Source organism: Rhizobium sp. 268 (assembly GCF_036571585.1).
Taxonomy (GTDB): Bacteria; Pseudomonadota; Alphaproteobacteria; order Rhizobiales; family Rhizobiaceae; genus Rhizobium; species Rhizobium redzepovicii.
On the sequence record NZ_JAPPSO010000001.1, the window covers coordinates 275,713 to 329,716 of the forward strand.

A 54,004-nucleotide genomic window follows, 5' to 3' on the forward strand; every position below is an offset into this window, starting at 1 on the left:
ACCGGAAGAAGGTATTTCGATCCGCCGAAAGTGGTGCTCACTCCACCTTTGCCAGATCACTGCGGATGACGGACCTGAGATCGTCGATCGGGCGCAGGGACTGCCCGTCTTCGAAATGCCAGAAGGTCCATCCGTTGCAAGCATCGAGACCCTGCACCTTGGCGCCGAGACGATGAATGGAGCCGGCCTCGCCGCCTGATGCCACCGTGCCGTCGGCGCGCACGATCGCGCTGTAGCGGCGTTTGGCGTCGGTCAACACCTGGCCGGGCTTGATCAGGCCGCTTTCAACAAGCACGTTGAAGGCGACGCGGACTTCGGCCTTCTTGCCGGTCATGACGGTCAGTTCCGCCTTCCCCAGCGGCTCGACGGCGGCGATGCGGGCCGAGGCCGCATCGATATAATCCTGCTCGCGCTCGATGCCGACGAAGTGGCGGCCGAGGCGCTTGGCCACCGCACCCGTCGTTCCCGAGCCGAAGAAGGGATCGAGCACGATATCACCGGGCTTGGTCGAAGCCATGATGACGCGGGCGAGCAGCGCTTCCGGCTTCTGGGTCGGATGCACCTTCTTGCCGTCCTCGCCCTTCAGCCGCTCGCCGCCATTGCAGATCGGGAACAGCCAGTCCGAGCGCATCTGCACGTCGTCATTGGCGGCCTTCATCGCATCGTAGTTGAAAGTATACCCCTTGGCCTTGGCATTGGGGCTTGCCCAGATCATCGTCTCATGGGCGTTCTGGAAACGTCGGCCCTTGAAATTCGGCATCGGATTGGTCTTGCGCCAGATGATGTCGTTGAGGATCCAGAAGTTCAGATCCTGCAGCGTCGCGCCGACGCGGAAAATATTGTGATAGGAGCCGATCACCCAGATCGAGCCCGTCGGCTTCAAGACACGGCGGCAGGCGAGAAGCCAGGCGCGGGTGAAGGCGTCATAGGCCTCGAACGAAGCGAACTGATCCCATTCGTCATCGACGGCATCGACCAGCGACTGGTCGGGACGGTGCAGCGATCCGCCGAGCTGGAGGTTATACGGCGGATCGGCAAAGATGATATCGACGGAGTGGGTGGGCAAGGCCTCAAGGGCACTGACGCAGTCACCCTTGATAATCGTGTCGACCCAAGACCCCGGCCGGGAACCCGACTTGACGGAAGCCTTGAGGTCGGCAAGCGGAAAAACTGATGCCATTCTGATACTCACTCATACGCTTGACGCTTAACTCTCCGTTATGGTTACCCAACTTAGTTACCAAAGCCTGAAGCGGTGGCCGATTTCAGGAATTTATTGCGGATGTTATCGCCCCTCCTCACGCCGCATCGTGGACGCTGCGGCTGTCGGCCGGCGCCCCGTCGCGTTCGAACATGCCGTAATCGCGCAGCACGCTGGCGATGCGCAGGCGGTAATCGGCGAAGATGCCGCTGCGGCCGGCTTGCTGGGCGGCCCGGTGGGCTTCGAGGTTGCGCCACTGTCTGACGGCCTCCTCGTCGCGGAAGAAGGAGAGCGACAGCAGCTTGCCGCGGTTCGTCAGGCTCTCGAACCGCTCGATCGAGATGAAGCCGTCGATCTTTTCGAGTTCCGTTCGCAACTCGCCGGCGAGGTCGAGATATTTGTGGCGCTCGCCCATATAGGGCACGACTTCGAAGATGACGGCGATCATGGCAGCACCAGCTTGGCGTGAGGGGCGGAGACATTTTTGAGGAAGATGCGGTCCTCCTTGAGGATGAAGCCTTCGCGCCTGGCGAATTCGTAATTGTCGCGGCCGAGCGGGTCGGCGGCCAGCCTGGCGCGATAGGCCTCGTAAGCGGCGAGGCTGTCGATGTTGTAGACGCCGTAGGCCGATGTCGACGAGCCCTCATGCGGGCCGAAATAGCCGATCAGGTCGGCGCCGTTTTTCGGAATGGCCTGGCCCCAGTTGCGGGCATATTCGGCGAAGGCCTCCTTCTTGAAGGGGTCGATCTGATAACGGATGAAGCAGGTGATCATCGGTGTTTCTCCTTTGTGCCTGCTCGTTTTCGCACATTGCCTGACGGCGATGCTTCGGTTACGATCGAAGTATGAAGGAAGGTCCTGACATTGCGCAAATCGGTGCGCTCATCGGCGATCCCGCCCGCGCCAACATGCTGGCGGCGCTCACCGGCGGCCGGGCGCTGACGGCGACCGAGCTTGCCGGCGTCGGTGGCATCACCGTGCAGACGGCGAGTACACATCTTGCCAAGCTTGAAGCCGGCGGCCTGCTTGCCCAGCGCAAGCAGGGACGCCACCGTTATTTCACCTTGGCCGATGAGGCCGTTGCCCGGCTGATCGAAAGCATGATGGGGTTTGCCGCCGGACGCGGGCATCTGCGCCACCAGCCGGGGCCGAAAGAGCCGGCGCTGCGCAAGGCGCGCATCTGTTACGATCATCTCGCCGGCGATTACGGCGTGCGCATGCTCGACAGCCTGATCGCCTCAGGCTCGATCGACGCGGTCGGAGACGGGCTATCGCTGACCGAGAAGGGCGAAAACGATCTCAAATGCATCGGCATCGATGTCGGCGACCTCCGATCGTCGCGCCGCCCGCTCTGCCGCTCCTGCCTCGACTGGAGCGAAAGGCGCGCCCATCTTGCCGGCAGCCTCGGCAAAGCCTTGCTGTCAAGCTTCCTCGACAAGGGCTGGGCGCGGCGCACGCCCGAAAGCCGCTCGGTCCTCTTCACCCCGGAAGGAGACCGGCAGTTTCTGAAGCTCTTTCCGATCGACGCGTAGGTTCGCTGCGGATCTGCACAACCATTCAGCGCCATTCCGGCTGGTGCTGGCTATAGACCACCGGCCTTCCACCCATCCTGCTGCCGCACATGCGCACGCAGCGCCGCGAGTGTGAGCGCCAGTGCGGCGTGATTGCTTTCGGCTTCACCCAGCACGTTTTCGCCTTCCTCGATCTCGCGCAGTTGCGCGCCGTAAAGGCAATCGTCAGACGCCTGGCCGCGGGCAAGATGCCAGACGGCATCCGGCCGGATCTCCCGGCAGAGATCGATGGCGTGATTGACGTCGTGGGTGAACGGCCGCGCCATCAGGAAGCCGTGCTGCGACTTGATGCTGCTCGGCATGTAATCATGGGGACCGTCGAAATCGTTCGGCTCGGCCGGCCGGAGCTGTTTCAGCAAAAAGGCACAGGTGATGAAGGCGTCGATCCGGCCGTCGGGCATATCCGTTTTTTCCAGGGTTTCGATAATGTCCTCGATCGTCATGCAGGCTTCCTCTTGGTCGGTTCTTCGGCGTGCCGCCTCTCCTCTTCCCCATGGCGGCGGTGGCGTCCTCTTCCCCGAGCGCCATCTAGTGCATGAGAATGCCAAAGGTAGTCCCGGGGCTGTAATGGGCCGGTGATCACGCGGATTTCATCGATTTCGCACCCGCCTCGCTTGAGGCAACAGCCTGACGCGCACGTACCGGTCGAGCGGTCTTCGATCTCGGCATAGCGGTCGGCTGCCAGACGGCGTCCGTAGCCGACTTTCAAGGGCTTGCCGCCTCGAACAGAATGATTTTAGGCCCGATCGGCCTAAAATCTGAATCCTGTTCTAAATTAAAGAGTTAGAGCATGATGTCGTCCAAAAACCGCTCACACTTTTCGGCATCATGCGCTAGCAGCCCTTCTTCCTCATTTTCTTTTCGACCTTGGCTCGCCTCTCGGGTCCATCACTGGCATGTTTTCCGCCGGTCAGCCCATTATCCATCATCGCCTGCAGCTGCGCACAGTTTTTGTGGTGCTTGCCGCCCTTGGCGGTGACCTCGGTGGATGTGAAGGCAAAAAGCAGCGCTACGGCTGCCGCCGATCGAACAAGGGCTGAAAGCCTCATGGTCCCTCTCCTCTTGCCCTGCATGGTACGCCCCAGCCCCCGAGCCGGCAATGAGGATGGTGTCGCGCCAGCCCGGGATACTGGTTAAGGGCGAAGCGATCTCATCGGCATCGACGTCGGCGCCCTCCCGCTCGGCGCGCCGCCCGCTCTGCCGTTCCTGCCTCGACTGGAGCGAAAGGCTCGCCCATCTTGCCGGCAGCCTCGGCAAGGCGCTGCTGTCAAGCTTCCTCGACAAGGGCTGGGCGAGGCGCACCGCCGAAAGCCGCTCGATCATCTTCTCGCTCGAAGGCTCCCGGCAGTTCGTGAAACTGTTTCCGTCACAGGCGTAGCTTTCCGTTAGAATCTGACGTCCAATCGAGCGTTGGCGCTATGGCGGTTCTGGCCATCGCCGAATTCTCCCCGGTACGATACGGATGCGGCCGCGGCCGCGGTCAACTGCAATGCCACCGATCCACCGGCAACGACGCTGTTTTCGGCATTGCGCAACCCTTTCACGACGAAACTCCCGCCATTTTCGAATGTCAGCGCGGAGAGCGCCGTGTCCTGATCGGCTATCCGTCTCCAGGCGACATCGAAACCGGTTACGACGTTCTTGCCGGCGACCGAAGCCTGCCGTTCCGCACGCAGTCCGACCGTCGTTGCAAACTGGTCTTCGCGCGCGCTTTCTCCGGAAAGGGAAGAAGCGCCGCCATCTTCGTGGAAGCTGTCGCGCTGAGCGATTGCATAATCCAGTCTGCCGAATGGGGTGATAATAAGGTCACGGGAAAGGCCGAAGTCGAATGAGGCCTCGGAAAAGAATTGGGCGGTGCTGCCGCGATAGCTTGCCGTCTGGCTGTCGGAAAAACCGTCAAAGGCGATGTCTCGGCGCGTTTCGATGTCGTGCCAGCTGTTCGACGCCCCGAATTTGACCTGCAAGCCGCCGAATCTCTGGCCGGCATAGAGGCCCAAATGCACACTGTCGATATTGGCCGTGGAGCCGAGATCGGGGATCTCGAAAGAGGATTGTCCGACGCCTGCGAAAACGCCGGCCGCACGATCGTCGATCAGCCAGTCGACCCCGTAAAGAACGCCGCCGCGCGCAGTCCTGGCGCTGGAGGCGTTTCCGTCACCCTTCAGCCAGGAGATATTGCCATAGGCGCTCGTCCATACCTTGGCGCCAGTCTCGAAAGCCTCGTCCAGCCGGTCGTAAACCACATTGCGCACGTCATCGGCCTCGCTGAAAAGGCCATTTTGCAGCGAGGCGTGGATCTCGCCGGAGAGCTGGTCGAACGCGTCCCTCGCTTCTGCCCTGTCGCTGTAAAGGATCGCGTTATAGAGCGCGAGACTGCTGGAGCCGCTTGTCTGGTCGAGGAAGTCGAGGCCATAAGCCGACTGTTGCTGATTATACGTAAGAGCGGCACTCGGAAACAGAGAGCCGGGGCTGAGCACAGTCCGCAAGGTCAAGGTTACGTCGGTAGCGGAATAGCTGAGGAAAGACTTCAGGAAGGCAGAATCAATCTCCAGATCGCCGAACGTGCCGGAGACGGTCCCGGCCGAGACGATCGTGTAGGACTGGCCGTTGACGTAGCTGACGGCCGGATCCCACAGGATCGTCTGAACCTTGGCGCCGTTCAGGAAGGCGGTGCCGGTGACATCGACCCTGTCGCTGAGCCCGGTGCTGCCGATCTCGACTTCGAACACGCTGCTTGGATCGAAGTTCAGATCTCCGGTGACCGTCAGGGTTCCGATCGAATTTCCGGGAGCAAGGATGCTGCTTGCTGCAAGCGAAGTCATGCCGACGCTGCCGGTTCCCTGAAGTCTTGCGCCTGACCCAATGTTGACGGCGCCAGCCAGGCTGCCGTTGACGGAGAGCGTACCATCCAGCACATCCGTGTCGCCGCTATAGTTGCTATTGCCCGTCAGATGAAACAAGCCGGCGCCGGTCTTGACGAGGCTGCCGCCTCCAGTAATCGACCCGGCGAAAATGGTGGAACTGTCATCGCCGCCGACATTCAGCGTCGCTGCATTGGAAAGCGTGACATCCCCTCCCGACGAGCCGCCGCCGGCGAGCGATCCGATGGTTTCGGAGGTGGCGACGTCGAGCCCGGCGCCGGCGAGATCGGCAATGGTCACGCGGGCGCCGTCAGCCAACGCGTTGCCGTTCTGGAGGGATAGCCGCCCCTGCTCGATGTCCGTATCCCCCGACCGCGTATTGTTGCCCGAAAGGGTCAGCGTGCCCGCGCCGGTCTTTGTCAGCCCTCCAGTGCCTGATACGTTTCCGGCAAAGGTTACCGCATTGCCGCTCGTATTCACGGTGCCGCCGGCGCCGCCGATGACCACAGCCCGGGAGGCCGGAGACGCAACGGTGCCGAATGTCTGCAGCGTCGCGCCATCGAGGGTCAGCGTATTGGTGGCGCTTCCATCGCCGAGAGATGCGGATGAGGACACGAAGAGGGTTCCTCCCAGCACATTCATCGCGCCGGAAAAGCTGTTGGGTCCAAAAAGCCCTAAAGTTCCGGCGCCCGATTTTGTCACGGACCCGCTGCCGGATATGACGCCGCTGAACGATCCGCTCGCATCGGAACCGCCAATCGAAAGGCTGGCGCTGCCGATCAGAACCTCGCCGCCGCCGGAAAGCCTCGCAATAGCCTGGTTGAATCCGCCCATATCCAATTGGGTGCCGTTATCCATGAAAAGGCCGGACGATGCGGAAAGCGCGTTCGCCGACATCAATTGCAATGTGCCTGCCGAGATGGTCGTTGCACCGGTATAGGACTGACGGCTGCTGAGCGTGAAGGTGCCGGTGCCGGCTTTGGTCAGACCGCCAGCGCCCGATATTTCGCCGTCGAAGGTGGTGGAACTGTCGCCGGCCCCGACCGACAGAACGGCGTTGCTGGCGACGTCGATGGTGCCGCTGCCCGTCAACGCGTCCACGGCTTCGCTCGCATTGATTCTTAGCGCCCCATCGAGGCTGATGTCGGCCGAGCCTCCGAAGACTTTGCCGCCATCGGCGGTCAGTGTCGCGCCGGACAGGACGTCGATCGACAGGGCCCCTTGCGAGACGCCCGACCACAGGAAATCCCCGGAAATCGTCAAGCCGCGGGCGGCGATGATGCCGCCGGAATAATTTCCGGATCCGATTGCCAGCGTTTCCGTCGTGCCGATCATGCCCGCGCCGTACAGGTTGTTGAGCGAGGCGTCGTACGTTCTTAAATCCAGGGTCGAGCCTGACGACAATCGAAGCGAATCGAGCGTCGAAAGATTTGCGGCGGTGGCAGCATCCAGAATGCTCATGGACCGATTGGCCGAGAGTGCGACTTCGCCGACACCCACGAACCTGCCTTGCCAGCTTCCGCTCCGACTGAAGGTCACACGGTTTGCGCCGTCGATCGTTCCATCGAAGGAGAAGTCTCGGATCTCGAGATCCGTATCGCTGAGGTGAATCGTGCCGCTGCCGGCAAGGGAGGCTATCCAATCGCTGTGCGCTCCGAAGTCGATGGTGGCACCCGACGCGACGGTTGTTGTGGTGGCGCGGAGCAGTGCCCCTTGACCGTCGCCCGGGACCAGCAGCGTGCCGGAATCGACATAAACGTCCTGGCTTCCGCCCGAGAAGAAGTTATCCGCAAGCGTGACTGTGCCGGTGTCGCCGGCGCCGCCGAAATGAAGTTCCGCGCCCGTGCCGGCCCGATAAAGTCTGAGATTCAGATCGCTGCCGGAGATGGCGGAGAAACGCACAACGGCGCCGTCCATAATATCCATTTCCGGCGCCAGGTTGACGGTTCCGGCCCCCACGGATCTGATCCATCCACCCGTCGACATGTCGACCTGATCGGTTCCCAACTCGCCGCCGTTGCTGATCTCGACATAGGAACTGAGAGAGGAGTCGCCGCGAGCGGTAACGGCCGAGAGAACAAGGGTGATAAAGGCTGAACCGGCAACGGCGAAATGAATGGAAAAACGGCACTGTGCTTTCATCAGAATCAGCTTTACTAAAAAATTGATCGCGGAGGCTGTATAAAATGCTGCCCGCACTCCGGGGAGTCCAAACTTTGCATCGATCATCTGAGCCGGCGGTAGAAAACATGAGCGAAACGCGCCTTTATCCCGGGGTGAAAGATTTCGCTTCGGACAGTCTGTGGGTCGAAGCGGCCGGCTTGATACGGCATCCTTCCTATGGCAGCGCGCTTCTCGCCTATTGCGACGCGATGACTGCGCGCGTGCCAGAACTGCTGCCGGCGAACAAACTCTTTGCCCAGAAGCAGCGCTACCTCGTCTCCTTCATTCTGATCTGCCTTCATGTTCAGTGGCTTCAGTCGCGTGGCCCGGCGCCTTCGCTTGCGCTTCTTCAACGATCGGCACCCGGCAGCCCGCGCCAGATTGCCGCTTTAATCAGCGGGCTGCGCGACCGTGGTCTCGTCACGGCAAAATCGCTCGAGACGGATCGGCGAACACAAGTCCTGAAGCCTAGCCTGGAATTGATGCGGGAGATTGCCCAATCACCGCTCGCCATTCTGAGCTCATCGGAATTATTCGCACCTCTCCTGCCGATCCGGCCGGATGATCTGGCGACGGACGAGACCCTGCTGGCGCATTGGTTGGCGCTTTCGGCGGAGCGCTACGCGGTGAAGGATGACCTGTTCGGCCCATTTCCTCTAATCGTCCGCCACAGCGAAAGAGACGCCGGCCACCTTGTGTTTTGCGCCGTCATGGCCGAAGCCCTGCGCCAGCGTCAAGGCAAGGCAATCGCCGGAAGCCTGACCTATCGGGCTCTTGCCCAGCGCTTCGACGTCTCTCGCCAGCACATCAGCAATATCCTCGACGAGGCGGCCGAGAAAGGCTGGTATTGCATCTCTCCGGGCGGCGAACTGGCGCTGATGCCCGACGATACGCTCCTTCAGGTTGAGACCTGGGTAGCCGGGCAGATGGCGCATTATCGCCGCCTTGTCTTGGCGATCACCGGCAAATCGGCCGGGGTTGCCGCGGACGCCGGCGACATCGACCAAAAGTCCGACGTCTTATCCGACTGAATACCTAGATCCGGAACAGCCGGGCAGAACCTTCGTTTGGAAATCAGCTGCCCGCTGCGGCAGTCAGTCACAAACAAACGGAGGATACATCATGATGAAACTAACACATCTCGCCTTGGCAGCGGCATTTCTGGCCGGCACGGCCGTTTCCGGCTTCGCGCAATCGTCAAGCACGGTCGGCACCGGCGGTTCGTCGGCTGGCGGCGGAACTGCGAGCAGCACCGTCGGTACTGGTGGCAGCTCTGCCGGGGGCACCTGTCCTGCCGGCGCGACCAATTGCAATTCCGGCTCGTCCTCGACGATCGGCACCGGCGGCTCGTCGGCCGGTGGCGGCACCTCGAGCAGCACTGTCGGCACCGGCGGCTCTGCCGCGGGTTCAGGCTCCGGCTCGGGTTCTGCTTCGACGCTCGGCACAGGCGGTTCATCGGCCGGCGGCGGCACCTCGAGCAGCTCAGTCGGCACCGGCGGTTCTGCCGCGGGCTCGGGCGATGCGAACTCGGCCTCGAGTGTCGGAACCGGCGCCTCGTCTGCGGACGGCGACAAGACGGGCAGCACCGTCGGAACCGGCGGCAGTGCGGCTGGAACGTCGCATGACGACAAGGGCAAGAAGGGCTGCGCGCCCGGCCAGGTCAAGAAGGATGCCGCCGGCACCAAGGGCTGCTGACGCTATCGGCCGGCGCCTTTGCGGCGTCGGCCAAACCCTTGGAGATAAGACAATGACCCAGCTTTCCACAATCGCACTCAGCGCTTGCCTGGTCTTCGTCGCCGGGCAGACGATGTCGGAGGAGATCAAGCTCGACGACGGAACGACATGCACAATCGTCCAGTCACAGGCCGGAGATATGTCCACCACCGTGACGGCCGGCAACGGGCACGTGTCTTCGTCGACCACAACAGGCAGCGGTTCGGCCGGCTCCTCCTCTTCGTCGTCCGCCTCCGCCGGCTCGTCGGCGGGATCCGGAAGCGTCGACAGCTTTTCCACGGCAAGCATCACAAGGCCCGACGGCACCGTCATCACCAAACGTTCCGACGGCACCTGCTCAATGACGAAACCGACGAAATAGGAGAGGACAATGAAACATATCAACCTTATCGCAGCCGCCTCGATCGCGCTTCTCGCGTCGAGTTCGGTGGTTCTTGCGGAGGATTGCAATGCGGCCGGAACGGTCGGCACTGGCGGAAGCGCTTCGGCCGGCGGCACCTCGGCGAGCTCTGTGGGAACCGCAGGCACGTGCCGGACCGACGGTGGCACCACTTCCTCGATCGGATCGGGGGGAAGTGCAGCCACCATCGATGGCAAGGCGCAAAGCAAGACCCATGTCAACGATAATGGCGACAAGCTCAAGGCACAAACCAAGGCCCAGGCCGTCGACAAGGGGACGTTCAGCAAGTCCCGCACGAAGACCAGCACCGACGGCAGCTCGCTGGAAAGCACGACCCGCACCATGTCGCATGTTCCCGGCGAGAAGCCAGTCAAGAATACCACCAATCAGAAGATCATCCTGCCGGAACAGTAGGTTAGATGGGCTCGCCTCGCACAAACAAGGGCGAGCCCCTGGCCTTGGCGCAATGGCCTCCGGTGCTTAAGGCTCGGCCTTCTTCGAGCGCATTCAACTGCTCATCGCACGAGACAAACACTACAACCTGTTGTTTTTACGCGGATTCGCGAGGTCTCGCTGAGAAATCATTAAGCATGTTCCGATAATCTCAGGTTCTACATTAACGTGAGAACCCGACATGGCGTCGATCCAGCATAAGATCATCATTGCAAGCATCGCGATTTTCGCCTTGGCGGGCGGCGCCACAGGGGTCGGCATCTGGTCTGCCTCCACCCTTTCGGCCAACAGCGCCGATGTCGCCCAGTCGGCGCAAATTCTGCGCAACCACATGCAGGCCGATATGATGCATGACGCACTGCGCGCCGACGTGCTCGCCTCCCTGCTCGCATCCAACCCGGCAGCCGGCATAGACGCCGCCGCGGTGAAGGCGGATCTGGCGGAGCACGAGACATCGTTCCGCGAGATGATCGACGCCAACAAGGCTCTTGTCTCCGACGCAAAAACGAAAGCGGTCCTTGCCGGCATCGAACGTCCCCTGCTCGTCTATGTGGAAAGCGCCACGAAGATGGTCGATCTTGCGGGCAAGGATCCGGCGGCGGCGTTGAAGGCGCTGCCGGAATTCATGCAGCAGTTCTCGACATTGGAAACGGCCATGGAACAGGCCGGCGATCAGATCACCGCCGTATCGGATGATATTTCCGAGCGTAGCGCCGACATCAAAGCCTCTGTCGATATCACCCTCAAAGCCCTTCTGGCTTCGGCCGCGCTGTTCGCCTTCGGCCTCTATTTCCTGACCCGCAAGACCGTCACCAAGCCGATCCTTTCGCTTTCCAACGATATGCAAAGGCTCGCCGGCGGTGACACGACCATTGCCTGCACCGGGATCGGCCGCACTGACGAAATCGGCACGATGGCATCGGCTGTCGAAATTTTCCGTCAGGCGGCGATCGCCAACAAGCAGCTCGAGCAGGACTCCGAAACCGCCCGCTTGCAGGGCGAAACCGAGCGGGTCACGGCCCGCAAGCAGGCGGACGAGGATGCGGCCGAACGGCTGCGGGCGGCAACATCCGGTCTTGCCGCAGGCCTGAAGCGGCTTGCCTCCGGCGATCTCGCCTTCCAGATCGAAGAGCCCTTTGCCCCCGACTTCGAGAGCCTCCGGCATGATTTCAACATGTCGATCCGCCAGCTCGATCAGACGCTCGGCGCCATCGCAACGGCCATTGCCGCGATCGACGAAGGCACAAGGGAAATTGCATCCGGGGCCGGCGATCTGTCGAAACGCACCGAACAGCAGGCGGCCTCTCTCGAACAAACCGCCGCAGCGCTCGATCAGATCACCGCCAATGTCTCGAACTCCAGCAAGCGCACCGACGAGGCGCGCACCGAAGCGACGGACGCCAATCGCAACGCCGCCAAATCGGCGGAGGTCGTGTCGCATGCCGAAGAGGCCATGCGCCGCATCGAGGCCTCGTCGCAGCAGATCTCCAGCATCATCGGCGTGATCGACGAAATCGCCTTCCAGACCAACCTGCTGGCACTGAACGCCGGCGTCGAAGCGGCGCGCGCGGGAGAGGCCGGCAAGGGCTTTGCGGTGGTGGCCCAGGAAGTCCGCGAACTCGCCCAGCGCTCGGCGCAGGCGGCAAAGGAAATCAAGGGCCACATCCAGAAATCCTCGGTGGAAGTGGAAAGCGGCGTCAAGCTGGTTCTCGACACCAGCCAGGTGCTGAGCGCCATCAGCGAGCAGATCGCCCGCATCAACCAGCACATGGATGCCATTGCCGTATCGGCAAGAGAGCAGTCGACCGGCCTTGCCGAAGTCAATACCGCCGTCAACTCGATGGATCAGGTGACCCAGCAGAATGCGGCCATGGTCGAGCAATCGACCGCCGCATCCGGTCATCTGGCCGAGGAAGCCGCCAAGCTGCGCGAACTCGTTTCCCGCTTCAAGCTGCGCGCGACGGCGCCGGCGCAATTCGCACGACGGGCAGCTTGACGGCTTCACGGAAGCGATCCGGCAGCGACCGCGGAGCCGGTCGCTTGCCGCATCGCAGCCATGCTTGAGATCAGGTTGAGCTTTCGGCGGGCATCGTGTAAAGCCGCTGAATCCCCGGACAAGACCCAGATTTCCAGCAAGGCGTGAACATATGAACGGCTTCGATCTCATTATCTTCGATTGCGACGGTGTGCTCGTCGATTCCGAAATCATCGCCGCGGAAGTCGAATCCGCGCTTCTGACGGAGGCCGGATATCCGATCGGCGTCGAGGAAATGGGCGAACGCTTCGCCGGCATGACATGGCGCAATATCCTGCTGCAGATCGAGCGCGAAGCGAGCATCCCGTTTTCTGCCTCGCTGCTCGAGAAGTCCGAGCAACTGCTCGACGCCAGGCTGGCGAATGACGTCAAGGCCATTCCAGGCGTCGAATTCGCCGTCTCCAGGCTCTCGATGAAGCGCTGCATCTGCTCGAATTCGAGCACGAAGCGGCTCGACATGATGCTCGGCAAGGTGGGGCTGAAGCCGCTGTTTGCCCCCAATATCTTTTCCGCCAAGGATCTCGGGCCCGACCGGGCCAAGCCGAAGCCCGACATCTTCCTGCACGGCGCAAGTCAGATGGGTGTCTCGCCCGACAAGGTGGTCGTCGTCGAGGATTCCGTGCACGGCGTCCATGCGGCGCGCGCCGCCGGCATGCGCGTCATCGGCTTCACCGGCGCCTCGCACAGCTATCCCGCCCATGCCGACAAGCTGACCGATGCCGGCGCCGAAACGGCGATCTCCCGCATGAACGACCTGCCTGGTGTCGTCGCCGCGTTGGCGGCCTGGGAAGGCGTTCTCTGATCTGAGACAAGCAACGGCGCTCCGTCAGAAGCGGGAGCCGGCCGCCTTTTTCCGTCATTTTGGGGAAGGACGACAACGGTGCCTTCTGTCTTTCAAGACGGTCGATAAGATTTCTGGCGGCTGCAGGATTGATTTCTGCCAATTCGGCAATTCTGGTCAGAAGCCAGCGTTCGGCACTTTTGGAGAGACGGGCAGCCGGCATCAGCCAACCCGACGATGTCGAACTTCCGAAGCGTCAACGATCATCCGAGCCTTTTCAAGCACGTCGTCGAGATCGACGCTTTCCCCGCGGTCAAGTTCATCGAAGCCATGGGCATCCTGCAGCATCTCGGCGCCCTCATTCGCCAGATAGTGGTCGAGGGCTTTCAACATCACTCCGGTTCGATCTCGATCGAGAACCTGGGCGATGCGATCGAATGCTTCGACCGTCGACGTTGGCAACCTGAGAGAGATCTGCGATTTTTCCTTGGACAACATGACTTCGGTCCTCGCAGGGGGCGCATCTTCCCGAACGTGCTGCCGCATGCTTTTCCGATGAACCAGGAAGACCGAACTCACCGGGCGGCTTTAGCTGTTCTTCTTGGTCTTTGCCGGCTGGGTATCGAAGCCGATGTTGACGCGCACCAGGGCGCCGGCGCCGACGGGCATTTTGATGCCGTCCTTGCGGAAGATCACCTGGGTGCCCGGCGCGCCCGCCGGGATCTCGGTCGGGAATTTGGTGACTTCGGAATAGAGCACGGTCTCGCCGTCGAGGATGGTGACGCGGATCGGCAGGGTCACCGGGCCGGGAGCGCCGGCCGGGCCGGTGATGAGGCGCAACTGGGCAACGATGGTCATCGTCAGGTTCGCCTCGTTCAGCGTGCACTGGCGGGTGTAATCGCCGAAGGACGCCTGGAAGACGATCTGCTGCGCATCGTCCTTCTTGCCCTTGGCATAGGTGCGGAAGATCGCATCCTGGTCGCGCATGAAGATCTGCGGGCAGGCGCCCTGGACGACGGGGGCGACGGCGCCCTGCGCGGTCTTTGCGGTGCCGATCGAAGGATTGTTCGAGGTCGGATTGGCCGGCGCCAGCGGCATGATCTGGGCGGTGCCGTTCGACTGCGCCGGCGCCGCCGACTTGCTGTCGCCGCCGATGCCCAGCGTATCGCAGCCGGCGAGCAAGGCAAGAATGGAAGCGGAGACGATGAGACGCGAGACCTTGCCGAGCACTATGTTCCACCCTTTGCACAAGCGTTTCTTGGAGGCCCCATGTCTTTTGCGCGAGGCCTTTCATGACGGTTTGCGATGGTCTATATCAGCGGCGCAAACAAAAATCGATTGGGTACGCGCCGTTTTGATGCACTTTTCGCCCCCGGATGCGGGCAACTTCAACAAGATAACGGCGATGGTATGGCCGCAAGCGCAGCGCTGGCCGGTTTCCGGCTGCGCGAGCCACGGCCCGGCCCGGCCGAACTTCCTCCAGCGATAGATCAAGGATGATGAACGTGGACTATATCTCGACCCGCGGCGAGGCCCCTGCCCTCGGCTTTTGCGACGCCCTGCTGACGGGGCTGGCGCGCGACGGCGGGCTCTATGTTCCCCGGGAATGGCCGCAGTTTTCGAAGAAAGAAATCCGGGCGCTGCGCGGCAAGAGCTATCAGGAAATCGCCTTCACCATCCTTTCGCCCTTCACCAATGGCGAGATCCCCGCGGCGACTTTCCGAGCGATGATCGACGAGGCCTACGGCACCTTCCGCCATCCGGCGATCGCGCCGCTCGTGCAGACCGGGCCGAACAGTTTTGTCATGGAGCTGTTCCATGGCACGACGCTCGCCTTCAAGGATGTGGCGATGCAGCTGCTGGCCCGGCTGATGGATTACGCGCTGGAGAAGCGCGGCAAACGGGCGACGATCGTCGGCGCCACTTCGGGCGATACCGGCGGGGCGGCGATCGACGCGTTCGCGGGGCGCGAGCGTACCGACATCTTCATTCTCTTCCCGCATGGCAAGGTCTCGCCGGTGCAGCAGCGGCAGATGACGACATCGACGGCCGCCAATGTGCATGCGCTTGCCGTCGAGGGCAATTTCGACGATTGTCAGAACCTCGTCAAAGCGATGTTCAACGACGCGGCGTTCCGCGACAAGGTCGGCCTCTCCGGCGTCAACTCGATCAACTGGGCGCGCATCATGGCCCAGATCGTCTATTATTTCACGACCGCCGTGGCGCTCGGCGGGCCGGACCGGAAGATCTCGTTCACGGTGCCGACCGGCAATTTCGGCGATATCTTTGCCGGCTACGGCGCCAAGCGCATGGGCCTGCCGATCGACCGGCTGGTGATCGCCACCAATGAGAACGACATCCTGGAGCGGACGCTGAAGACCGGCCGCTACGACATGAAGGCGGTCAAGGCGACAAGCTCGCCTTCGATGGACATCCAGATCTCGTCGAATTTCGAACGGCTGCTGTTCGAAGCCTATGGGCGCGACGCCTCGAAGGTGCGCGCGGCCATGGAAAGCCTCAAACAATCCAATGGCTTCGAGATCGGCGAGCAAGCGCTGAAGGCGATCCGCCGCGACTTCCGGGCCGGTCGCGCCAGCGAAAAACAGGTGGCCGAGACGATCCGCACGACATATGCCGAGACCGGTTATCTGCTCGATCCGCATTCGGCGATCGGCGTCTTCGTCGCCAGGAAGAAGGAAAAGCCGAATACGCCGATGGTGACGCTTTCGACCGCGCATCCGGCGAAATTCCCGGCCGCCGTAAAATCGGCCTGCGGTATTGACCCGGCGCTTCCGACGTGGCTTGCTGATCTGATGCACAGGGAGGAGCGCTTCCAGATCATCGAACCGGAGCTGAAAGCCGTAGAGACCTTTATCGGCAAACACGCCCGCGGCAAGACGACGGCAGGCGCAGAAAGATAGCCAATGACAGTTGAGTGCACCCGGCTGAAATCCGGGCTGACAGTAGTCACAGAAACCATGCCGCACCTTGAAAGCGTTGCGCTCGGAGTCTGGATCAAATCGGGATCGCGTAACGAGACGGCAGACGAGCACGGCATCGCCCATCTGCTAGAACACATGGCCTTCAAGGGAACGGGACGCCGCAGCGCCCGCCAGATCGCCGAGGAAATCGAGGACGTCGGCGGCGAAGTCAACGCCGCCACTTCAACCGAGACCACCTCCTACTACGCCCGCGTGCTGAAAGACCACGTGCCGCTCGCCGTCGATATCCTCGCCGACATCCTGACGGAATCGGCCTTCGAGGAGGAGGAGCTGGAGCGCGAGAAGCAGGTGATCCTGCAGGAGATCAACGCCGCCAACGACACGCCCGACGACGTGGTGTTCGACCGGTTCTCCGAGGTCGCCTATCGCGACCAGACGCTCGGCCGAGCCATCCTCGGCACGCCGGAGACCGTCGTCTCCTTCACGCCGCAGCAGATCCGCGGCTATCTCGGCCGCAACTACACGACCGACCGCATGTTCGTCGTCGCCACCGGCGCCGTCGAGCATGACGAATTCCTGCGCATGGTCGAGGATCGTTTCGCCAGCCTGCCGAGCGAGCCTTCGGCGCCGCCGGTCATGGAAGCGGCGCGCTATATCGGCGGCAGCGTGCGCGAACCGCGCGATCTGATGGACGCGCAGATCCTGCTCGGCTTCGAGGGCAAGCCCTACCATGCCCGCGATTTCTACTGTTCGCAGATTCTCGCCAATATCCTCGGCGGCGGCATGTCCTCCAGGCTGTTCCAGGAAGTGCGCGAATTCCGCGGTCTCTGTTATTCGGTCTATGCCTTCCACTGGGGCTTTTCCGACACCGGCATCTTCGGCATTCATGCTGCGACCGGCGGCGAAAATCTGCCGGAGCTGGTGCCCGTCATCATCGACGAGCTGCACAAATCCGCCGATCAGATCCACCAGAAGGAAATCGAGCGCGCCCGCGCCCAGATCCGCGCCCAGTTGCTGATGGGCCAGGAAAGTCCGGCGTCGCGCGCCGGCCAGATCGCCAGGCAGATGATGCTTTACGGCCGGCCGATCTCCAATATGGAGATGATGGAACGGCTCGAGGGCATCACCATCGAGCGGCTGACCGATCTCGCCGGCCGGCTGTTCTACGACACGGTGCCGACGCTTTCGGCGATCGGTCCGCTGGAACAGCTCGCGCCGATAGAAGACATCACCGCGTCGCTTTCGGTCCCGGCACCGAAAACGATGCAGGCCGGCCGCTGAGCCGGCGTTCGTCCTGCCGGGAGTGATGGATGCCAAAATCGGTGTTTCGGTTTCTGTCGCGGCAGCCGGATGCGGTCGAGCTGGAAAACGACCGATATCTCTTGCGCCTGCCGCGCTACCAGGATTTCAACCAATGGCACCGGCTGCGCGCCGAAAGCCGCAAGTTCCTGGAGCCCTGGGAGCCGACCTGGCGGCGCGACGAGCTGACGGAAGGCGCCTACCGCGCCCGCGTCATCCGCGGCAAGCAGGAATATGCCTCGGGCCAGGCAATCCCGCTGTTCATTTTCCTCAAGGAAAACCACGCCCTCGTCGGCGGCATCACCATCGGTTATATCAGGCGGGGCGCGGCACAAAGCTGCATGATCGGCTACTGGATGGGCGAGCGCCATGCCGGCCAGGGGCATATGTTCGCCGCCCTTCAAATGGTTATTCCTTATATCTTCACCGGGCTTGAGTTGCACCGTATCGAAGCAGCCTGTATTCCAGATAACGCGCGCAGCATCCGCCTGCTTGAAAAGGCCGGGTTTCAGCAGGAAGGTTATCTGCGCGGATACTTGAAGATCAACGGTCAGTGGCATGACCATGTGATGTTTTCACGTCTCGCCACCGATACGGATAAAGGCAGGAAAACCGACAGCCGATGACCAGAGACCGCATGCTGCCCAAGTCACCGTCCGGACGTTTGATCGCGGTGATCGCAGCCTTTTTGCTGGCGGTGTTCGCCCTTTCGGCGGGCGCGGCCCAGGCGGCCGAACCGGTGAAGATTTCCCGTGACGACACCGCGCTCGACCTGACCGCGACGACCGAAATCTACGTCAACCAGGGCGAGGCCTTCCAGGTTTCGACGGCGGCCGGCGCCGACGGTATCCGCCGGCGCATCGAGGTCAGGGCAAGCTCTGAAAATCACCAGGGCGACTGGGCGGTGTTCGCGCTCGCCAACGTCTCGGAGGAACAGCTGGAGCGGGTCATCGTCGCGCCGCATTTCCGGCTGGTCAATTCCAAGCTGTTCTGGCCGGATCTCGGCTCGCAGCGCATCAGCGCGATTACGCCCAGCGAAGGTTTCGCGCTCGACCGGCAGCCGAGCGACGAGGCCGACGTCTTCCGCATCACGCTGAACCCCGGCGCCGTCATCACCTTCGTCGCCGAACTGTCGACGCCGGAGCTGCCGCAGATCTACCTTTGGGAACCGAACGCCTACAAGGACACGATCAACGCCTTCACGCTCTACCGCGGCATTGTGCTCGGCATTGCCGGCCTGCTGGCGGTGTTCCTGACCATCCTCTTCGTCGTCAAGGGCACCTCGATGCTGCCGGCGACCGCAGCCCTTGCCTGGGCGGTGCTCGGCTATATCTGCGTCGACTTCGGCTTTCTCGGCAAGCTGATCAGCGTGGCCTCGGCCGACCAGCGAATATGGCGCGCCTGCGCCGAGGTGGCGCTGGCCTCCAGTTTCGTCATCTTCCTGTTCACCTATTTGAACCTCAACCGCTGGCATGCGCATCTCGGCTACGCGACGCTCGCCTGGGTGCTCGGCCTTGCCCTGCTCTTCGGCGTCGCGATCTACGATCCGTCGATTGCCGCCGGCATCGCCCGGCTTTCCTTCGCCCTGACGGCGGCGACCGGGCTGCTGCTGATCGTCTATCTCGGCTTCAACCGCTACGACCGCGCCATCCTCTTGGTGCCCGCCTGGGCGCTGACGCTCGTCTGGCTGTTCGGCGCATGGCTGACGGTCACCGGACGGCTCGACAACGACATCATCCAGCCGGCCCTCGGCGGCGGCTTGGTGCTCATCGTGCTTCTGATCGGCTTCACCGTCATGCAGCACGCCTTTGCAGGCGGCGCCTTCCAGCAGGGGCTGTTTTCCGATCTCGAGCGGCAATCGCTGGCGCTGACCGGGTCCGGCGACATGGTGTGGGATTGGGACGTGGCGCGCGACCGCGTCGTCACCATTCCCGATGTTTCGACCAAGCTCGGCCTGTCCCCGGGCACCATGCATGGGGCGGCGCGCAACTGGCTGCCGCGGCTGCACCCAGACGATCGCGACCGCTTCCGCGCCACGCTCGACGTGCTGCTCGAACACCGGCGCGGCCGGCTGAACCACGAATTCCGCATCCGCGCCGAGGACGGGCATTTCCACTGGCTGCTGATCCGCGCCCGGCCGGTGCTCGGCTCGAACGGCGAAATCATCCGCTGCGTCGGCACGATCGTCGACGTCACCGAGCAGAAAAATTCCGTCGAGCGGCTGCTGCACGATGCGCTGCATGACAATCTCACCGGCCTGCCGAACCGGCAGGTGTTCCTCGACCGGCTGCAGGCGGTGCTGGCGCTGGCGCCGGGTGGCGATACGCTCAAGCCCACCGTGATGGTGATCGACATCGACCGCTACAAGCTGGTCAATGATGCACTCGGCGTCGCTGCCGGCGACAATATCCTGATTGCGCTGACCCGGCGCCTGCGCCGGCTGTTGAAGCCGCAGGACACGCTGGCGCGGCTCGCCGGCGACCAGTTCGGCCTGATCCTGGTGTCCGAGCACAATCCGGCCAAGGTCGCCGATTTCGCCGATGCGATCAGCAAGGCGATCATGGTGCCGATCAACTTCGCCAACCGCGAGATCATCCTGACGGCGTCGATCGGCCTGACCTCCTGGGTCGACCGGCAGGAGAGCGCCAGCGGCCTGCTCAGCGATGCCGAGCTTGCCATGTACCGGGCAAAACGGGCCGGCGGCAACCGCGTCGAGCCGTTCCAGCCGGCCTTCCGCGACTTCGGCACCGACCGGCTGCAGCTCGAAACGGATCTGCGCCGCGCCATCGAGCGCAAGGAATTGTCGATGGTCTACCAGCCGATCGCCCGGCTTGAAGATGTCGAGGTCGCCGGTTTCGAAGCGCTGATGCGCTGGGAACATCCCAAACGCGGCAATATTCCGCCCTCCGAATTCATCCCGATCGCCGAGGCCTCCGATCTCATCGGCCCGCTCGGCATGTTCGCGCTGGAGCAGGCGACCAACGATCTGATGAGCTGGCAGAACCAGACCGGCGAATTGCCGATCTTCGTGTCGATCAACCTGTCGAGCGTGCAGCTGCTCAACAACGAGCTCTATGACGACGTGCGCTCGGTTCTCGCCAAGACCCATTGCCAGCCCGCCCGCCTCAAGCTCGAACTGACCGAGTCCATGGTGATGGAAAATCCGGAACAGGCCCGCCTCGTGCTGCAGAAGCTGAAGGAAGCCGGCATAGGCCTGGCGCTCGACGATTTCGGCACCGGCTATTCCTCGCTCGCCTATCTGACCCGCTTCCCCTTCGACATGATCAAGCTCGACAAGGCCCTGGTGCGCGACGGCAGCGACAAGAAGGCGACCGTGCTCCGCTCGGTCATCGCAATGGCGCGCGAACTTGAAATGAAGGTGGTGGCCGAAGGGATCGAATCCAACGAGGATGCGATCGAGCTCGCCAAGATGGGCTGCAACTACGGGCAAAGCTATCTGTTCGGCCCGCCGATCGCCTCGGAATCCGTGCTGCGACTGCTGCGGGAACGGTTTCCGCTAACCAAGCGGGCGTGAGATGGCCTGCCGGTTTCAGCGGTTGCCGGCCTCGGCGGCAAAGGTCACCTTTGGCCACTATACCAACCACATGGTCGTCTTGCTTTCTCACATTTGAGGGGCCACGCATGAATGTGCAAGCCGAAGTCGACCTTCCAACTCAGAAACAAAAGTGGGCTTGGGCATCGGCGGCGTTGCTTTGTGTTCTGACATCGCCAGTTTTCCTCGTTCTGAAAACACTCGCTTTTATGATGGGCCTGAATTCGTTCCTGTTTTTTTTCGGGGCATTCCTCGTCATCTCTGTCGTGGGGTTTTCTTCTTGCTCCGGTGTCGGTGGTTTGGAGTGGGTATATAGCGGTGACCGAGGTCATTCTTGGGCTTTCGGAAGACCACAAATACTTCTTGTGCTGTTCGTCGAAAAACCGATTTGAAGCAGAATTTGGTTCATTCGTGCCAGTTTTGATGTTTCCGGCAGGAATGACGAGCTGCCTACTTCTAGCTCGGTTTTTGTTTTGGAAATCCCTCACGCTCCAACAAATGATATTGGTTGTCGCGGTCTCGACCGTGATCGCGCAAGGTCTGTTGTGGTACTACGAATGGCAAGAGGTGATTGTGAAATGTTCGGCCGTTCAGTGTAATTTCTGAAATGATTTGCGCTTACCAAGCGGCCTGAGCGGCCAGTCTCAGCGCTCGACGGGAACGCCGAGACCGACCTTCACCCGATCCATCGCGACGAAGGTCCGGAAGCGCTTGACGTTGTTGTTGCCGAAGAACAGCCGCCGCGTCAGCGCTTCGTAATCGGCCATTGCGGGAACGACGATGACCAGGATGAAATCCGCCTCGCCGGTGACGTAGTAGCATTGCTGGATTTCCGGCGCGGCTGCGAACTGGCTTTTGGCCTGTTCGATCTGTTTTGCCGTTTCGCTGATAACCTCCACCTCGACGAAGATGGTGATCGATTGGCCGAGCGCTGCAGGGTCGAGAACGGCGACGTTTGCCCGGATGACCCCATCCTCCGTCATACGCTTGATCCGGCGCTGGACGGCGGGCGCGGACAGGCCGACGGCTTCGCCGATCGTGCGCTGCGGCGTGGTATTGTCCCTTTGCAGGATCGCCAGGATTTTGTGATCGAAAGCATCCAAGGGAGATTTTAGCGGCCGGCTCAGAACGGGGCTCCAACGAAACAAAATTGCAAAACCAAGCCCGAAATACAGCGCCTTTTTCACCTCGCCTGCAATATGTTTTAGCCGAACAATTGAAATGAGGCGCTCATGTTTCTGCTGAACACCAATGCCGACTACCGCCAGCCCCTCGACCCGCGGGACGCCGAAATCCTCGGGATGGAGGCGGCAGACGCCGTCGAGCGCCACCTGACATTCCGGGAAAACCATGCGGAAACGCCGCTCGTCGCCTTGCCGACGCTGGCGGCCGAACTCGGTGTCGGCTCGATCCATGTGAAAGACGAGGGCCACCGACTCGGCCTTGGGAGTTTCAAGGCGCTTGGCGGTGCCTATGCCGTGATCCGTCTGGTCCTCGAGGAAGCAGCAAGGAGGCTCGGCCGTCCCGTCGATGTCTCCGAATTGCATTCTTCCGATGTGCGAGAGGTGGCCGAGACGATGGCCGTCGCCTGCGCCACCGACGGCAATCACGGCCGGTCGGTGGCCCAGGGCGCGCAGCTTGTGGGAGTCCGGGCGGCGATATTCGTGCATGCCGGCGTTAGCGACGAACGCGTCGCCGCCATCGCCCGCTTCGGCGCCGAGATGATCCGTGTGGCCGGCACCTATGACGATTCCGTTCGGGAGGCGGCGCGCATGGCTGAGCAAAAGGGCTGGACCATCGTCTCGGACACCTCATGGCCCGGCTATGAGCGCATTCCCGGGCTGGTGATGCAGGGCTACACCGCCCTTATCAGGGAAGCGCTCAGGGCAATGCCGCGGCCGCCCACCCATGTCTTCCTCCAGGCAGGCGTCGGCGGGATTGCCGCGACCGTCGCAGGCCACATGGCCATCGCCTTCGGCGAGGAACGCCCGACCTTCACAGTCGTCGACCCCGCCCGCGCCGCCTGCCTGTTCGAAACGGCGCGCGCCGGACATCCGGTGACCGTTGCCCATGGCGAGCCGACCGTCATGGCGATGCTCGAATGCTACGAACCGTCCCTCGTCGCCTGGCGTATCCTCTCCCGCGTCGCCGACGCGTTCATGACCGTTGACGAAGACGAGGCGATCTCGGTGATGAAACGGCTTGCCGATCCGGCTGGAACCGACCCGGCGATTGTCGCCGGCGAAAGCGGCGGCGTCGGGCTTGCCGGGCTGATCCGCGCTGCCGGCGATCCCGCGATCAGGCAAGCCCTGTCTCTCGACGGCCATTCGCGCATATTGCTGGTGAACACTGAAGGCGCGACCGATCCCGGCAAATATCAAGAGATCGTCGGGCGATCACCGGCCGCGGTCGCCGCGAAATTCAAGACCGGAGCTTCAGCATGAGCCGCCGTTCAATCGATCCGGCGCGTCTGCTCAGGCGCATCTCCACGCTCGGCGAGATCGGCCGCGATGCGGAGGGACGGCTTGTCCGATTGGCGGCCTCCGATAGCGAAAAGCTGGGGCGCGATCAGTTTGTTGCCTGGCTTGAGGAAGCCGGACTGGAGGTTGCGGTCGACCATATCGGCAACATCTTCGGCATCTGGAATGGCGCGGGCGGGGAGGAAAAGCCGATTATGATCGGCTCTCACATCGACACGGTGATCAATGCCGGCATCTATGACGGATGTTATGGCGTGCTGGCCGGCCTGGAGGTGATCCAGACGCTGAAAGACGAAGGGTTCGAACCGTCGCGCCCGATTGTCGTTGCCGCCTTCACCAATGAGGAAGGGGTGCGCTATGCGCCTGATATGATGGGTTCGCTGGTCTATTCCGGAGGCCTCGATGTCGCCGCCGCGCTGAAGACGTTGGGCACCGACGGCACTCTGCTCGGCGATGAACTGGCGCGGATCGGCTATGCCGGCACCCATGCGCCCGGCTTCATGACGCCGCACGCCTATGTCGAACTGCATATCGAGCAGGGTCCCGTTCTCGAAAGGGAGGGCGTATCGGTCGGCGCGGTCGAGAACCTGCAGGGCATTTCCTGGCAGAGGGTGACCATCGACGGCGATGCGAACCATGCAGGCACGACACCGATCTCGATGCGCCGGGACGCCGGATACGCGGCGGCCCGCGTCATCGCCTTTCTGCGGGACCGGGCGAAATCCTCGAACACCCCGACGGTCGCGACCGTCGGCTGCATCGCTTTCGAGCCGAACGCCATCAATGTCATTCCCTCTCGCGCGACGTTCACGGTCGATCTGCGTGATCCGGACGAAGACCGCCTGAAGGAAGAGGAAGCCGCGCTCGCTGCCTTCCTCGAGCTGCTTTCGGCCGAGGAAAAGGTCGGCATTTCAGCCGAGCGGCTGGCGCGGTTCGAGCCGGTCAAGTTCGATCCGGCGATCGTTCGGCTGATCGAAGCGGCCGCCGGGGATCGCGGCCTGGCGTGCGGGCGCATGACATCGGGCGCCGGCCATGATGCCCAGATGATCGCCCGCATCGCGCCAAGCGCGATGATCTTCGTTCCCAGCCGCAGCGGCATCAGTCACAATCCGAAGGAGTTCACGACAGACGTAGACCTCATCGCGGGAGCGAATATCCTCCTCGACGTCGTTTGCGGACTCGCAACAGGGGAATTGCCCGAATGACCATGGACAGCCGGACGCTGGAACAGGACATGACCGCCTGGAGGCACGAGCTCCACAGCCATCCCGAATTCGGCTTCGAGGAGAAGCGGACGGCGGCTTTCGTCGCCCGGAAACTGCGGGAGTTCGGGCTCGACGAGGTCGTCGAAGGTGTCGGCGGCACCGGGGTTGTCGGAACGCTCCGGCGCGGCGGCGGCAACCGCTCCATCGCGCTCCGCGCCGATATGGATGCCCTGAGGATCACCGAACAGGGCGATCGGCCCTATCGCTCGCAGACCGAAGGCCTGATGCATGCCTGCGGCCATGACGGCCATACGGCGATGCTGCTTGGCGCCGCCAGGATGCTGGCCGAGGACGGCGATTTCGACGGCACCGTCCGGTTCATTTTTCAGCCGGCCGAGGAATGGGGCAAAGGCGCCTTGGCGATGCTCGGCGACGGCCTGATGACGCGTTTTCCCTTCGACGAAATCTACGGGCTGCACAACATGCCGGGTCTTCCGCTCGGCGTTTTCCAGACCCGCGCCGGCGCGATCATGTCGGCGGAGGATAATTTCGAGATCGTGCTCAAGGGCGTCGGCGGACACGCCGCGCGTCCGCACTCCGGCAACGAAGTCCTGGTCGCCGCCTGCGCATTGGTGACGAACCTCCAGACCATCGTTTCCCGGCGGCTCGACCCGACCGATATCGGCGTCGTCTCGGTGACCGAACTTCTGACCGACGGCACCCGCAACGCCCTGCCCGGGCTGGCGCGCATCCTGGGCGATGCCCGCAGCTACCGTCCCGAGGTCAGCGCGGCGATCGAGAAGCAGATGCGCCTGATCGCCGAGGGGACGGCGCTCGCCCACAATGTCGCGGCCGAGGTGAATTATACCCGGGAATTCATCCCCCTGCTCAACGATGCCGCCCTGGCCGAGGAGGCCTTTGCCGCAGCCCGCAGCGTCTTCCCGTCCGAAAACGTCAAGGTCCGGCGCGAGCCGATGACCGGATCGGAAGACTTCGCTCGGTTTCTCGACCATGTCCCCGGCTGCTTCGTCTTCCTCGGCAATGGCGAAGGTTCGGCGCCGCTGCACAATCCGAATTACGATTTCAACGACGGCGGACTGATCCACGGCGCCACGTTCCACACGAGCATCGTCCGCCGGCGCCTGAGCGCAAGCTGACATCCGCCGTCTTTCACCCCAGCAGGGAGCAACATCATGGCCCATTCACTGAACACCTCCTCCGTTTCAAGTTCGGCCGGCCCCAATCAGCCGAAGCTGGAAACCGAAGAAATCTGGCGTGCGCGCGCCGATCTCGCCGCCTGTTTCCGCATGGCGGCGCACTACGGAATGGAGGAAGGCATATGCAATCACTTCTCCGCCGTCGTGCCGGGCTATGACGACCTGTTCCTCGTCAATCCTTACGGCTACGCGTTCAGCGAGCTGACCGCATCCATGCTGCTGGTCTGCGATTTTCATGGTCACGTCGTTGCCGGAGAGGGAAAGCCGGAAGCGACCGCCTTTTACATTCACGCCCGCATTCATAAGAACATTCCCAGGGCAAAGGCTGCTTTTCATACGCACATGCCCTATGCCACCGCACTTTCGATGACGGAGGGCGAGCCGCTCATCTTCGCCGGCCAGACCGCCCTGAAATTCTACGGGCGCACCGCGGTGGATTCGAACTATAACGGCCTCGCATTGGACGAGCGCGAGGGCGATCGCATCGCCTCGGCGATCGGCGATGCCGACATCGTCTTCATGAAGCATCATGGCGTCATGGTCTGCGGCCCCAGCATAGCGGAAGCCTGGGACGACCTCTATTATCTCGAAAGAGCCTGCAAAGTTCAGACCCTTGCCCTGTCGACCGGGCGAAAGGTCCTGCCTGTCGCTCCGGAGATCGCCGAGGCGGCCTATCTGCAGATGCGTGAAGGCGATCCGGAGTCCGCACGCCTCCATCTCGAATCGATCAAGCGCACGCTCGACCGGACGCAGCCCGAATTTAGAAACTGACGGCCAGCCTCTCCAGCGCGTGAGGTTTCAGCCACGCGTTGCGGGCGGTTCGATCGCCAATCAATTCCAGCGCGAGCACGGTTTGACGACCCGCCGCGACTGCGGCCTTCCCTTCCAATGATGGCCATTGACCTGCGGCCTGCGATGTGCGCCTCTCATTGCTTGCACAAGGAAAATTCCATGCTCAAGTTTCTGCTCACCCTCTCCCTGGGTGTTTTTTGCGTCTCGCCGCTTCAGGCCGGCGAACTCACTCCCGTCACCAAGAGCTGCCTGCCGGGGGACAAACAGCGGCACTGCGAGCGCTGGGTCAAGGATTTCAAGACGGCCATGGATCTGGCGTATAAGGGCGATCACGGCGCCCAGGTGACCGTCGCCTTCTGCCTGTCCACAGGCTGCCATGGCGCAGTCGCCATCGACAAGGTCGCCTCCTGCAGCTGGCATCTCGTCATCGCCAATTCGGGTGCCGCGACGGTGCTCGACAGTTCCAACACCAGGAACACCTGCCGGCCGATGACGCCGGCTGAGAAAGACGAAGCCCGCGCGCTGGCGAGCGATCTCGTCCAGAAGATCTACAAACGGCCTCTGGTCAAGACCGACCAGATGTAATCTGCCCGGGTCCTGGCTCGCGCCGCAACGTCTGCGTGAAAATAAATCTCGTTGCTCTCCCGGCTTTCGCCGCTATTCTCCACCCAAAAGAAAATCGGGCCAAAGAAAATCGGCCAAAGAAAATCGGGAGGACCACTGATGATCCTGCACTGCGTATTCCTGCGGCTGAAGACCGCAATGACGAACGAAGACAAGCAGTCGCTGTTCGAAGCGATCGCCGCATTGAAACAGGTCATTCCGGGCGTAGTGGATATCAAGTACGGGCCGAATGTTTCGCCCGAAGGGCTGCATGGCGGCTTCGTCGACGGTTTTGCCGTGACCTTTGAAAGCCCCGAGGCCCGCGACGCCTATCTCATCCATCCCGAGCATGTGGCTGTTGGCGAGCGCATCGTCTCGTCGACGGATGGAGGCCTCGCCGGCATCCTGGTCTTCGACCTCAATTTGTAAGGGCCGCAGGATAAACCTGCAGCCCTCGATGCCTCAGCTCGACTTCGCCATGGCGGCGGCGAGCTGGTCGACATTGTATTTGAACATTTTCTCATAGGTCGGCGCCGGCCCCTTGGCGTCGGACAGGGATTCGACATAGAGCTCGCCGCCCGGCTCGGCACCGGTTGCCTTGGCGACCTGCTTGACCAGCCGCGGATCGTTGGAACTCTCGAAGAAATAGGCTTTCACATGCTCGCCCTTGATCTGCTCGATCAGCTTGGCGACGTCGGCGGCCGAGGCCTCGCTTTCGGTGGACAGACCAAGCGGCGCCAGGAAGCTGACATTATATTCGCGGCCGAAATAGCCGAAGGCATCATGGCTGGTCAGCACCTTACGGCGATCGTCGGCCACCTTGTCGAATTTCGCGTGGGCGTAGGCGTTCAATTCATCCAACGTCTTTGTGTACTTCTCGGCATTGGCCTTGAAGGCGGCGGCGTCCGTGGGATCGGCCGATGACAGCGCCTTTTCGATATTGGCGACCCAGATCTTGACGTTGACGGGGCTGTTCCAGACGTGCGGATCGGTGATTTTTTCGCCGTCCTCTTCCATGGTGCGGGTGTTGATGCCTTCGGAAACGGTGACCGGCTTGCCCTTGTAACCCGAGGCGGAGATCAGCCGGTCCATCCAGCCTTCCAACCCCTCGCCGCTGACGAAGGTTACCTGCGCCGCGTTCAAATTCTTCGCATCGGCCGGCGACGGCTCGAATTCATGGGGGTCGCCGTTCGGCCCGACAAGGCTCGTCACCTTGACGTGCTCGCCGCCGACCTGTTTCACAACATCGGCAAGCACGGTGAAGGACGCCACAACCTTCAGCGTTTCGGCGGAGGCGGGCATGGCCGACAGCGCCATCAAAGCGGGGATTGCTGCGGAGAGAAGCAGTCTGTGCGATGTCATCGAAGTCTCCTTGGGATCAGCCCTTCAAATGCGGGCGGGGAAAGAAGCGCCAGGCCAGGCCGGAGGGCGCGAAAAGAATAGAAAGGCCGTAGAGGATCGCCGCCGTCATGATGATCGTCGGGCCGGAGGCGAGTTCGAGATGGTAGGAGGCGATCAGGCCAAGATAGCCGGATGCGGCGGCACTTGCGGCTGATATCGCCATCATCACCGACAGACTGCGCGACCAGAGCTGGGCGACTGCTGCCGGCAGCATCATCAGGCCGACCGCCATCAGCGTGCCGAGCGCCTGGAAGCTGGCGACGAGGTTCAGCACCACGAGCAGCAGGAAGAGCACGTGATAGACCGGCCCGCGCCCACCGACGGCGCGCAGAAAACCCGGATCGAAACATTCGGCCACCAGCGGCCGGTAGATTAAGGCGAGGATGACGAGGGTCAGCGAGGTGACCGCGCCGATCAGATAAAGGGCGGGCGCATCGATCGCCAGGATGGTGCCGAAGAGCACATGCAGGAGATCGATATTCGAGCCGCGCAGCGAGACGATCAGCACGCCGAGCGCCAGCGACGCGAGATAGAAGCTGGCAAAGCTTGCATCCTCCTGCAGCACGGTCATCCGGCTGACGGCGCCGGAAAGCAGCGCCACCGACAGGCCGGCGATCAGCCCGCCGAGGCCCATCGCCGTCAGCGACAGCGAGCCGGCGACGAGGTAACCGATGGCAGCCCCCGGCAGCACGGCATGGCTCATCGCGTCGCCCATCAGGCTCATGCGCCGCAGCATCAGGAAGACGCCGATCGGGCCGGAGCCGAGCCCGAGGCAGAGGCAGGCGATGAGCGCGCGGCGCATGAAACCGTAATCGGCAAAGGGCGCGAGGAAGAGATCGTAGGCCGTCATGCCGCCGGCGCCTCTTCGGGTGCGCAGGCATTCGCATCCTCATCCCAGCGCTCGGCCATGGCGCGCGCCTTCAGGAGATTGACGGAGGACATGACCTCTGCGGTCGCACCCCAGCCGACAAGCTCGCGGGCAAGCAGCAGGGTTTGCGGGAAGTGGGCGCGGACGAGCTCGAAATCGTGCAGCACGGCGATCACCGTGCGGCCCTCGCCGTGCCAGCGGGTGACGATATCGATGAGGTCCCTGGTCGTGCGGGCATCAATCGCCGTAAACGGCTCGTCGAGCAGGATGATGCCGGCATCCTGCAGCATCAGGCGGGCAAAGAGCACGCGTTGGAACTGGCCGGCCGACAGCGACCCGACATGGCGGCGGCCGAAGCCTTCGAGGCCGACGGCGGAGAGCGCCTCGCCTGCCCTTTTCACCTCGGCGGGCGCGATGCGGCCGAAGGCTCCCGTCTTCTTCCAGGCACCGAGCATGACGGTGTCAATGACCGAGATCGGAAAGCGGCGGTCGATCTCGGCCGCCTGCGGGAGATAACCGAATTCCGCCCGCCCCAGCCGGTGCTCGACCCTGCCTTCGGCGGGGCGAAGCTCGCCCATGATCGCCTTCAGCAGCGTCGACTTGCCCGCCCCGTTCGGCCCGGCGATCGCCGTCAGACTACCCGAGGCGAAGGCGCCGGTGACATGATGGATGGCGGGATGCCTGTTATAGGCGACGGTCAAATTCTCCAGACGGATCAGCGGCGTCATGGCAACAGAACCGCCCAGTGGATCGCCAGCCAGAGCACGGCAATGACCAGCGCCATGCCGATCACCCTAGATAAAGCCGACTGTCCCAGCAGGCTGACGGAGGGGCGATCGGGGCTCGGCGGCATGGCGCATCCTACAATGTAATAACATTACGGTTATGTTATAACGATTGGGGCGAGATTGAGGCGAGGAGCACGGGGTTATTCACACAATTGAAAAGGGCGATAAACGGTCGCCCTTTATCTGTCAGGATGCTCGTAGTTGCAGCGCTCCGCTGTCCTTGCTTCAGAAGCCACCCCACCCCGAGGATCCACTCTCGCCTCCATCAGCACCGTGCATGGATCCCAGGCTCAGGGCCTGGGGTGACGGAGGTTTGGGATGCGTTTCTGCCAAACTCCCCGCCGGCGCAGCGGATGGCGCATCGAGCCCGAAGCGAAAGTTCGCTGTCGCGGATGGCCGCTACATGCCGAAACGGCTGTGGAAATCCCGACCCCTGCAGCGTGCTCGAGAAAGGGCGAACCGCCCCTATGCCCATACCCTCAGCGCCCGCTCCATCCGGTCCGCGGCGTAGGTGACGAGATAGGCGATCACCATGTAGATGACGACGGCGATCAGGAAGGCTTCGAGATAGTAGAAGTTCAGCGCCGCGGTCAATTGCGACTGCGCGAAGATGTCGACGACCTCGATCGCAAATCCCAGCGACAGCGCCTTCATGATCACCATGATGGAGTTGGCAAGATCCGGGATGGCCGCGACGATGACCTGCGGCAGCATCACCCGGCGGAACACCTGGCTGCGCTTGTAGCCCAGGGAGTAGGCCGCATCGGCCTGACCGTTGTCGAAGGAGTTGAGGGCGCCCTTCACGACTTCCGCCTGGAAGGCTGCGACGCAGGCGGTCAGGGCGACGATGAGCGTGATCCAGTTCGGCGTCGAGTGGCCGTTATAGTCGATGCCGACGAGCGAGGTCAGGAACTGCAGCGTCGGCGGCAGGCCGTAATAGGCGAGGAAGATCACGATCACCATCGGAACGCCCTTGAAGACGACCTTGTAGGCGACGACCAGTTCCCGAAGCAGCGGGACCCGCCGGTATTCCACCATCGCAAAAAGGCTGCCGACGATCGTAGAAAAGACGAAGATGCCAAGCGCCATGGCGAGCGTCACCGGGACCGCGCCGAGGATGTCCCAGAGATCGGGCAGAAGGACTTCGGAATCGAACATGTGATGACCTCCTATTCGATCAGACGCTTGCCATCATGGTGGCCTTGGCCGGTGCGGTATTGGGCGCAAACTTTGCGTTTCGCGTTTCGAAAAAGCGCACGACCATCCATGCCACGAGGCATAGCAGCGAATAGATCACCGCCAGCACAAGGTAGGTCTCGAACTGGTACTGATTGTAGTCGCGCTCCATGACGAGATGGGCGGTCGCCATGACATCCGCGGCGCCGATGTACATCACGAGTGCGACGTTGTGGATGAGGTAGATGATCGAATTGCCGTAGCCTGGCAGGGCGATGTGCACCGCCTGGGGTCCGACGACACGAAGGATCTTCTGAAGGAAGGTGTAGCCGAGACTGTCGGCGGCGTCATGCTGACCGCGTTCTACGGCGAGGTAGGCTGGCCGCAGAACCTCGGAAAGATAGCCTCCATGGTAGAGGCTGAGGCCCACGATCGCCGCGACATTCGGGGACACGAAGTCCTCGACCTCGAACAGAGCGACGACCAGCGGCAGTCCGTAGAAGGCGACGAACAGTTGCAGCACGACGGGGACGCTCCGGGCATAGGACACGTAGAGGTCAGCCAGCTGGCTGAGAACCGGTATCCTGCGCACCCGGAACGTTGTCGCAATCAGCGCCAGCAGGAAGCCGGCGATCATGGCCGTGAACGTGATCGCAAGCGTCAGCGGCAATGCCTTGAGCAGCTCGGGGATCATGATGGAAAGGTCCACTTGGGAACACTCCTTGTTTCAAATTCAGCCTTGATCGTCGGCCCTGCCTTGGGTGTTACTTCATGTAGGTGGTGATGTCCTCGCCGAACCATTTCTGCGAGAGCTCGGCGAGCGTGCCGTCGGCCTTGAGCTCCTTCAGAGCCTTGTCGATGTCTGCGGAGAGCGCCTTGTTCTCCTCGGAGCGATGGATCAGCACGAAGGTGTTGTTGATCGCCACCGGCTCGCTTGCCTTAACGTTGAGCTTCTGCTGGTCGATGACCGTCTGCTCGCCGAGGTTCGACGGCAGAACCAGCGCGTCGTATTTGCCGTTCTCGACCTCTTTCAGGCGATCCGGATAGGGAATGCCGGCGCTGGAGGCGGTGATCTCGATCTTGAAGTCGGGGTTCTTTTCCTGCCAGGCGGTGGCGAATTTGTAGATGCCGCCGCCGGCCGTCACCGGCACGATCTTCTTGCCGACCAGATCCTTCATCTCGTTGATGCCGCTATCCTTGCGGCTGTAGATCTTGATCAGGCTGGCGCCGATCGGGCTCTCGGGAATGAGGAACTGCTTTTCACGAGCGGGCGCCCGGTAGTAGCCGCCGGTCGCGATGTCGTATTTTCCGGTCGCAAGGCCGGTCTCCTGAGCGATGTCGGCTGCACCCTCCATCTCGAATTTGTACTGGGGCAGCTTGGCGTTAATCGCCTTCAGGACGTCGGGTTCGTAACCCTGCGGCTCGACGCCGATGGCACCCCACGAGAGCGGCTTCGATTCGGCAGCCGTGGCGATCTTGATGGTGCGCACGTCCTCGGCATGCGATACGCCCGCTGTTGCGAGGGCCAAGGCAACGCCGGCGACAGCGAGGCCGAAGGTGCGGCGGGAAGTCGACTTGATGGAAGACATGTCAGGCATCCTTTCTTTACTGGATGGAGTGTTCGGAATTCAGGAACTGGGCAAGACGCGGGTTGGAAGGCGTGTCGAAGATCTCGGCGGGGCTGCCTTGAGCGGCGACAACGCCCCGATCCATGAAGACGATGCGGTTCGAGATGTTCTTGGCGAACTGCATCTCGTGGGTGACGAGGAGCGAGGTGATGCCTGACGACGTGACGTCCCTGATCACCTTCAAAACCTCGCCGACGAGTTCGGGGTCGAGCGACGACGTCGGTTCGTCGAAGAGCATGACATCCGGCTTCACGGCCAGCGCCCGCGCAATGCCGGTTCGCTGCAGCTGGCCGCCAGACAGCTGGGACGGGTAGCTGTCGACCTTGTTCGAAAGCCCCACCCGCTCAAGCTCCTGCAAAGCGATCGAACGCGCCTCCTCCTTCGACTTGTGCTGCACGACGACGAGCGGATCCATCACGTTCTGAATGACGGTCATGTTCTTGAAGACGTTGAACTGCTGGAAGACCATCGCCGTCCGTAGCCGGATCGCCTGGACCGCGGTGCTGTCCGGCTTCCGGTAGTCCATCCTGACCTGATCGAAGGCGATCGTGCCGGAGGCGGGCTTGGCCAGATAGTTGATGCACTTCAGCAATGTTGTCTTGCCGGTGCCGCTGGGGCCGATGATCGACACCACGTCGCCGCGGTTCACCGAGAGATCGACACCGTTCAGGACCTGGGTGTTGCCGTAGGACAGCTTTAGATCTTTGAGCTCAAGCATTTCGGGTCGGTGTCCTTTCGGCAGATAGGTCGGAAAGCGTCGTGGTCTCGTCGTCAGCCCACTCGTCTCCGAGCAATTCGGGCGTGTCGAACGCCTGGAGATCGGAGAAATGACGCTCGCGGTCGGCGACGAACAACGCCCTGACGATGCCGCGGGCAAGCCGGTCGGCGCCTTCGCTGATCGCGGGAATATCGCCCGTGAGTTTGCCGTGGCTGAGGGTGGCCGGGAAATTGAAGCAGTGGATGCGGGCCAGCGCCGGGCAGGCGCCCGGCTCAACCTCGAGGAACTCGAACGCGTCGCCGAGGTCCGGCGAGGTTTCAAGCTCGTCGTTTCGCATGTCCGCGGGTACGGGAAAGCGGTCGCGCCAGAGGCGGATATGGGGTGCGACGGGGCCAAGTTCCGGCCGGTTCGTCAGGTCGACCTTGAAGCCGGTGCCGAAGATCAGAAAATCGACGGGATAGCTGCCGTTCGGCGTCGTCACGACGATATGGTCGCCTTGCTGTTGCAGCCGGTCGATCGGGCTTCCCAGATGGAAATGGGCCTGCGGGAAAGCGCTGACACGCAAGACGCTCGGACGCGGAGGCGGCGTCTGCGAGCGCATGGCATAGTCGAGAAAGCGCCACTTCCAGTCATCCGGCAGACCGGCGAAGCCGTGCACCACGCCCTGGCTGCCGATGCCGGTGAACTTGTTGATCCGTGGCAGGTCGGTCCTGCGCACGAACAAGTCAAGCCGGGCGGCGCCTGCCTCGAGCGCGGTGGCGGCGTTGTCCATCGCCGAGGCGCCGGCGCCGACGACGCCAACCCGCTTGCCGCGCAATGCGGTGAAATCGATTTCGTCGGCGGTGTGAGCCCAGAACTTGCGATCGACGTCATCGGCGGTCGGCGGCACGAAGGGACCGCCCAGGCCGTCGCGGCCCGTCGCCAGCACCACGTGACGCGCGATCGTCGTTTCGGACCGGCCATCGTGACGGCAGACGACATCGAGCAGGCCGTCGGCGCGTGGACGAATGGCCTCGACGGCGACCCCATTGCGCACCGGCAGTTCAAGCACGCGCCGGTACCAGACCAGGTAGTCCATCCATGTCTCACGCGGCGCCCTGTCGAGTGCTGCCCAGGCATCGCGGCCGTGCAGCGCCTCGTAATAAGCGCGGAAGGTCAGCGCCGGCAGCCCCATCGCCGGCCCGGTCAGTTGCTTGGGAGAGCGAAGGGTTCGCATCCTGGCGAAGGTGACCCACGGCCCCTCGCTTCCGGCAGGCGCCTTGTCGAGAACGACGTGGTTGGCGACGCCGAGCCGCTTCAGCATGGCGGAAGCCACGAGCCCGGCCATACCAGCACCGATGATCACGACGTCGACCACTCCTTGGCCATCGACGATGCGGGGCGGAACCCAGGACTTGGCCGGCAGCTCCAGCCAGGCGAGATCCTGCCGCAGGCGTGCCTCGAGGGCCTCGAGACTGTTCGGAGAGGTCGAGAGGTCGCTCATGACGGTACGTCCTCGGTCATCGGGCTGCCGCCATAGACGGTGTCGGCCAAGGCTTCGACGCCGCCTGCGTCATGCAGCCGGCAACCGGGCATCGCCAGGGCCACCGCGCGCGCCGCATCGATGACGGCGGCGACCGTCGGGGTCAGCGGCATCGCGACCGGCGAGATGGCGCCAAACAGGAAGGGGATGGTGTGGTCGAGGACGCGCATCACGATCCCCTCGAGCGGAACGCCGGAGACCGTTGCCGGCTCGACGATGGCCGCTCCCAGTCCGGCCCGGACCATGGTGAGCGCCGTCAGCGAGGCGTTGACGTCGATCATCCGTTCCGGCGCGACGCCTACCCGCTCCAGCGCTTCGTCGATACGGTGCCGCAGGCGGTAGGGATTGGCGAGCGTGATGATGCGGCGCTCGGCGAGATCGGAAAGGCGCACCACGTCATCGTTGGCCAGCGGATCGTTGGCGGCAAGAGCGACGACACACGGCGCTTCGGCAATCCAGTGCACGTCGAGGCCGGGGTGTTCCAGCGGCAGGCTTGAGATCCCGAAGTCCGCCGAGCGGGCGAGTACCGCCTGCACGACGTTCTCGGCCGCCAGCGCCTGCACATGGAGATGACGCGGTATCAGGTCCGGCGCGACGGCTGCGATCGCCTGGGGCAGAACGCCGGCCGCAAGTGAAGGCGTGGCCGCGATCGTCAGCGACGGCGGCTCATCGAGACCGATGGCATTCGCCCGTTCGCGAATGTGGGCGAGGCTGGCAAGATGGCGTTCCACCTCGGCATGAAAGAGCAGACCGCGCGCGGTCGGGCTGATGCGCGGACCGCTTCGATGCAGCAGCGCATAGCCGATATCGGCTTCCAGATCCTGAATCAGCCGCGTGACCGCCGGCTGCGATCGTCCCAGCAGCCTTGCCGCCCCGGTCACGCTGCCGGCGGACATCACCGCTGCGAAGGCTTCAAGTTGCCTTATATCGAAAGAGTTAGAATGCATAGTGGACATCAAACACTCTCCTTCATGTCAGTAAAGCATGACAATTCTCATTTGACGACGGGAAATAGATAAAAAATTCACATCGAATGCTGTTTATCATTCCAATTTGACATAATGAGGCGTCAGGCCTACCTAGGGCTTATGTCCTTTGACGTCTTGAGGAGCTTGTTTTGACACTCATCGAAACTCTTGCCTCCGTGAGCCTGGGTTCAGCCCTCGCGGAAGCCGTGGGGAAACGCGCGGAAATCCTGCGCCTCACTGAAGCGGCCCACGACGCCGTGCTTCTGCCACGCGATCCCGGCGGACTGTCCCACGGCCTGAGGGCCGCGCTCGCCGCCCGCATGGCGCGCCACAACCGCAGCCCGGCGCTCGCAAGCCACTACGACACGCTCGTTGCCCGTGCCGGCGAAGCGGCGACAGCCTTGCTCGCCGAGCCCGACACGAATGTGACGGACCCGCGAACTGCGGAGATCGTTCGTCATGCCGACCGGCTGACGCTCGCGCCGCGCGATGCCACGCGTGCCCATGTCGAGGCATTGACTCAGGTCGGCGTCACCGACGCCGACATCGTCCGGCTCGCGGAGCTTGCGGCTTTCGTCAATTACCAGGTGCGGGTTCTCGCCGGCCTGAAGCTGCTGGGAGAAATGCGATGAGCGAGGTCGTCCACACCTTCACCACCACGGTGCCGCGCTGGCAGCCCTATGTCGTTCCGGTCGATTTCGCGACAGCTACCGACGAGCAGCATGCAGCGATGCAGACGACGCCGTCGAACAAGGGCATCTCGCCCTATGTGCTGACCCTGGCGCATGATCCCGAGACACTCGCGGTCCGCTCGCCGCTGTTCAACCTGATCATGTACGGCAAGGACGGACTGGCGGGGAGCGAGCGCGAATTGGGCGCGGTCGCGGCCTCCGTCGTCAACCGCTGCGTCTACTGCGCCGCCGTCCATGCATCCCGGTTCAACAATCTGACAAAACGCACCGATGTCATCGAAGCCGTATTCGCCGATGGTCTCGAGGCGACGCTCGACGAGCACCTCCAGGCAATCTTCGACTTCTCAGCCCGACTGTCGACCACACCGCCCAAGGCGGTCGCGGCCGACGCGCAGGCGCTGGCAGACGTCGGGCTTGACGAGTTGGAGGCTCTCGATCTCGTCCTCTCGTCTGCCATCTTCGGCTGGGCGAACCGGCTGATGCATACGCTCGGTGAGCCGATGAAGGACTAAAGCGCGTCACAATCGCGCTGCAACTTGGCCGCCCGAGAGCGAGCCGGTCACACAAGCGAAAAGGGCGACCGAATGGCCGCCCTTCATCCATCAGCAACGGAAGCTCAGAGCTGTTCCAGCATCGCGGCAGCACCCGAGACCGTTGCCTGGCCGGGGCTTTCCTCGACGTTGAGGGCTTTCACTACGCCGTCTTCCACCAGCATCGAATAGCGCTTGGAGCGGAGGCCGAGGCCGCCGGCGGAGAGGTCGGCGTCGAGGCCGACGGCCTTGGTGAAGCCGGCATCCCAATCTGCGAGGAAGTGGATCTTGCCCATGCCGCCGGAGGATTGCGCCCAGGCGCCCATCACGTGCCAGTCGTTGACTGATACAACGGCGATGTCGTCGACGCCCTTGCCAAGGATGGTGTCGCGATTTTCGAGATAACCCGGCAAGTGGTTCAGCGAGCAGGTCGGCGTGAAGGCGCCCGGCACGGCAAAGAGCACGACGCGCTTGCCGGCAAAGAGCTGATCGGTGGTGATTTCGACCGGGCCGTCAGCCGTCTTTTCCTTGAAGGTGGCGGCAGGAAGCTTGTCGCCGATCGCGATGGTCATGGTGTTCTCCTTGGTTCTGGCTTGGGGGTTTCCGGCTTTGGGGTTCTGCTTGGCGGCGGGCGCAGCAGGGGATCGAGGCGACTATAGGAGCCCATCATTGAAAGGCAAGTGTGGTCTCCATCGCCCTTTCGCCGTCGATGACCAGCACGCCCCAGCGCTTGCCGGATATGTCGTAATCTTTCGGCAGCTTGCCGATTGATACATCGACCTTGAAGGTGGCGCCGTCGCGTTTGCCGCCGATCTGCTTGGTGAAGGCATAGCCGCTCGGGCCGGTGACGATGATATCGGGCGCGGCCTTGCCCTCGCCCGGCCCCCTGCCCGGCAAAGCGAGCGTCAGCGACAGCGTCTTCCTATCGGGCGACATCGCATGCGCCGTCACGTCGAAATCCGGCGATGGCGGCTTCGGCAGCCTCGCATCGGCAGCCTGAAGGATCGCCTCCTCCTGCGGGTGCGACTGGATGGCGGGGCCAAGCTTCAGCTGCAAATCCGCCTGGAAGGGAATGCAGATATCCTTGCAGATGCCGATGAAGGCTGAGGCGTCGATCGTAACCGGGCCTTTGCCGGCCGCCGTCAGCGACAGCGGCAGCGTCACCGGCGCGTCATAGGCGATATCCTCGATCGCGCCGTTGAAAAAATGCTTCGGAACGGGATAGGCGATGGTTTCGAGCGTGACGCCACTGCCCGCCGTGATGGTGATCTGGGGCGGAATGCCATTGCCGCCTGGCTCTTTCCAATAGGTGATCCAACCGGGTTTCGGCTCGATCTGAAGAGCGGCGCGGATTTTGCCGGCGGCATCGGGCGCCAGCCCCACGAGGCGCATGCGGCCGCCCTCGTTGTCCGCCCAGGGGCTCATTTCCGCATGGGCGGAATAAAACGGCACAAGGGCTGCGGCCACCGATACAACCGCGATTAAAAGCCTGCGCGGGCCTGAGGAAATAATCATCATGGAACAAAGGTTTACCGAATGTGCTGTTTGGCCGCCAGAAGTCGCGGCGATTTAAATCTTCATTTTCAGTTGATTGATGTGTGACATTGGCCCATGTTTCTTTTGTCGAGGCCTTGGTGCGGTCTAGCAGCAGGAGGAACGATGTCCTTATTGACGCTGAAGAACAGACGGGAACGTGGCTTCTTCGATGGCCAGTTCCTCATCGCCATGCCGGGCATGGAAGACCGCAATTTTGCGCGCACCGTGATTTACATCTGCGCGCATTCGGATGCCGGCGCCATGGGCTTCGTCATCAACCGTCCTCAGAGCCTCACCTTCACCGATGTGCTGCTGCATCTCGACATGATCAAGCAGGAAGATTCGATCGTGCTGCCGAAGCGGGCGCGCGATTTCCCGATCCAGACCGGCGGCCCAGTGGAAAGCGGCCGCGGTTTCGTGCTGCATTCGGACGATTATTCCAGCGACTCCAGCATTCCCGTTAGCGACGACATCTGCCTGACGGCGACGCTCGATATCGTCCGCGCCATCTCCAAGGGCGATGGGCCGACGCGGGCGACGATGCTGCTCGGCTATTCCTCCTGGTCGGCCGGCCAGCTCGAAAGCGAGGTCGTCAACAATGGCTGGCTCACCTGCCCGGCCAATGAGGAACTGATCTTCGACCGCAGCCTCGATGACAAATACGAGCGGGCGCTCGCCGGCATGGGCGTGACCGCTGCGATGCTTTCGGCCGAAGCCGGCCATGCCTGAAAGGCTGGCCTGACGGCAACGGGAACGAATAGCCAAGAGTGACGTTTCATTTCGGCAAGCATGGACAAAAGGCCCATGCCGACCAAGGAGACATCACTTATGGGTAGCACCAGCGACAAGATTTCCGGCAAGGCAAACGAAATTGCCGGCAAGACCAAGCAGGCCGTCGGCAAGGCGACGGACGATCGCGAGATGCAGGCCAAGGGCGCCGTCCAGGAAGCCAAGGGCAAGGGACAAGTCGCAACCGGCAAGGTCAAGGACAAACTCAAGGGCGCCGTCGATCGGCTCTGAGCGACAGCACTAAGACGCGCAAAGGACGCTGTGCTTCCAATTTAAGGAATGCGCAGTAGACGCTCATCCTTTGTCACCATGCCTGCTGCGCCCTCGCGCGGCAGGCATTTTTAATCCGTCACCCTCATGATCTGCAAAGATAGATACGATGAAACTTTTTGCCTGCGACAACTGCGATCAGGTCGTCCACTTCGACAACCGGCGATGCGTGCGCTGCAACCATCGCCTCGGCTTCCTGCCCGGCGATCTGGCGATGCATGCGCTGGAGCCGCGCGACGAGACACTCTGGCAGCTCGTTTCCAATCCCGATCGCGACGTCCGCTTCTGCGCCAATGCCGGCCTCGATATCTGCAACTGGCTGGTGGACGGTGACGGCGAGAGTGAATTCTGCGTTGCCTGTCGGCATAACCGGCTGGTTCCGAACACCGATACCCAGGACGGCATCGATCGCTGGCGGCGCATCAGCCAGGCGCAACGTCATCTGTTTTATTCGCTGCTGCGCTGGAAGCTGCCGCATCCCGATCGGGAGCAAGACCCGCAAGGCGGCCTGGTCTTCGATTTTCTCGAGGATTCGATAGAGAGCAACGGTTATATCGTGCCGGCCATGACCGGCCATGAGGAAGGCCTGATCACCATCCGCGCCGCCGAGGCCGACGATGCCACGCGCGAACAGGCGCGCAGTTCGATGAACGAACCCTATCGCACGTTGCTTGGCCATTTCCGCCACGAAGCCGGCCATTTCATCTGGAACAAGCTGGTGCGCGATCGGGGCGGCCTTGCCGGTTTCCGCGCCGTCTTCGGCGACGAACGGCAGGACTATGCGACAGCCCTCCAGAACCATTATGCCGGCGGCGCCCCCTTGGGATGGCAGGATAATTTCATCAGCGCCTATGCGGCCTCCCATCCATGGGAGGATTTCGCCGAATGTTTCGCCCATTACCTCCACATCGTCGACACGCTCGAAACCGCCCGCGCCTTCGGCATCGCTATCGATCCGCGCGGCCACGAGGAAATCGCCGGCGAGGTGGATTTCCTCCCCTACCGGGCAGGCAGCGCCGAGCAGTTGGTCAGCGCCTGGGTGCCGCTCAGCCTGGCAATCAACGCCATCCAGCGCAGCATGGGCCAGCCAGACTCCTACCCCTTCGTGCTGTCCTCGCCGGTCGTCGCCAAGCTCGAATATCTGCACCGGCTGATCCAGGGGGCTGCGACGGCGCCGTAGCGGGTGGGGTGAGAGAGGTCAGAGCACTTTGCGGGGTGCACGTCGCGGGTGGCGCTTGCGCCCTCTTCTCCCCAGTGGGGAGAAGGTTGCCCGAATGGTCGGATGAGGGGCCACACGGCAACAGTTTTATGATTGCTGTTCGCTCACGCGCAGCGCATTCGCGGCTTCGCCGCTCACCCCCTCATCTGCCTGCCGGCATCTTCTCCCCGCTGGGGAGAAGGGAATCGTGGCAATGTCGCATTCGTCGTTCGCCTGTCAGAAGCTCAAGGGAGCAAGGGGAAATGCAATCCTACCCCTAGGCGGCTTTCTAAAACGAAACCGCCTTGCCCTTCTTGAACGGCTCCATGCCCCGGCGCGCCAGTTCATCGGCGCGTTCGTTTTCCGGGTGGCCGGCGTGGCCCTTGACCCAGTGCAGCGTCACCTTGTGGCGGTCACGGGCCGCCTCCAGCGCCTGCCAGAGCTCGGCATTCTTCACCGGCTTCTTGTCGGCGGTCTTCCAGCCGTTCTTCTTCCAGCCGAAAATCCACTTGGAGATGCCGTCCTTGACGTAGGCGCTGTCGGTATAGAGGTCGACCTCGCAAGGGCTCTTCAAGGCCGATAGCGCCGAGATCGCCGCCAGCAGCTCCATGCGATTGTTGGTCGTATCCGCCTCGCCGCCGCAAAGCTCCTTTTCGACGTCGCCATAACGCAGCACCGCGCCCCAGCCGCCGGGGCCGGGATTGCCGGAGCAGGCGCCGTCGGTGAAGATATCGACGTGTTTCATAGGCTCAATCCATATTCGGCGGCCGAGCCGACCTGGCGGTGGAAGCGCAGCTTGCGCAGATATTCGAGCGGGTCCTTCTTGGTGACCATGGCGCCTTCAGGCGTCGTCAGCCAGTCATAGAGCCGTGTCAGGAAGAAGCGCAGCGCCGCGCCGCGCGACAGCACCGGCAGAGCGGCGATCTCTTCGTTGCTCAACGGGCGCACGCTCTGGTAACCCTCGAGCATCGCCGTGCCCTTGGTGATGTTATAAGCGCCGTCCTTTTCGAAACACCAGGCATTCAGGCAGATCGAGACGTCATAGGCGAGCAGGTCGTTGCAGGCGAAATAGAAATCGATCAGGCCGGAGAGCGCGTCGCCAAGGAAGAAGACGTTGTCCGGGAAGAGGTCGGCATGGATGACGCCGCCAGGCAGGCCCTTCGGCCAAGCGGCGGCGAGGAAATCGAGTTCGCCGCGGATCTCGTCCTGCAGGCCGGCCTCGACCTCGTCGGCGCGCGCCTCGGATTTCTCCCAGAGCGTTTGCCAGCCGTCGATCGACAGCGCGTTCGGGCGCTTCAATTCGAAACCATCGCCAGCGACATGCATTTCGGCCAGCGCCCGGCCGACTTCGCGGCAATGTTTGGCCTCCGGTTTCCGCAGCCACATGCCTTCGAGGAAGGAGATCAGCGCCGCCGGGCGGCCGGAGAGCGAGCCGAGCAGCGCGCCGTCGCGGCGCGGCAGCGGCAGCGGGCAGGAAAGGCCGCGGGCCGAGAGATGCTGCATCAGCCCGAGGAAGAAGGGCAGATCGGTCTTTTCGACGCGCTTCTCATAGAGCGTCAGGATCAGCGGGTCCTTGGAGGTATGCAGCAGGAAATTGGAGTTTTCGACGCCTTCGGCGATGCCCTTGTAGGAAAGCAGCGTGCCGGCGTCATACTCCGTCAGGAACCACTTCAGATCGTCTTCGGCGATATCGGTATAGACTGCCAAGTGAGGTCTCGCCTTCATGCATTGCGGTTATTGGGCCGCCGGATCGACCATCCGGCGTCGATGGGGTTTCCGTCTGGGGATCAGCCGTTGACGAAGGCCATGTCGGCCGCCGTCAGCTCGATGCTGCGCAATTCGCGGTTGACCAGGAAATTCTCGGTCTCCTGCACCGTTTCGGCCAGCTCGACACGGGCGTCGAAGCGGGCGCGGAAGGCCTCGATGATCTCGTTGACGATGACCTCAGGGGCGGAGGCGCCGGCGGAAAGGCCGAGCGTCGAAATCGCACCGATTTCGTCCCAGTCGAGTTCGGCGGCGCGCTGTACCAGGATCGATTTCTTCGCCCCTGCCCTCAGCGCCACTTCGACGAGGCGCTTGGAATTGGAGGAATTCGGCGCGCCGACGATGATGAAGAGATCGCAGCCGGGGGCCGCCTGCTTCACTACTTCCTGGCGGTTGGTCGTCGCATAACAGATCGAGTCGGCCGCCGGCGCCGTCAGATTGGGAAAACGCTCCTGCAGGCGGGCGATGACGCCGGCCGTATCGTCGACCGACAGCGTCGTCTGTGTGACGTAACCGAGATTGTCGGCGTCGACAGGAATATAGGCGTCGGCATCCTCGATCGTCTCGATCAGCGACACCGAACCCTCGGGCAGCTGGCCCATCGTGCCGATCACTTCGGGGTGGCCGGCATGGCCGATCAGAACGACATGGCGGCCGAGGCGATTGTGGCGCATCGCCTGCTTGTGGACCTTGGAGACCAGCGGGCAGGTGGCGTCGAGATAGAAGAGATTGCGGCTTACCGCATCCTCCGGCACGGATTTAGGCACGCCATGGGCGGAGAAGACCACCGGCTGGGCGCGATGCTCGGCCGGGATTTCGTCCAGCTCCTCAACGAAGACGGCGCCCTTGGCCTCCAGCCCCTCGACGACATAGCGATTGTGGACGATCTCGTGGCGCACATAGACAGGCGCGCCATAGGATTTCAGCGCCAGCACGACGATCTGGATGGCGCGGTCGACGCCGGCGCAGAAGCCGCGCGGCCCGCAGAGCCTGATCGTCAAGGGAGGTTTCGCCGCAATATTCATGGCTGTTCCGGATTGAGAGATTTAGGGACCTCTAGCCCAATATAGGTGGAATTTGAAGCGATACTATTGCGCCGGCTGCTTGCCCGGCTTGCGAAACCAGGAGATCCCCACCACGGCAACAAGCACGGCGGCAAGCCCATACCAGGTGAAGGCATATTGCAGATGGTCGTTCGGCAGATCCACCTGGGTAACGCCGCCGATCGGCAGGCCGGCCGGATTGGGAGTTGAGTCGGCATCGACGAAAAACGGAATGACGCGGGCCTTCTCCAGCCCGACGCTTTCGGCCATGACGTCGAGATCCTTCCAATAGAAGATGTTCTTGGCAATATCGTTGTCGGGCACCACCCAGGAAGGTTTGCCGGGAAGTTTTTCGCGGGCGAGACCGGTGACGGTCTGCTGATCCGTCAGCTGGCCCTGCATGCGCATTTCGGGCTCCTTGTTCTCATAGGGAACGAAGCCGCGATTGACCAGGAGCGCGCGCCCGTCGGCAAGCTCCAGGGGGGTATAGACATAGAAGCCGGTCTGGCCGCGCCAGGTGGCGAAGAAGTGGCGCTCCTTGTTGTTGATATAGCGGCCAGTGGCGGTGACCTTGCGATATTCGATATCGCCGCCGCTTGCCGCCATCGCCTCGATATCGGCAAGCGGCACGGGGGCGGCCACTTGCCGCGCGGCGATATCTGCGAGCAGGCCCTCTTTCCAATGGAGGCGTTCCACCTGCCAGGTGCCGAGCGAAATCAGGATGGCAAGGGCGATCAGCACTAGGATGCCAGTGATGACGGGCAGCCGGCGGCGCGGCATGGCATGCTCTATTTCAGTCACTCAGGCGTCCTTCGCGGGCATTGTGGCGGTATTGCATGGCGATCAGGATGCCTTTGAACCAGCGTAGGGTCAGCAGCGACAGGATAATGGTCAGCGGGCCGAAGAGCAGAATATGCACCCAGATCGGCGGCCCGTAATTCACCTGCAGCCACAGCACCATGCCGATGACGATGAAGCCGACGATGAGGATGACGAAGACGGCCGGCCCGTCGCCGGCATCGGCGAAGGAATAATCGAGGCCGCAGGAGGCGCAGCGCGGCTTGACCCCGAGCAGGCCGTCGAACAGCTTGCCCTGACCACAGCGCGGGCAGCAGCCCTTGATGCCTGTCTTGACCGGATCGACGGGGGGATAATGGGCGCTGTCTTCGCTCATGTCATTCCTTCTGGCCATTCCTTCTCTGCAGTCCATCCTGCCTTAACTCTCCCATAAAGTATTCGCATCCCGAATGGAAATGCCTGCGCGCTTTCGCCTCAGTGATTCGCGCCAAACAGAAGAAGAAGACGGATGACCAATGACAACCATGCCGGCCAGATCATTATTTTGAACGGTGCGCCCAGAAGCGGCAAATCCAGCATTGCGCGCGCAATCCAGGACGAATTCGAGGGGCCGTGGATCAACCTCGGCGTCGACAGCTACAATGCCATGACGCCGAAGCGCTATCTGCCCGGCATCGGCTTAAGGCCGGGCGGCGAGCGGCCGGAGCTCGAAGAACTGGTGCCGTTCCTCTATGCGGCGCTTTATGAATCGATCGCCATGCATGCCGGATTTGGCCTCAATGTGGTGGCCGATCTCGGCCATCATGACAGCTACTCGCAGCCGCTCGGCATTCTCGCCGACTGTGCCAGGCGCCTGGACGGCTTTTCCGTGCTGTTCGTCGGCGTGCGCTGTCCGATCGAAACGATCATGCAGCGCCGGGAATTCAAGCAGGAAGGCCGCGAGACACTGTATGTAAGAGCCACCGAGGAGGTGCCGATCCCCGAGCCGGTGCAGCGCTGGCAGGACGAGGTGCACCGGCCGGGCATTTATGACATGGAGGTCGATACTTCGGTGCTGACGGCACTTGAATGCGCCGAAGCGATCCGCCAGCGCCTCGATCTCGGCATTCCCGAGCCTTCGGCGTTCGAACGGATCGCCGGCGCGCGCTGAGAAAGGGCGAGGCCCAAATGGGCAAAGGCATGCCGCGGCTTATCGACTGGGAGAAGGCGCCCGTAGGGCGGGTGGGGGGCCACAGAAACAGGTCTTTCCAAACGTTGCGGAGGTTCGACCGCGCCAGAATTGTCTCGCCCGTGTCGCTTACTGGGATAGGCGGTTACGGGCGTGGTGCCGTGTAGCCCCCTCATCCGCCTGCCGGCACCTTCTCCCCGCTGGGGAAAAGAGATTTGCGGCAACCGCTCCGTTCCCTACTGACGAGAACCGAGCATGGGGGAACACACAAAAAAAGGGCGGACACGAGGCCCGCCCTTTGTTTGGATAATCGCTGCAATCAGCCGGCTGCGACGGGCGCGCCCCAGCCGCCCCAGACGTAGATGCAGAAGAACAGGAACAGCCAGACGACGTCGACGAAGTGCCAGTACCAGGCGGCGGCCTCGAAGCCGAAATGCTGTTTCGGGGTGAAATCGCCGCGCAGCGACCGGATCAGGCAGACCAGCAAAAAGATGGTGCCGATGAGGACGTGGAAGCCGTGGAAGCCGGTCGCCATGAAGAAGGTCGCGCCGTAGATCGAATTCTTGAAGGCGAAAGGTGCGTGGGCATATTCATAGGCCTGGACGCTTGAGAAGAAAATGCCAAGCAGCACCGTCAGCGTCAGGCCCTGGATCAGGCCCTTGCGGTCGTTGTGCAGCAGCGCATGGTGCGCCCAGGTGACGGTCGTGCCCGACAGCAGCAAGATGACGGTGTTGTAGATCGGCAGGTGCCAGGGATCGAGAACCTCGATACCCTTCGGCGGCCAGGTGCCGCCGGTGTAGAGCAGACGCGAGGCCTGGATTGCCTCGTTCGGATAGAGGCTGGCGTCGAAATAGGCCCAAAACCAGGCGACGAAGAACATCACTTCCGAAGCGATGAACATGATCATGCCGTAGCGCAGGTGCAGCGAGACGACGCGGGTGTGGGCGCCCTCATGGGCCTCCTTCACCGTATCGGCCCACCAGCCATACATCACGTAGAGAACCAGCGCGAAGCCGATGTAGAAGAGCCAGGGGTTGGCGAGTTCGGCGCCGGCGAGCTTGAAAGAGCCGCCGCTCAGGTAGCGCATGTAGCAGACGCCGCCGATCGCCATGATGAAGGCGCCGAGCGAGGCGAGAATCGGCCACGGGCTCGGATCGATGATGTGATAGTCGTGATTCTTCTGATGAGCATCGGCCATGTAGCTATCCCCGGATGTCTTCCTTCACTCCGCTCCCGGCATAGCCGGAAACGAGCCTTGATCAAAGTTTCTTTTCACTTTTTACCGCTCCACCCTCATTCGAAGCCACAGGCTTCGGACCCTCTTTCGGGTAGAACGTATATGACAGCGTGACCGTGTGGATGTCCTTGGACTCCACGGCCTTGACGATTTCCGGGTCGATGTAGAACACCACCGGCATGTCGAGCTTCTCGCCCGGCTTCAGGTCCGTTTCCGTAAAGCAGAAACATTGCACCTTGTTGAAATAGACGCCGGCTTCGCCCGGCGTGACGTTGAAAACCGCCTGGCCGCGCTGGGTCTCGTTCGAGCGATTCTCGGCGGTGAAATTGACCTGGATCGTTTCGCCGATCTTCGGATTGACCTCGCGCTCGACCGGCCTGAAGTCCCATTGCAGGCCGGGCGCGACATTGGCGTCGAAGGTGACGCGCATCGTGCGGTCGAGCACGACGCTCGACACCTGGTCGACGCGCTGCGTCGTGCCGTTATAGCCGGTGACCTGGCAGAAGATGCGATAGAGCGGCACGGCGGCGTAGCTCATCGCGCCCATGCCGAAGACGAAGCTCAGGCACATCATGACGACGGCGCCGTTGTTGCGGCCCTGCTTCTTCGGTGCACCGTTTTCGCTCATCCGGCCATTCCTCCGCCGATCTTCACGATGGTGATCGCGTAGAAGAGGACGACGAGGCCGGCTAGCACCAGCCCAAGGGCGATGTTGCGGTTGCGGCGCGACTTCATCTGCTTTTCGGTGAGCTTGACCGTTTCCATCAGAACCAACCCCCCGCATGCGAGAACAGTACCGACGCCAGCCGGTCGATCATCAGGGCGGAGAACACGGCGAAGAGGTAGAAGATCGAGAAGCCGAAGAGCTTCTTCGCCGGGATCATCTTCAGATCGCCGTCGGGCATACGCCAGACGGCGATGGAACAGTATATGAAGATCGCGCCGAGGGCGGCGGCGACGAGGCCATAACCGAGGCTCGCGAAACCGAGGAAGGACGGCAATACCCCACAGACGGCGGTCAGCACCGCATAGGCGACGATCTGATGCTTGGTCACCCGCTCGCCGGCGACGTTCGGCAGCATCGGCACGCCGACGGCCTCGTAATCGCGCATCTTGAACAGAGCCAGAGCCCAGAAATGCGCCGGCGTCCACAGGAAGATGATCATGAAGAGAACGGTGCTCTCGACCGTCACGCTGTTGGTGACGCAGGCCCAGCCGATCATCGGCGGGAAGGCGCCGGCAGCACCGCCGATGACGATGTTCTGCGGCGTCGAGCGCTTCAGCCACATGGTGTAGACGACGGCGTAGAAGAAGATGGTGAAGGCAAGGATGCCGGCCGAGAGCCAGTTGACGGCAAGGCCGAGGATGACGACCGAGAAGCCGGAAAGCACCAGGCCGAAGGCGAGCGCCTCCGAGGGGGCGATGCGGCCGGCCGGGATCGGACGCTTGGCGGTGCGGCTCATGATGGCGTCGATATCGGCGTCATACCACATATTGAGCGCGCCGGAGGCGCCGGCGCCGACGGCGATACAGAGAATGGCGATCAGCCCGAGGACGGGATGGATGTGGCCCGGCGCCAGCACCAGGCCGGCAAAGGCGGTGAAGACCACGAGCGACATCACCCGCGGCTTCAGCAATTCGAAATAATCGCGCGCACTCGCTTCCGACAATTCGCCGTCCTTTGCAAGCACCCCGTGATTGTCGATAACCGTCATCATTCCGTCCTGAATGTCTTACCATCAGGACGCCGTATCGAACGCGGCGTCCTGATGTCCGCGCAATTTACTTGATGCGCGGAAGCTGTTCCCACTGGTGATAGGGCGGCGGCGAAGGCAGCTGCCATTCGAGCGTCGTTGCACCCTCACCCCACGGATTGTCGCCGGCGACGCGCTTCTTGGCGAAGGCTTCGAAGACGCCATAGAGGAAGATCAGCACACCGAAGGCCGAGATGTAGGAGCCGATCGAGGAAACATAGTTCCAGCCGGCAAAGGCATCCGGATAATCGATGTAGCGGCGCGGCATGCCGGCGAGGCCGAGGAAGTGCTGCGGGAAGAACACCAGGTTGACGCCGATGAACATGATCCAGAAATGCAGCTTGCCGACCAGCTCGTTGTACATGTAGCCGGTCATCTTCGGGAACCAGTAGTACCAGCCGGCGAAGATCGCGAAGACGGCGCCGAGCGACAGAACGTAGTGGAAGTGGGCCACGACGTAATAGGTGTCATGCAGCGAGCGGTCGAGACCGGCATTGGCAAGCTGGACGCCGGTGACGCCGCCGACCGTGAACAGGAAGATGAAGCCGATCGCCCAGAGCATCGGCGTGCGGAACGAGATCGAGCCGCCCCACATCGTCGCAATCCAGGAGAAGATCTTCACGCCCGTCGGAACGGCGATGACCATCGTCGCGAAGACGAAGTAGCGCTGCGCGTCGAGCGACAGGCCGACCGTGTACATGTGGTGGGCCCAGACGACGAAGCCGACGGCGCCGATCGCTACCATGGCGTAGGCCATGCCGAGATAGCCGAAGATCGGCTTCTTCGAGAAGGTCGAGATGATGTGGCTGACCATGCCGAAGCCCGGCAGGATGAGGATGTAGACCTCAGGGTGACCGAAGAACCAGAACAGGTGCTGGTAAAGGATCGGGTCGCCGCCGCCTTCCGGAGAGAAGAAGGAGGTGCCGAAGTTGCGGTCGGTGAGCAGCATGGTGATGCCGCCTGCCAGAACCGGCAGCGACAGCAAGAGCAGGAAGGCGGTGATCAGCACGGACCAGGCAAACAGCGGCATCTTGTGCAGCGTCATGCCGGGAGCGCGCATGTTGAGGATCGTGGTGATGAAGTTGATCGCACCAAGGATCGACGAAGCGCCGGCAATGTGGAGCGCGAAGATCGCAAGATCGACCGCCGGTCCCGGCGTGCCGCTCGTTGCCAGCGGCGGATACATCGTCCAGCCGCCGCCCGTGCCGTAGGCGCCTGCCGGGCCTTCGACGAACATCGACAGCAGCAGCAGCGCGAAGGCCGGAACGATCAGCCAGAAGGAGATGTTATTCAGGCGCGGGAAGGCCATGTCGGGGGCGCCGATCATGATCGGCACCATCCAGTTGGCGAAACCACCGATCATCGCCGGCATGACCATGAAGAAGATCATGATCAGCGCATGCGCTGTGGTGAACATGTTGAACATCTGCTTGGCGCCGTCGATCGCGGCATCGCCCTCATAGCCGTAGACCATCGAGGCCAGGCCGTGGAAGATCTGGATACCAGGCTCCTGCAGCTCCATGCGCATGGCGACGGACAATGCACCGCCGATGATGCCGGCGATGATCGCGAAGATCAGGTAGAGCGTGCCGATGTCCTTGTGGTTGGTCGAGAACAGCCAGCGATTGGCAAAGCTCGGCTTGTGCCCGTGATCGTGATGATCGTGGTCATCATGAGCGTGGTCGTGATGGGCGTGATCATGAGAATGATCGTCGTGAGCGGAAGGTCCAGCCATTGTCCCGATCCCCTTAATTACTGTGCTTCGGCGACGTCGAGGGTCTTTGCGGGACCATCGGTTGCGGCCATGAGTGTCTTGTAGGCGCCGGGCAGGTCGCTGGCGGCTGTGGTCAGCCACTGCTTGTACTTGTCCTCGGAGACGACGCGGATGGCGATCGGCATGAACGCATGGTCCTTGCCGCAGAGCTCGGAACACTGGCCATAGAACAGGCCTTCGCGCTCGGCCCGGAACCAGGTCTCGTTCAGGCGGCCCGGCACGGCGTCGATCTTGACGCCGAAGGACGGCATGGCGAAAGCGTGGATGACGTCGGTCGGGGCCGAGGTCACGAGAACGCGCACCGTCTTGTTGACAGGCAGGACCAGCTCATTGTCGACGGCCAGAAGTCTCGGATAAACCGACTTGTCTTCCTTGCCGGCGGCAGCACGGTCCTGATCCTTCAAGAGGTAGCTGTCGAAAGCCAGCGGGCTGTCGCCCGAACCTTCATATTCGTAATTCCACTGCCACTGGGTGGCGGTCGCCTTGATCGTCACGTCGGGGTTTTCAGGCAGCGTCAGCTGCGCCGTCAGCAGGTTGAACGAGGGAATGGCGAGAAGAAGCAGCACCAGGACCGGCCCCACGGTCCAGGCAATCTCGATCAGCGTGTTGTGGCTCGTCTTCGAAGGAACCGGGTTGGCGCTGGCGCGGAACTTGACGCAGACGACAATGAGCAGCACCAGCACGAAGAGCGTGATCGGAACGATAAACCAGAGGGTATATTGTTCGAACCAATGGATTTCCCGCATGATCGGCGTCGCCGCCGGCTGCAGCGTTGCCTGCCACGGCAGCGGCTGGTCGGCATATGTGCCGGAAGCAAAAAGCAGACAGACCAGCGTGGTCAGGGCTGCATAAGCCTTCTTCATCACCTTATAATCTCCCTCGAGCGCTTGACCTGCAGAATAGAACGCAGAATCCTTGCCATCTTCAGCGCTTCAAACCACAGTTTGGCATTTGCCGCAACAGGCCAGAGCAATTGTCTATGCGGCATTTTTGCTGAAAGCATAGGCAGGCCGGAAGGGCAAAACATCCCAAGTTTTTCATCAGCATATGAAAAATCGGCTTTCCGGCCAATCCGCGCGCCGCACATTCTTGCCGAAAGGTCCAATTTCCGCCGCAGTCCCCCGGTTTTCACGGGGTGGGGCTTTTCATTTTTGGTGGGCAGCTTCAACAATAGCCGCAATGATTCGATATCCAGAGGTTTCCATGGGTTTCCGTTCCCTCGCGCAGTCGCTTCTCGTGACTGCCAGCATCGCGGCCGCGGCGACGACGCCCGTTTTCGCACAGCAGCAACCGACGCCGGCGCCGGCCAAGCCGCCGGCTGCGGCCCCTGCTCCTGCTGCAACGCCGCAGCAGCCGAGCGCGTCCAATCCGAATATCCAGGTGACACCCGGCCAGACCCAGCCGCAGGCGCCGGGCACGGTGAAATCCAATCACGGCGCATGGTCGGTCGTCTGCGACAAGCCGGCAGGGGCTGCGACCGAACAATGCGCGCTGATGCAGAACGTCATCGCCGAGGATCGGCCGGAGGTCGGGCTTTCCGTCGTCGTTTTGAAGACGGCCGACCGCAAGTCGAAGATTCTCCGCGTGCTGGCGCCGCTCGGCGTGCTGCTGCCGAACGGCCTCGGGCTTAATGTCGACGGCAAGGATATCGGCCGCGCCTATTTCGTGCGCTGCTTCGCCGACGGCTGTTATGCCGAGGTCGTGCTGGAAGACGAGCTGCTGAAGACCTTCCGCAGCGGCGCCCAGGCAACTTTCATCGTCTTCCAGACCCCCGAAGAAGGCATCGGCATCCCCGTCGACCTCAAGGGCTTCGCCGAGGGTTTCGACGCACTGCCTTGAGATCAGGTGATGTGTGCCGCGGCCTTTCGGCTCCCTCTTCTCCCCTCGGGGAGAAGGTGCCCGTAGGGCGGATGAGGGGGCCGCAAAGCCGGAGCGTCCAACAAGAAGAACGTCCATCCAGCTTCGGCCGCACTGGCATGGTCTTGACTGTCTTCAAGTCGCTTGCCGTGCGCGTCGCCGGACAGGGATTAGGAGAGGGTGTGCCGCGTGGCCCTCTCATCCGCCTGCCGGCACCTTCTCCCCGCGCTTCCCGCTCTTTGGAAGCATTCCCTCTCCTAGATATCCTGCCCAACAAAGAATATTCCGCCGCAGGGCTTCACTCCTTATCATGAGGAGCCCTATCTAGATGCGTAAGCGCATCCCCGAACGCATGCCCATTGGAGCCAGACCATGACCACCGATCTCCTGACGCTATTCGATGCCGACGAAGCCACGATGCGTGGTCTGGTCGCCGAGGCGCTCGCCGGCGCCGATGACGGCGAGCTGTTTATCGAGCATGCGCAGGCCGAGGCGCTGACCTTCGACAATGGCCGGCTGAAGGGCGGCAGCTTCAACACCGAGCAGGGATTCGGCCTGCGCGCCGTTGCCGGCGAAGCGGTGGGCTACGCCCATGCCGGCGATCTCTCGGTGGCGGCGCTGAAGCGGGCGGCGGATGCGGTGGGCGCGGTGACGCGCGGCTATTCCGGCTCCTATGCGGCCGCCCCGCAAGGCACCAACAAGAAATTCTACGGCGACCAGAACCCGATCGGCCAGCCGAGCTTCGAGGAGAAAGTCAAGGTTCTGCAGGATATCGACGCCTATCTCAGGGGCAAGAACGACAAGGTGCGGCAGGTGACGGCGTCGGTGGCGGCGAGCTGGCAGGTGGTCGACATCCTGCGCGCCGACGGGCATCGCGTGCGCGACATCAGGCCGATGACCCGCATCAACATCTCGGTCATGGTCGGCGAAGGCGATCGCCAGGAAAGCGGCTCCTACGGCAGCGGCGGGCGTATCGGTTTCGGCGATTTCATCGCCGAGGGCAGCTGGCAATACGGCGCCGACGAGGCGCTGCGCCAAGCGCTCGTCAACCTCGAGGCGATCGATGCGCCGGCAGGCACGATGGATGTCGTTCTCGGTTCCGGCTGGCCGGGCGTGATGCTGCACGAAGCCGTCGGCCACGGGCTGGAAGGCGATTTTAACCGCAAGAAGACGTCGGCCTTTGCCGGCTTGCTCGGCCAGATGGTCGCCGCTCCCGGCGTGACCGTCGTCGACGA

60 protein-coding genes and 1 pseudogene (1 of these 61 cut by a window edge) are annotated in these 54,004 nt (G+C 62.4%); 28 read left to right on the forward strand and 33 right to left on the reverse strand.

All coding sequences use genetic code 11. The annotated features are described in order from the left end of the window. Positions 1 to 37: 37 nt before the first annotated feature. The 3 genes from OS035_RS01530 to OS035_RS01540 form a co-directional block, all read right to left on the reverse strand. On the reverse strand, positions 38 to 1,180 hold the full coding sequence (locus OS035_RS01530; protein WP_331813296.1) for a site-specific DNA-methyltransferase: 1,143 nt from the start codon (positions 1,178 to 1,180) through the stop codon (positions 38 to 40). Between the two features lie 118 nt (positions 1,181 to 1,298). Further along, positions 1,299 to 1,649, reverse strand: a complete 351-nt coding sequence (locus OS035_RS01535) for an antibiotic biosynthesis monooxygenase family protein (protein ID WP_183852405.1) — start codon at positions 1,647 to 1,649, stop codon at positions 1,299 to 1,301. Further along, positions 1,646 to 1,975, reverse strand: a complete 330-nt coding sequence (locus OS035_RS01540) for an NIPSNAP family protein (RefSeq protein ID WP_331813297.1) — start codon at positions 1,973 to 1,975, stop codon at positions 1,646 to 1,648. The genes OS035_RS01535 and OS035_RS01540 overlap by 4 nt, the downstream gene beginning before the upstream one ends. Before the next feature lie 71 nt (positions 1,976 to 2,046). Between OS035_RS01540 and OS035_RS01545 the strand changes: the two genes are divergently transcribed. Then, a complete protein-coding gene (locus tag OS035_RS01545; protein WP_183777322.1) occupies positions 2,047 to 2,733 on the forward strand; it encodes an ArsR/SmtB family transcription factor in 687 nt (228 codons plus the stop codon). 50 nt (positions 2,734 to 2,783) lie between these two features. On the opposite strand, the gene OS035_RS01550 is transcribed toward OS035_RS01545, so the two are convergent. Then, a complete protein-coding gene (locus tag OS035_RS01550) occupies positions 2,784 to 3,215 on the reverse strand; it encodes a hypothetical protein (RefSeq protein ID WP_097624137.1) in 432 nt (143 codons plus the stop codon). 390 nt (positions 3,216 to 3,605) lie between these two features. Continuing rightward, positions 3,606 to 3,821 carry a hypothetical protein gene (locus OS035_RS01555; RefSeq protein ID WP_097624183.1) on the reverse strand — a complete coding sequence of 72 codons (216 nt, stop codon included), beginning with the start codon at positions 3,819 to 3,821 and terminating at the stop codon, positions 3,606 to 3,608. Positions 3,822 to 3,909: 88 nt separating this feature from the next. On the opposite strand from OS035_RS01555, the pseudogene OS035_RS01560 reads away from it, so the two are divergent. Beyond that, a pseudogene (locus tag OS035_RS01560) lies at positions 3,910 to 4,150 on the forward strand (transcriptional regulator); the annotation flags it as partial. A 7-nt stretch (positions 4,151 to 4,157) separates the two neighbouring features. Here OS035_RS01560 and OS035_RS01565 read toward each other — a convergent pair. After that, positions 4,158 to 7,775: an autotransporter domain-containing protein gene (locus tag OS035_RS01565; RefSeq protein WP_331813298.1), complete on the reverse strand. Its 3,618-nt coding sequence runs from the start codon at positions 7,773 to 7,775 to the stop codon at positions 4,158 to 4,160. A 107-nt stretch (positions 7,776 to 7,882) separates the two neighbouring features. Here OS035_RS01565 and OS035_RS01570 point away from each other — a divergent pair, with 107 nt between their 5' ends. The 6 genes from OS035_RS01570 to OS035_RS01595 all read left to right on the forward strand — a co-directional run bounded on the left by OS035_RS01570 (position 7,883) and on the right by OS035_RS01595 (position 13,220). Further along, positions 7,883 to 8,827: a MarR family transcriptional regulator gene (locus OS035_RS01570; protein WP_331813299.1), complete on the forward strand. Its 945-nt coding sequence runs from the start codon at positions 7,883 to 7,885 to the stop codon at positions 8,825 to 8,827. A 91-nt stretch (positions 8,828 to 8,918) separates the two neighbouring features. Beyond that, a complete protein-coding gene (locus tag OS035_RS01575) occupies positions 8,919 to 9,491 on the forward strand; it encodes a hypothetical protein (RefSeq protein ID WP_097624134.1) in 573 nt (190 codons plus the stop codon). Between the two features lie 52 nt (positions 9,492 to 9,543). Further along, the gene (locus OS035_RS01580) at positions 9,544 to 9,891 is read left to right on the forward strand and encodes a hypothetical protein (protein WP_097624133.1); all 348 of its coding nucleotides are present in this window, start codon (positions 9,544 to 9,546) and stop codon (positions 9,889 to 9,891) included. A gap of 9 nt (positions 9,892 to 9,900) precedes the next feature. Beyond that, the gene (locus OS035_RS01585) at positions 9,901 to 10,344 is read left to right on the forward strand and encodes a hypothetical protein (protein ID WP_183777319.1); all 444 of its coding nucleotides are present in this window, start codon (positions 9,901 to 9,903) and stop codon (positions 10,342 to 10,344) included. A gap of 220 nt (positions 10,345 to 10,564) precedes the next feature. Continuing rightward, positions 10,565 to 12,379: a methyl-accepting chemotaxis protein gene (locus tag OS035_RS01590; RefSeq protein ID WP_183777318.1), complete on the forward strand. Its 1,815-nt coding sequence runs from the start codon at positions 10,565 to 10,567 to the stop codon at positions 12,377 to 12,379. 151 nt (positions 12,380 to 12,530) lie between these two features. Beyond that, positions 12,531 to 13,220, forward strand: coding sequence for an HAD family hydrolase (locus tag OS035_RS01595; RefSeq protein WP_097624130.1), 690 nt, complete (start codon positions 12,531 to 12,533; stop codon positions 13,218 to 13,220). Between the two features lie 201 nt (positions 13,221 to 13,421). Here the strand turns inward: OS035_RS01595 and OS035_RS01600 are convergent, their stop codons facing one another. Together OS035_RS01600 and OS035_RS01605 are read right to left on the reverse strand one after the other, a co-directional pair. Continuing rightward, positions 13,422 to 13,697, reverse strand: a complete 276-nt coding sequence (locus OS035_RS01600) for a CopG family ribbon-helix-helix protein (protein WP_097624129.1) — start codon at positions 13,695 to 13,697, stop codon at positions 13,422 to 13,424. 90 nt (positions 13,698 to 13,787) lie between these two features. Further along, positions 13,788 to 14,432, reverse strand: coding sequence for a hypothetical protein (locus OS035_RS01605; RefSeq protein ID WP_179867057.1), 645 nt, complete (start codon positions 14,430 to 14,432; stop codon positions 13,788 to 13,790). A 72-nt stretch (positions 14,433 to 14,504) separates the two neighbouring features. Between OS035_RS01605 and OS035_RS01610 the strand changes: the two genes are divergently transcribed. The 6 genes from OS035_RS01610 (at position 14,505) to OS035_RS01635 (ending at position 21,385) form a co-directional block, all read left to right on the forward strand. Then, positions 14,505 to 14,699: a hypothetical protein gene (locus tag OS035_RS01610; protein WP_165503941.1), complete on the forward strand. Its 195-nt coding sequence runs from the start codon at positions 14,505 to 14,507 to the stop codon at positions 14,697 to 14,699. After that, positions 14,696 to 16,120 (forward strand): threonine synthase, encoded by a 1,425-nt coding sequence (gene thrC, locus OS035_RS01615; RefSeq protein WP_097624126.1) that lies wholly within the window; start codon positions 14,696 to 14,698, stop codon positions 16,118 to 16,120. Before OS035_RS01610 ends, thrC begins: the two co-directional genes overlap by 4 nt. A gap of 3 nt (positions 16,121 to 16,123) precedes the next feature. Further along, positions 16,124 to 17,422, forward strand: a complete 1,299-nt coding sequence (locus OS035_RS01620; RefSeq protein WP_331813300.1) for a M16 family metallopeptidase — start codon at positions 16,124 to 16,126, stop codon at positions 17,420 to 17,422. 29 nt (positions 17,423 to 17,451) lie between these two features. After that, on the forward strand, positions 17,452 to 18,066 hold the full coding sequence (locus OS035_RS01625) for a GNAT family N-acetyltransferase (RefSeq protein ID WP_097624124.1): 615 nt from the start codon (positions 17,452 to 17,454) through the stop codon (positions 18,064 to 18,066). After that, positions 18,063 to 20,975 (forward strand): sensor domain-containing phosphodiesterase, encoded by a 2,913-nt coding sequence (locus OS035_RS01630; RefSeq protein ID WP_064837171.1) that lies wholly within the window; start codon positions 18,063 to 18,065, stop codon positions 20,973 to 20,975. Before OS035_RS01625 ends, OS035_RS01630 begins: the two co-directional genes overlap by 4 nt. A gap of 107 nt (positions 20,976 to 21,082) precedes the next feature. After that, positions 21,083 to 21,385 (forward strand): hypothetical protein, encoded by a 303-nt coding sequence (locus OS035_RS01635; protein WP_239619821.1) that lies wholly within the window; start codon positions 21,083 to 21,085, stop codon positions 21,383 to 21,385. Between the two features lie 252 nt (positions 21,386 to 21,637). Here OS035_RS01635 and OS035_RS01640 read toward each other — a convergent pair whose 3' ends face one another. Beyond that, positions 21,638 to 22,120: an Lrp/AsnC family transcriptional regulator gene (locus OS035_RS01640; protein ID WP_097624182.1), complete on the reverse strand. Its 483-nt coding sequence runs from the start codon at positions 22,118 to 22,120 to the stop codon at positions 21,638 to 21,640. 105 nt (positions 22,121 to 22,225) lie between these two features. Between OS035_RS01640 and OS035_RS01645 the strand changes: the two genes are divergently transcribed. From OS035_RS01645 to OS035_RS01670, 6 genes are all read left to right on the forward strand, one after another. Then, positions 22,226 to 23,437: a diaminopropionate ammonia-lyase gene (locus tag OS035_RS01645; protein ID WP_097624123.1), complete on the forward strand. Its 1,212-nt coding sequence runs from the start codon at positions 22,226 to 22,228 to the stop codon at positions 23,435 to 23,437. Beyond that, the gene (locus OS035_RS01650; RefSeq protein WP_131711373.1) at positions 23,434 to 24,678 is read left to right on the forward strand and encodes a Zn-dependent hydrolase; all 1,245 of its coding nucleotides are present in this window, start codon (positions 23,434 to 23,436) and stop codon (positions 24,676 to 24,678) included. Before OS035_RS01645 ends, OS035_RS01650 begins: the two co-directional genes overlap by 4 nt. Beyond that, entirely contained in the window at positions 24,675 to 25,835 is a 1,161-nt protein-coding gene (locus tag OS035_RS01655; protein WP_331813301.1) for a M20 aminoacylase family protein, read from the forward strand. The genes OS035_RS01650 and OS035_RS01655 overlap by 4 nt, the downstream gene beginning before the upstream one ends. A gap of 36 nt (positions 25,836 to 25,871) precedes the next feature. After that, positions 25,872 to 26,666, forward strand: coding sequence for an aldolase (locus OS035_RS01660; RefSeq protein ID WP_183777312.1), 795 nt, complete (start codon positions 25,872 to 25,874; stop codon positions 26,664 to 26,666). A 180-nt stretch (positions 26,667 to 26,846) separates the two neighbouring features. After that, the gene (locus tag OS035_RS01665; RefSeq protein WP_097624119.1) at positions 26,847 to 27,272 is read left to right on the forward strand and encodes a hypothetical protein; all 426 of its coding nucleotides are present in this window, start codon (positions 26,847 to 26,849) and stop codon (positions 27,270 to 27,272) included. Positions 27,273 to 27,410: 138 nt separating this feature from the next. Next, positions 27,411 to 27,719 carry a Dabb family protein gene (locus OS035_RS01670; RefSeq protein WP_097624118.1) on the forward strand — a complete coding sequence of 103 codons (309 nt, stop codon included), beginning with the start codon at positions 27,411 to 27,413 and terminating at the stop codon, positions 27,717 to 27,719. A 33-nt stretch (positions 27,720 to 27,752) separates the two neighbouring features. Here the strand turns inward: OS035_RS01670 and OS035_RS01675 are convergent, their stop codons facing one another. The 10 genes from OS035_RS01675 to OS035_RS01720 all read right to left on the reverse strand — a co-directional run bounded on the left by OS035_RS01675 (position 27,753) and on the right by OS035_RS01720 (position 36,347). After that, positions 27,753 to 28,652 carry a metal ABC transporter substrate-binding protein gene (locus tag OS035_RS01675; protein ID WP_097624117.1) on the reverse strand — a complete coding sequence of 300 codons (900 nt, stop codon included), beginning with the start codon at positions 28,650 to 28,652 and terminating at the stop codon, positions 27,753 to 27,755. Positions 28,653 to 28,668: 16 nt separating this feature from the next. Next, entirely contained in the window at positions 28,669 to 29,541 is an 873-nt protein-coding gene (locus OS035_RS01680) for a metal ABC transporter permease (RefSeq protein WP_310806779.1), read from the reverse strand. Beyond that, complete coding sequence (locus OS035_RS01685; RefSeq protein WP_310806780.1) at positions 29,538 to 30,287, reverse strand: metal ABC transporter ATP-binding protein; 750 nt, start codon at positions 30,285 to 30,287, stop codon at positions 29,538 to 29,540. Before OS035_RS01685 ends, OS035_RS01680 begins: the two co-directional genes overlap by 4 nt. Continuing rightward, complete coding sequence (locus OS035_RS01690) at positions 30,284 to 30,412, reverse strand: hypothetical protein (RefSeq protein ID WP_261315743.1); 129 nt, start codon at positions 30,410 to 30,412, stop codon at positions 30,284 to 30,286. Before OS035_RS01690 ends, OS035_RS01685 begins: the two co-directional genes overlap by 4 nt. A gap of 400 nt (positions 30,413 to 30,812) precedes the next feature. Continuing rightward, the gene (locus tag OS035_RS01695) at positions 30,813 to 31,505 is read right to left on the reverse strand and encodes an amino acid ABC transporter permease (RefSeq protein ID WP_018245131.1); all 693 of its coding nucleotides are present in this window, start codon (positions 31,503 to 31,505) and stop codon (positions 30,813 to 30,815) included. A gap of 19 nt (positions 31,506 to 31,524) precedes the next feature. Beyond that, positions 31,525 to 32,232, reverse strand: a complete 708-nt coding sequence (locus OS035_RS01700) for an amino acid ABC transporter permease (RefSeq protein ID WP_018245130.1) — start codon at positions 32,230 to 32,232, stop codon at positions 31,525 to 31,527. 55 nt (positions 32,233 to 32,287) lie between these two features. After that, a complete protein-coding gene (locus tag OS035_RS01705) occupies positions 32,288 to 33,112 on the reverse strand; it encodes an amino acid ABC transporter substrate-binding protein (RefSeq protein ID WP_310806781.1) in 825 nt (274 codons plus the stop codon). Positions 33,113 to 33,128: 16 nt separating this feature from the next. Continuing rightward, positions 33,129 to 33,869 (reverse strand): amino acid ABC transporter ATP-binding protein, encoded by a 741-nt coding sequence (locus tag OS035_RS01710; protein ID WP_310803945.1) that lies wholly within the window; start codon positions 33,867 to 33,869, stop codon positions 33,129 to 33,131. After that, positions 33,862 to 35,352 (reverse strand): NAD(P)/FAD-dependent oxidoreductase, encoded by a 1,491-nt coding sequence (locus OS035_RS01715; RefSeq protein WP_331813302.1) that lies wholly within the window; start codon positions 35,350 to 35,352, stop codon positions 33,862 to 33,864. The genes OS035_RS01710 and OS035_RS01715 overlap by 8 nt, the downstream gene beginning before the upstream one ends. After that, a complete protein-coding gene (locus OS035_RS01720; protein WP_331813303.1) occupies positions 35,349 to 36,347 on the reverse strand; it encodes a LysR family transcriptional regulator in 999 nt (332 codons plus the stop codon). The genes OS035_RS01715 and OS035_RS01720 overlap by 4 nt, the downstream gene beginning before the upstream one ends. 161 nt (positions 36,348 to 36,508) lie before the next feature. On the opposite strand from OS035_RS01720, the gene OS035_RS01725 reads away from it, so the two are divergent. Then, complete coding sequence (locus OS035_RS01725) at positions 36,509 to 36,991, forward strand: CMD domain-containing protein (RefSeq protein WP_331813304.1); 483 nt, start codon at positions 36,509 to 36,511, stop codon at positions 36,989 to 36,991. Beyond that, positions 36,988 to 37,563: a peroxidase-related enzyme gene (locus OS035_RS01730; protein ID WP_331813305.1), complete on the forward strand. Its 576-nt coding sequence runs from the start codon at positions 36,988 to 36,990 to the stop codon at positions 37,561 to 37,563. The genes OS035_RS01725 and OS035_RS01730 overlap by 4 nt, the downstream gene beginning before the upstream one ends. 104 nt (positions 37,564 to 37,667) lie before the next feature. On the opposite strand, the gene OS035_RS01735 is transcribed toward OS035_RS01730, so the two are convergent. Together OS035_RS01735 and OS035_RS01740 are read right to left on the reverse strand one after the other, a co-directional pair. Then, positions 37,668 to 38,153, reverse strand: coding sequence for a peroxiredoxin (locus tag OS035_RS01735; protein ID WP_003557102.1), 486 nt, complete (start codon positions 38,151 to 38,153; stop codon positions 37,668 to 37,670). A gap of 94 nt (positions 38,154 to 38,247) precedes the next feature. Then, positions 38,248 to 39,099 carry a protein-disulfide reductase DsbD domain-containing protein gene (locus tag OS035_RS01740; protein ID WP_331813306.1) on the reverse strand — a complete coding sequence of 284 codons (852 nt, stop codon included), beginning with the start codon at positions 39,097 to 39,099 and terminating at the stop codon, positions 38,248 to 38,250. A gap of 141 nt (positions 39,100 to 39,240) precedes the next feature. Between OS035_RS01740 and OS035_RS01745 the strand changes: the two genes are divergently transcribed. From OS035_RS01745 to OS035_RS01755, 3 genes are all read left to right on the forward strand, one after another. After that, on the forward strand, positions 39,241 to 39,846 hold the full coding sequence (locus tag OS035_RS01745; RefSeq protein WP_017959273.1) for a YqgE/AlgH family protein: 606 nt from the start codon (positions 39,241 to 39,243) through the stop codon (positions 39,844 to 39,846). A gap of 99 nt (positions 39,847 to 39,945) precedes the next feature. Then, positions 39,946 to 40,137, forward strand: coding sequence for a CsbD family protein (locus OS035_RS01750; protein ID WP_003546001.1), 192 nt, complete (start codon positions 39,946 to 39,948; stop codon positions 40,135 to 40,137). Positions 40,138 to 40,285: 148 nt separating this feature from the next. Next, complete coding sequence (locus tag OS035_RS01755) at positions 40,286 to 41,356, forward strand: zinc-binding metallopeptidase family protein (RefSeq protein WP_331813307.1); 1,071 nt, start codon at positions 40,286 to 40,288, stop codon at positions 41,354 to 41,356. A 307-nt stretch (positions 41,357 to 41,663) separates the two neighbouring features. Here OS035_RS01755 and rnhA read toward each other — a convergent pair whose 3' ends face one another. The 5 genes from rnhA to OS035_RS01780 all read right to left on the reverse strand — a co-directional run bounded on the left by rnhA (position 41,664) and on the right by OS035_RS01780 (position 45,355). Then, positions 41,664 to 42,119 carry a ribonuclease HI gene (rnhA, locus tag OS035_RS01760; protein ID WP_003545999.1) on the reverse strand — a complete coding sequence of 152 codons (456 nt, stop codon included), beginning with the start codon at positions 42,117 to 42,119 and terminating at the stop codon, positions 41,664 to 41,666. Continuing rightward, on the reverse strand, positions 42,116 to 43,081 hold the full coding sequence (locus OS035_RS01765) for a homoserine kinase (protein WP_310803951.1): 966 nt from the start codon (positions 43,079 to 43,081) through the stop codon (positions 42,116 to 42,118). The genes rnhA and OS035_RS01765 overlap by 4 nt, the downstream gene beginning before the upstream one ends. Before the next feature lie 80 nt (positions 43,082 to 43,161). Next, positions 43,162 to 44,163: a 4-hydroxy-3-methylbut-2-enyl diphosphate reductase gene (gene ispH, locus OS035_RS01770; protein ID WP_003588093.1), complete on the reverse strand. Its 1,002-nt coding sequence runs from the start codon at positions 44,161 to 44,163 to the stop codon at positions 43,162 to 43,164. Between the two features lie 63 nt (positions 44,164 to 44,226). Continuing rightward, positions 44,227 to 44,982 carry an SURF1 family protein gene (locus tag OS035_RS01775; RefSeq protein ID WP_310803952.1) on the reverse strand — a complete coding sequence of 252 codons (756 nt, stop codon included), beginning with the start codon at positions 44,980 to 44,982 and terminating at the stop codon, positions 44,227 to 44,229. Then, a complete protein-coding gene (locus OS035_RS01780) occupies positions 44,975 to 45,355 on the reverse strand; it encodes a DUF983 domain-containing protein (protein ID WP_183777299.1) in 381 nt (126 codons plus the stop codon). Before OS035_RS01780 ends, OS035_RS01775 begins: the two co-directional genes overlap by 8 nt. A gap of 132 nt (positions 45,356 to 45,487) precedes the next feature. On the opposite strand from OS035_RS01780, the gene OS035_RS01785 reads away from it, so the two are divergent. Continuing rightward, positions 45,488 to 46,129 carry a chloramphenicol phosphotransferase CPT family protein gene (locus OS035_RS01785; protein ID WP_331813308.1) on the forward strand — a complete coding sequence of 214 codons (642 nt, stop codon included), beginning with the start codon at positions 45,488 to 45,490 and terminating at the stop codon, positions 46,127 to 46,129. 337 nt (positions 46,130 to 46,466) lie between these two features. On the opposite strand, the gene OS035_RS01790 is transcribed toward OS035_RS01785, so the two are convergent. From OS035_RS01790 to OS035_RS01820, 7 genes are all read right to left on the reverse strand, one after another. Further along, the gene (locus tag OS035_RS01790; protein ID WP_097624101.1) at positions 46,467 to 47,345 is read right to left on the reverse strand and encodes a cytochrome c oxidase subunit 3; all 879 of its coding nucleotides are present in this window, start codon (positions 47,343 to 47,345) and stop codon (positions 46,467 to 46,469) included. A 61-nt stretch (positions 47,346 to 47,406) separates the two neighbouring features. Next, the gene (locus OS035_RS01795; RefSeq protein ID WP_310806788.1) at positions 47,407 to 48,012 is read right to left on the reverse strand and encodes a cytochrome c oxidase assembly protein; all 606 of its coding nucleotides are present in this window, start codon (positions 48,010 to 48,012) and stop codon (positions 47,407 to 47,409) included. Next, entirely contained in the window at positions 48,009 to 48,149 is a 141-nt protein-coding gene (locus OS035_RS01800; protein ID WP_097624099.1) for a hypothetical protein, read from the reverse strand. The genes OS035_RS01795 and OS035_RS01800 overlap by 4 nt, the downstream gene beginning before the upstream one ends. Continuing rightward, a complete protein-coding gene (locus OS035_RS01805) occupies positions 48,149 to 49,099 on the reverse strand; it encodes a heme o synthase (RefSeq protein WP_097624181.1) in 951 nt (316 codons plus the stop codon). Before OS035_RS01805 ends, OS035_RS01800 begins: the two co-directional genes overlap by 1 nt. A 67-nt stretch (positions 49,100 to 49,166) precedes the next feature. Continuing rightward, positions 49,167 to 50,873 carry a cytochrome c oxidase subunit I gene (gene ctaD / locus OS035_RS01810; protein ID WP_018449293.1) on the reverse strand — a complete coding sequence of 569 codons (1,707 nt, stop codon included), beginning with the start codon at positions 50,871 to 50,873 and terminating at the stop codon, positions 49,167 to 49,169. Between the two features lie 17 nt (positions 50,874 to 50,890). Beyond that, the gene (gene coxB / locus OS035_RS01815; RefSeq protein WP_003588103.1) at positions 50,891 to 51,775 is read right to left on the reverse strand and encodes a cytochrome c oxidase subunit II; all 885 of its coding nucleotides are present in this window, start codon (positions 51,773 to 51,775) and stop codon (positions 50,891 to 50,893) included. After that, on the reverse strand, positions 51,775 to 52,080 hold the full coding sequence (locus tag OS035_RS01820; RefSeq protein ID WP_131711370.1) for a hypothetical protein: 306 nt from the start codon (positions 52,078 to 52,080) through the stop codon (positions 51,775 to 51,777). Before OS035_RS01820 ends, coxB begins: the two co-directional genes overlap by 1 nt. Before the next feature lie 11 nt (positions 52,081 to 52,091). On the opposite strand from OS035_RS01820, the gene OS035_RS01825 reads away from it, so the two are divergent. Then, the gene (locus OS035_RS01825) at positions 52,092 to 52,751 is read left to right on the forward strand and encodes an invasion associated locus B family protein (RefSeq protein WP_179867056.1); all 660 of its coding nucleotides are present in this window, start codon (positions 52,092 to 52,094) and stop codon (positions 52,749 to 52,751) included. Positions 52,752 to 53,141: 390 nt separating this feature from the next. Next, positions 53,142 to 54,004: the 5' portion of a metalloprotease TldD gene (gene tldD / locus OS035_RS01830; protein ID WP_097624096.1), read on the forward strand. The gene runs 553 nt beyond the window's last position; only the first 863 of its 1,416 coding nucleotides appear in the window; it begins with the start codon at positions 53,142 to 53,144; the stop codon falls past the right edge of the window.

What these genes read in the sequence shown, in the direction of transcription:
- OS035_RS01530 (WP_331813296.1), bottom strand. Translation starts at nt 1,180, where the DNA reads ATGGCATCAGTTTTTCCGCTTGCCGACCTCAAGGCTTCCGTCAAGTCG.
- OS035_RS01535 (WP_183852405.1), bottom strand. Translation starts at nt 1,649, where the DNA reads ATGATCGCCGTCATCTTCGAAGTCGTGCCCTATATGGGCGAGCGCCAC.
- OS035_RS01540 (WP_331813297.1), bottom strand. Translation starts at nt 1,975, where the DNA reads ATGATCACCTGCTTCATCCGTTATCAGATCGACCCCTTCAAGAAGGAG.
- OS035_RS01545 (WP_183777322.1), top strand. Translation starts at nt 2,047, where the DNA reads ATGAAGGAAGGTCCTGACATTGCGCAAATCGGTGCGCTCATCGGCGAT.
- OS035_RS01550 (WP_097624137.1), bottom strand. Translation starts at nt 3,215, where the DNA reads ATGACGATCGAGGACATTATCGAAACCCTGGAAAAAACGGATATGCCC.
- OS035_RS01555 (WP_097624183.1), bottom strand. Translation starts at nt 3,821, where the DNA reads ATGAGGCTTTCAGCCCTTGTTCGATCGGCGGCAGCCGTAGCGCTGCTT.
- OS035_RS01565 (WP_331813298.1), bottom strand. Translation starts at nt 7,775, where the DNA reads ATGAAAGCACAGTGCCGTTTTTCCATTCATTTCGCCGTTGCCGGTTCA.
- OS035_RS01570 (WP_331813299.1), top strand. Translation starts at nt 7,883, where the DNA reads ATGAGCGAAACGCGCCTTTATCCCGGGGTGAAAGATTTCGCTTCGGAC.
- OS035_RS01575 (WP_097624134.1), top strand. Translation starts at nt 8,919, where the DNA reads ATGATGAAACTAACACATCTCGCCTTGGCAGCGGCATTTCTGGCCGGC.
- OS035_RS01580 (WP_097624133.1), top strand. Translation starts at nt 9,544, where the DNA reads ATGACCCAGCTTTCCACAATCGCACTCAGCGCTTGCCTGGTCTTCGTC.
- OS035_RS01585 (WP_183777319.1), top strand. Translation starts at nt 9,901, where the DNA reads ATGAAACATATCAACCTTATCGCAGCCGCCTCGATCGCGCTTCTCGCG.
- OS035_RS01590 (WP_183777318.1), top strand. Translation starts at nt 10,565, where the DNA reads ATGGCGTCGATCCAGCATAAGATCATCATTGCAAGCATCGCGATTTTC.
- OS035_RS01595 (WP_097624130.1), top strand. Translation starts at nt 12,531, where the DNA reads ATGAACGGCTTCGATCTCATTATCTTCGATTGCGACGGTGTGCTCGTC.
- OS035_RS01600 (WP_097624129.1), bottom strand. Translation starts at nt 13,697, where the DNA reads ATGTTGTCCAAGGAAAAATCGCAGATCTCTCTCAGGTTGCCAACGTCG.
- OS035_RS01610 (WP_165503941.1), top strand. Translation starts at nt 14,505, where the DNA reads ATGGTCTATATCAGCGGCGCAAACAAAAATCGATTGGGTACGCGCCGT.
- thrC (WP_097624126.1), top strand. Translation starts at nt 14,696, where the DNA reads ATGATGAACGTGGACTATATCTCGACCCGCGGCGAGGCCCCTGCCCTC.
- OS035_RS01620 (WP_331813300.1), top strand. Translation starts at nt 16,124, where the DNA reads ATGACAGTTGAGTGCACCCGGCTGAAATCCGGGCTGACAGTAGTCACA.
- OS035_RS01625 (WP_097624124.1), top strand. Translation starts at nt 17,452, where the DNA reads ATGCCAAAATCGGTGTTTCGGTTTCTGTCGCGGCAGCCGGATGCGGTC.
- OS035_RS01630 (WP_064837171.1), top strand. Translation starts at nt 18,063, where the DNA reads ATGACCAGAGACCGCATGCTGCCCAAGTCACCGTCCGGACGTTTGATC.
- OS035_RS01635 (WP_239619821.1), top strand. Translation starts at nt 21,083, where the DNA reads ATGAATGTGCAAGCCGAAGTCGACCTTCCAACTCAGAAACAAAAGTGG.
- OS035_RS01645 (WP_097624123.1), top strand. Translation starts at nt 22,226, where the DNA reads ATGTTTCTGCTGAACACCAATGCCGACTACCGCCAGCCCCTCGACCCG.
- OS035_RS01650 (WP_131711373.1), top strand. Translation starts at nt 23,434, where the DNA reads ATGAGCCGCCGTTCAATCGATCCGGCGCGTCTGCTCAGGCGCATCTCC.
- OS035_RS01655 (WP_331813301.1), top strand. Translation starts at nt 24,675, where the DNA reads ATGACCATGGACAGCCGGACGCTGGAACAGGACATGACCGCCTGGAGG.
- OS035_RS01660 (WP_183777312.1), top strand. Translation starts at nt 25,872, where the DNA reads ATGGCCCATTCACTGAACACCTCCTCCGTTTCAAGTTCGGCCGGCCCC.
- OS035_RS01665 (WP_097624119.1), top strand. Translation starts at nt 26,847, where the DNA reads ATGCTCAAGTTTCTGCTCACCCTCTCCCTGGGTGTTTTTTGCGTCTCG.
- OS035_RS01670 (WP_097624118.1), top strand. Translation starts at nt 27,411, where the DNA reads ATGATCCTGCACTGCGTATTCCTGCGGCTGAAGACCGCAATGACGAAC.
- OS035_RS01675 (WP_097624117.1), bottom strand. Translation starts at nt 28,652, where the DNA reads ATGACATCGCACAGACTGCTTCTCTCCGCAGCAATCCCCGCTTTGATG.
- OS035_RS01680 (WP_310806779.1), bottom strand. Translation starts at nt 29,541, where the DNA reads ATGACGGCCTACGATCTCTTCCTCGCGCCCTTTGCCGATTACGGTTTC.
- OS035_RS01685 (WP_310806780.1), bottom strand. Translation starts at nt 30,287, where the DNA reads ATGACGCCGCTGATCCGTCTGGAGAATTTGACCGTCGCCTATAACAGG.
- OS035_RS01690 (WP_261315743.1), bottom strand. Translation starts at nt 30,412, where the DNA reads ATGCCGCCGAGCCCCGATCGCCCCTCCGTCAGCCTGCTGGGACAGTCG.
- OS035_RS01695 (WP_018245131.1), bottom strand. Translation starts at nt 31,505, where the DNA reads ATGTTCGATTCCGAAGTCCTTCTGCCCGATCTCTGGGACATCCTCGGC.
- OS035_RS01705 (WP_310806781.1), bottom strand. Translation starts at nt 33,112, where the DNA reads ATGTCTTCCATCAAGTCGACTTCCCGCCGCACCTTCGGCCTCGCTGTC.
- OS035_RS01710 (WP_310803945.1), bottom strand. Translation starts at nt 33,869, where the DNA reads ATGCTTGAGCTCAAAGATCTAAAGCTGTCCTACGGCAACACCCAGGTC.
- OS035_RS01715 (WP_331813302.1), bottom strand. Translation starts at nt 35,352, where the DNA reads ATGAGCGACCTCTCGACCTCTCCGAACAGTCTCGAGGCCCTCGAGGCA.
- OS035_RS01720 (WP_331813303.1), bottom strand. Translation starts at nt 36,347, where the DNA reads ATGTCCACTATGCATTCTAACTCTTTCGATATAAGGCAACTTGAAGCC.
- OS035_RS01730 (WP_331813305.1), top strand. Translation starts at nt 36,988, where the DNA reads ATGAGCGAGGTCGTCCACACCTTCACCACCACGGTGCCGCGCTGGCAG.
- OS035_RS01735 (WP_003557102.1), bottom strand. Translation starts at nt 38,153, where the DNA reads ATGACCATCGCGATCGGCGACAAGCTTCCTGCCGCCACCTTCAAGGAA.
- OS035_RS01740 (WP_331813306.1), bottom strand. Translation starts at nt 39,099, where the DNA reads ATGATGATTATTTCCTCAGGCCCGCGCAGGCTTTTAATCGCGGTTGTA.
- OS035_RS01745 (WP_017959273.1), top strand. Translation starts at nt 39,241, where the DNA reads ATGTCCTTATTGACGCTGAAGAACAGACGGGAACGTGGCTTCTTCGAT.
- OS035_RS01750 (WP_003546001.1), top strand. Translation starts at nt 39,946, where the DNA reads ATGGGTAGCACCAGCGACAAGATTTCCGGCAAGGCAAACGAAATTGCC.
- OS035_RS01755 (WP_331813307.1), top strand. Translation starts at nt 40,286, where the DNA reads ATGAAACTTTTTGCCTGCGACAACTGCGATCAGGTCGTCCACTTCGAC.
- rnhA (WP_003545999.1), bottom strand. Translation starts at nt 42,119, where the DNA reads ATGAAACACGTCGATATCTTCACCGACGGCGCCTGCTCCGGCAATCCC.
- ispH (WP_003588093.1), bottom strand. Translation starts at nt 44,163, where the DNA reads ATGAATATTGCGGCGAAACCTCCCTTGACGATCAGGCTCTGCGGGCCG.
- OS035_RS01780 (WP_183777299.1), bottom strand. Translation starts at nt 45,355, where the DNA reads ATGAGCGAAGACAGCGCCCATTATCCCCCCGTCGATCCGGTCAAGACA.
- OS035_RS01785 (WP_331813308.1), top strand. Translation starts at nt 45,488, where the DNA reads ATGACCAATGACAACCATGCCGGCCAGATCATTATTTTGAACGGTGCG.
- OS035_RS01790 (WP_097624101.1), bottom strand. Translation starts at nt 47,345, where the DNA reads ATGGCCGATGCTCATCAGAAGAATCACGACTATCACATCATCGATCCG.
- OS035_RS01795 (WP_310806788.1), bottom strand. Translation starts at nt 48,012, where the DNA reads ATGAGCGAAAACGGTGCACCGAAGAAGCAGGGCCGCAACAACGGCGCC.
- OS035_RS01800 (WP_097624099.1), bottom strand. Translation starts at nt 48,149, where the DNA reads ATGGAAACGGTCAAGCTCACCGAAAAGCAGATGAAGTCGCGCCGCAAC.
- OS035_RS01805 (WP_097624181.1), bottom strand. Translation starts at nt 49,099, where the DNA reads ATGACGGTTATCGACAATCACGGGGTGCTTGCAAAGGACGGCGAATTG.
- ctaD (WP_018449293.1), bottom strand. Translation starts at nt 50,873, where the DNA reads ATGGCTGGACCTTCCGCTCACGACGATCATTCTCATGATCACGCCCAT.
- coxB (WP_003588103.1), bottom strand. Translation starts at nt 51,775, where the DNA reads ATGAAGAAGGCTTATGCAGCCCTGACCACGCTGGTCTGTCTGCTTTTT.
- OS035_RS01825 (WP_179867056.1), top strand. Translation starts at nt 52,092, where the DNA reads ATGATTCGATATCCAGAGGTTTCCATGGGTTTCCGTTCCCTCGCGCAG.